Source organism: Hymenobacter sp. YIM 151858-1 (assembly GCF_025979705.1).
GTDB lineage: Bacteria > Bacteroidota > Bacteroidia > Cytophagales > Hymenobacteraceae > Solirubrum.
On the sequence record NZ_CP110137.1, the window covers coordinates 57,268 to 114,938 of the forward strand.

Annotated in this window: 46 protein-coding genes and 2 pseudogenes (2 of these 48 only partly in view); 13 read left to right on the forward strand and 35 right to left on the reverse strand. The window is 58.2% G+C overall.

The features are described from left to right. Positions 1-3,011 carry the 3' portion of a lantibiotic dehydratase gene (locus OIS50_RS19605; RefSeq protein ID WP_264694555.1) on the forward strand. 76 nt of this gene lie to the left of the window's left edge, so the window shows 3,011 of its 3,087 coding nt (coding positions 77-3,087); its start codon lies off the left edge, out of view; the stop codon is at positions 3,009-3,011. 18 nt (positions 3,012-3,029) lie between these two features. On the opposite strand, the gene OIS50_RS19610 is transcribed toward OIS50_RS19605, so the two are convergent. Further along, positions 3,030-3,761 carry a LytR/AlgR family response regulator transcription factor gene (locus OIS50_RS19610; protein WP_264694557.1) on the reverse strand — a complete coding sequence of 244 codons (732 nt, stop codon included), beginning with the start codon at positions 3,759-3,761 and terminating at the stop codon, positions 3,030-3,032. Between the two features lie 3 nt (positions 3,762-3,764). Beyond that, positions 3,765-4,814 (reverse strand): sensor histidine kinase, encoded by a 1,050-nt coding sequence (locus OIS50_RS19615; RefSeq protein ID WP_264694559.1) that lies wholly within the window; start codon positions 4,812-4,814, stop codon positions 3,765-3,767. A 529-nt stretch (positions 4,815-5,343) separates the two neighbouring features. Between OIS50_RS19615 and OIS50_RS19620 the strand changes: the two genes are divergently transcribed. The 4 genes from OIS50_RS19620 to OIS50_RS19635 all read left to right on the forward strand — a co-directional run bounded on the left by OIS50_RS19620 (position 5,344) and on the right by OIS50_RS19635 (position 10,999). Further along, on the forward strand, positions 5,344-6,402 hold the full coding sequence (locus OIS50_RS19620; protein ID WP_264694560.1) for a glycoside hydrolase family protein: 1,059 nt from the start codon (positions 5,344-5,346) through the stop codon (positions 6,400-6,402). A gap of 246 nt (positions 6,403-6,648) precedes the next feature. Next, entirely contained in the window at positions 6,649-6,975 is a 327-nt protein-coding gene (locus tag OIS50_RS19625; protein WP_264694561.1) for a TfoX/Sxy family protein, read from the forward strand. Between the two features lie 314 nt (positions 6,976-7,289). Further along, the gene (locus OIS50_RS19630) at positions 7,290-8,270 is read left to right on the forward strand and encodes a tyrosine-type recombinase/integrase (RefSeq protein ID WP_264694562.1); all 981 of its coding nucleotides are present in this window, start codon (positions 7,290-7,292) and stop codon (positions 8,268-8,270) included. A gap of 260 nt (positions 8,271-8,530) precedes the next feature. Then, on the forward strand, positions 8,531-10,999 hold the full coding sequence (locus OIS50_RS19635) for a hypothetical protein (protein ID WP_264694564.1): 2,469 nt from the start codon (positions 8,531-8,533) through the stop codon (positions 10,997-10,999). On the opposite strand, the gene OIS50_RS19640 is transcribed toward OIS50_RS19635, so the two are convergent. From OIS50_RS19640 to OIS50_RS19660, 5 genes are read right to left on the reverse strand one after another with little or no spacing between them, the layout of a single operon-like run. Further along, a complete protein-coding gene (locus OIS50_RS19640) occupies positions 10,996-11,835 on the reverse strand; it encodes an SIR2 family NAD-dependent protein deacylase (RefSeq protein ID WP_264694565.1) in 840 nt (279 codons plus the stop codon). The two genes, OIS50_RS19635 and OIS50_RS19640, sit on opposite strands and share 4 nt — an antisense overlap. Before the next feature lies 1 nt (position 11,836). Further along, a complete protein-coding gene (locus OIS50_RS19645; RefSeq protein WP_264694567.1) occupies positions 11,837-12,874 on the reverse strand; it encodes a DUF262 domain-containing protein in 1,038 nt (345 codons plus the stop codon). A 12-nt stretch (positions 12,875-12,886) separates the two neighbouring features. After that, complete coding sequence (locus OIS50_RS19650; protein WP_264694569.1) at positions 12,887-13,993, reverse strand: phosphoadenosine phosphosulfate reductase family protein; 1,107 nt, start codon at positions 13,991-13,993, stop codon at positions 12,887-12,889. Positions 13,994-14,000: 7 nt separating this feature from the next. Next, the gene (locus tag OIS50_RS19655; protein WP_264694571.1) at positions 14,001-17,231 is read right to left on the reverse strand and encodes a hypothetical protein; all 3,231 of its coding nucleotides are present in this window, start codon (positions 17,229-17,231) and stop codon (positions 14,001-14,003) included. Continuing rightward, entirely contained in the window at positions 17,215-18,102 is an 888-nt protein-coding gene (locus OIS50_RS19660; protein WP_264694573.1) for a DUF4007 family protein, read from the reverse strand. The genes OIS50_RS19655 and OIS50_RS19660 overlap by 17 nt, the downstream gene beginning before the upstream one ends. 81 nt (positions 18,103-18,183) lie before the next feature. On the opposite strand from OIS50_RS19660, the gene OIS50_RS19665 reads away from it, so the two are divergent. The 3 genes from OIS50_RS19665 to OIS50_RS19675 are packed head-to-tail and all read left to right on the forward strand — an operon-like array spanning position 18,184 to position 19,168. Beyond that, the gene (locus tag OIS50_RS19665) at positions 18,184-18,447 is read left to right on the forward strand and encodes a hypothetical protein (protein ID WP_264694575.1); all 264 of its coding nucleotides are present in this window, start codon (positions 18,184-18,186) and stop codon (positions 18,445-18,447) included. Continuing rightward, the gene (locus OIS50_RS20645; protein WP_264694705.1) at positions 18,389-18,640 is read left to right on the forward strand and encodes a phage integrase SAM-like domain-containing protein; all 252 of its coding nucleotides are present in this window, start codon (positions 18,389-18,391) and stop codon (positions 18,638-18,640) included. The genes OIS50_RS19665 and OIS50_RS20645 overlap by 59 nt, the downstream gene beginning before the upstream one ends. A 30-nt stretch (positions 18,641-18,670) precedes the next feature. Next, on the forward strand, positions 18,671-19,168 hold the full coding sequence (locus OIS50_RS19675) for a tyrosine-type recombinase/integrase (protein WP_264694577.1): 498 nt from the start codon (positions 18,671-18,673) through the stop codon (positions 19,166-19,168). Positions 19,169-19,705: 537 nt separating this feature from the next. Here OIS50_RS19675 and OIS50_RS19680 read toward each other — a convergent pair. From OIS50_RS19680 to OIS50_RS19715, 9 genes and pseudogenes are all read right to left on the reverse strand, one after another. Beyond that, positions 19,706-20,059 (reverse strand): helix-turn-helix domain-containing protein, encoded by a 354-nt coding sequence (locus OIS50_RS19680; protein WP_264694579.1) that lies wholly within the window; start codon positions 20,057-20,059, stop codon positions 19,706-19,708. 102 nt (positions 20,060-20,161) lie between these two features. Continuing rightward, on the reverse strand, positions 20,162-20,506 hold the full coding sequence (locus OIS50_RS19685) for a type II toxin-antitoxin system RelE/ParE family toxin (protein ID WP_264694581.1): 345 nt from the start codon (positions 20,504-20,506) through the stop codon (positions 20,162-20,164). Positions 20,507-20,779: 273 nt separating this feature from the next. Then, a pseudogene (locus tag OIS50_RS20610) lies at positions 20,780-20,956 on the reverse strand (IS3 family transposase); the annotation flags it as partial. A gap of 15 nt (positions 20,957-20,971) precedes the next feature. After that, positions 20,972-21,367: a DDE-type integrase/transposase/recombinase gene (locus OIS50_RS19690; RefSeq protein ID WP_264694582.1), complete on the reverse strand. Its 396-nt coding sequence runs from the start codon at positions 21,365-21,367 to the stop codon at positions 20,972-20,974. Further along, entirely contained in the window at positions 21,360-21,656 is a 297-nt protein-coding gene (locus OIS50_RS19695; RefSeq protein ID WP_264694584.1) for an IS3 family transposase, read from the reverse strand. The genes OIS50_RS19690 and OIS50_RS19695 overlap by 8 nt, the downstream gene beginning before the upstream one ends. Before the next feature lie 53 nt (positions 21,657-21,709). Next, positions 21,710-21,901 carry a transposase gene (locus OIS50_RS19700; RefSeq protein ID WP_264694586.1) on the reverse strand — a complete coding sequence of 64 codons (192 nt, stop codon included), beginning with the start codon at positions 21,899-21,901 and terminating at the stop codon, positions 21,710-21,712. Between the two features lie 158 nt (positions 21,902-22,059). Then, positions 22,060-23,151 (reverse strand): hypothetical protein, encoded by a 1,092-nt coding sequence (locus OIS50_RS19705; RefSeq protein ID WP_264694587.1) that lies wholly within the window; start codon positions 23,149-23,151, stop codon positions 22,060-22,062. 76 nt (positions 23,152-23,227) lie between these two features. After that, positions 23,228-23,590, reverse strand: coding sequence for a hypothetical protein (locus tag OIS50_RS19710; RefSeq protein WP_264694589.1), 363 nt, complete (start codon positions 23,588-23,590; stop codon positions 23,228-23,230). Between the two features lie 102 nt (positions 23,591-23,692). Beyond that, a complete protein-coding gene (locus OIS50_RS19715; RefSeq protein ID WP_264694591.1) occupies positions 23,693-24,382 on the reverse strand; it encodes a hypothetical protein in 690 nt (229 codons plus the stop codon). A gap of 647 nt (positions 24,383-25,029) precedes the next feature. Between OIS50_RS19715 and OIS50_RS19720 the strand changes: the two genes are divergently transcribed. Beyond that, on the forward strand, positions 25,030-26,307 hold the full coding sequence (locus OIS50_RS19720; RefSeq protein WP_264694593.1) for a hypothetical protein: 1,278 nt from the start codon (positions 25,030-25,032) through the stop codon (positions 26,305-26,307). A 627-nt stretch (positions 26,308-26,934) separates the two neighbouring features. On the opposite strand, the gene OIS50_RS19725 is transcribed toward OIS50_RS19720, so the two are convergent. The 14 genes and pseudogenes from OIS50_RS19725 to OIS50_RS19780 all read right to left on the reverse strand — a co-directional run bounded on the left by OIS50_RS19725 (position 26,935) and on the right by OIS50_RS19780 (position 47,975). Then, a complete protein-coding gene (locus OIS50_RS19725) occupies positions 26,935-27,510 on the reverse strand; it encodes a transposase (protein WP_264694595.1) in 576 nt (191 codons plus the stop codon). A 6-nt stretch (positions 27,511-27,516) separates the two neighbouring features. Further along, complete coding sequence (locus OIS50_RS19730) at positions 27,517-27,765, reverse strand: transposase (RefSeq protein WP_264694597.1); 249 nt, start codon at positions 27,763-27,765, stop codon at positions 27,517-27,519. A gap of 97 nt (positions 27,766-27,862) precedes the next feature. Next, positions 27,863-28,129 (reverse strand): annotated as a pseudogene (locus tag OIS50_RS20615) (IS1 family transposase); the annotation flags it as partial. Further along, on the reverse strand, positions 28,113-28,478 hold the full coding sequence (locus tag OIS50_RS20620) for a helix-turn-helix domain-containing protein (RefSeq protein WP_413617047.1): 366 nt from the start codon (positions 28,476-28,478) through the stop codon (positions 28,113-28,115). The gene OIS50_RS20620 and the pseudogene OIS50_RS20615, both read right to left, overlap by 17 nt. A 148-nt stretch (positions 28,479-28,626) precedes the next feature. Then, positions 28,627-29,118 (reverse strand): hypothetical protein, encoded by a 492-nt coding sequence (locus OIS50_RS19735; protein ID WP_264694599.1) that lies wholly within the window; start codon positions 29,116-29,118, stop codon positions 28,627-28,629. Further along, entirely contained in the window at positions 29,115-30,275 is a 1,161-nt protein-coding gene (locus OIS50_RS19740; RefSeq protein WP_264694601.1) for an RHS repeat-associated core domain-containing protein, read from the reverse strand. Before OIS50_RS19740 ends, OIS50_RS19735 begins: the two co-directional genes overlap by 4 nt. A 99-nt stretch (positions 30,276-30,374) precedes the next feature. Further along, positions 30,375-30,779: an SMI1/KNR4 family protein gene (locus OIS50_RS19745; RefSeq protein ID WP_264694603.1), complete on the reverse strand. Its 405-nt coding sequence runs from the start codon at positions 30,777-30,779 to the stop codon at positions 30,375-30,377. Beyond that, positions 30,776-31,813, reverse strand: a complete 1,038-nt coding sequence (locus OIS50_RS19750) for an RHS repeat domain-containing protein (protein WP_264694605.1) — start codon at positions 31,811-31,813, stop codon at positions 30,776-30,778. The genes OIS50_RS19745 and OIS50_RS19750 overlap by 4 nt, the downstream gene beginning before the upstream one ends. Before the next feature lie 231 nt (positions 31,814-32,044). Next, on the reverse strand, positions 32,045-32,302 hold the full coding sequence (locus OIS50_RS19755; protein ID WP_264694607.1) for a hypothetical protein: 258 nt from the start codon (positions 32,300-32,302) through the stop codon (positions 32,045-32,047). Then, positions 32,299-39,450, reverse strand: coding sequence for a DUF6443 domain-containing protein (locus OIS50_RS19760; RefSeq protein WP_264694609.1), 7,152 nt, complete (start codon positions 39,448-39,450; stop codon positions 32,299-32,301). Before OIS50_RS19760 ends, OIS50_RS19755 begins: the two co-directional genes overlap by 4 nt. 100 nt (positions 39,451-39,550) lie before the next feature. Beyond that, positions 39,551-43,117, reverse strand: coding sequence for an RHS repeat domain-containing protein (locus OIS50_RS19765; RefSeq protein ID WP_264694611.1), 3,567 nt, complete (start codon positions 43,115-43,117; stop codon positions 39,551-39,553). Between the two features lie 941 nt (positions 43,118-44,058). Next, entirely contained in the window at positions 44,059-45,600 is a 1,542-nt protein-coding gene (locus tag OIS50_RS19770; RefSeq protein WP_264694613.1) for a Fic family protein, read from the reverse strand. 668 nt (positions 45,601-46,268) lie between these two features. Continuing rightward, complete coding sequence (locus OIS50_RS19775) at positions 46,269-47,174, reverse strand: ferritin-like domain-containing protein (protein ID WP_264694614.1); 906 nt, start codon at positions 47,172-47,174, stop codon at positions 46,269-46,271. 36 nt (positions 47,175-47,210) lie between these two features. Next, complete coding sequence (locus OIS50_RS19780) at positions 47,211-47,975, reverse strand: ferritin-like domain-containing protein (RefSeq protein WP_264694616.1); 765 nt, start codon at positions 47,973-47,975, stop codon at positions 47,211-47,213. 274 nt (positions 47,976-48,249) lie between these two features. Between OIS50_RS19780 and OIS50_RS19785 the strand changes: the two genes are divergently transcribed. The 3 genes from OIS50_RS19785 to OIS50_RS19795 all read left to right on the forward strand — a co-directional run bounded on the left by OIS50_RS19785 (position 48,250) and on the right by OIS50_RS19795 (position 50,344). Beyond that, a complete protein-coding gene (locus OIS50_RS19785; RefSeq protein ID WP_264694618.1) occupies positions 48,250-48,678 on the forward strand; it encodes a LexA family protein in 429 nt (142 codons plus the stop codon). Further along, positions 48,653-49,957 carry a Y-family DNA polymerase gene (locus OIS50_RS19790; protein WP_264694620.1) on the forward strand — a complete coding sequence of 435 codons (1,305 nt, stop codon included), beginning with the start codon at positions 48,653-48,655 and terminating at the stop codon, positions 49,955-49,957. The genes OIS50_RS19785 and OIS50_RS19790 overlap by 26 nt, the downstream gene beginning before the upstream one ends. Before the next feature lie 66 nt (positions 49,958-50,023). After that, positions 50,024-50,344 carry a hypothetical protein gene (locus OIS50_RS19795; RefSeq protein ID WP_264694622.1) on the forward strand — a complete coding sequence of 107 codons (321 nt, stop codon included), beginning with the start codon at positions 50,024-50,026 and terminating at the stop codon, positions 50,342-50,344. A gap of 708 nt (positions 50,345-51,052) precedes the next feature. On the opposite strand, the gene OIS50_RS19800 is transcribed toward OIS50_RS19795, so the two are convergent. From OIS50_RS19800 to OIS50_RS19820, 5 genes are all read right to left on the reverse strand, one after another. Then, positions 51,053-52,372, reverse strand: a complete 1,320-nt coding sequence (locus OIS50_RS19800; RefSeq protein ID WP_264694623.1) for a DUF4099 domain-containing protein — start codon at positions 52,370-52,372, stop codon at positions 51,053-51,055. 101 nt (positions 52,373-52,473) lie between these two features. Beyond that, positions 52,474-52,836, reverse strand: coding sequence for a helix-turn-helix domain-containing protein (locus tag OIS50_RS19805; RefSeq protein ID WP_264694625.1), 363 nt, complete (start codon positions 52,834-52,836; stop codon positions 52,474-52,476). Next, positions 52,833-54,851: a conjugal transfer protein MobC gene (mobC, locus tag OIS50_RS19810; protein ID WP_264694627.1), complete on the reverse strand. Its 2,019-nt coding sequence runs from the start codon at positions 54,849-54,851 to the stop codon at positions 52,833-52,835. The genes OIS50_RS19805 and mobC overlap by 4 nt, the downstream gene beginning before the upstream one ends. Positions 54,852-54,882: 31 nt before the next feature. Continuing rightward, the gene (locus OIS50_RS19815; RefSeq protein WP_264694629.1) at positions 54,883-55,851 is read right to left on the reverse strand and encodes a relaxase/mobilization nuclease domain-containing protein; all 969 of its coding nucleotides are present in this window, start codon (positions 55,849-55,851) and stop codon (positions 54,883-54,885) included. After that, on the reverse strand, positions 55,848-56,117 hold the full coding sequence (locus tag OIS50_RS19820; RefSeq protein WP_264694631.1) for a plasmid mobilization protein: 270 nt from the start codon (positions 56,115-56,117) through the stop codon (positions 55,848-55,850). The genes OIS50_RS19815 and OIS50_RS19820 overlap by 4 nt, the downstream gene beginning before the upstream one ends. A gap of 1,084 nt (positions 56,118-57,201) precedes the next feature. Here OIS50_RS19820 and OIS50_RS19825 point away from each other — a divergent pair. After that, positions 57,202-57,671: the 5' portion of a ParA family protein gene (locus OIS50_RS19825; protein ID WP_264694633.1), read on the forward strand. Its footprint extends 310 nt past the window's final position; 470 of the gene's 780 nt are visible here — the first part of the coding sequence; the start codon lies at positions 57,202-57,204; its stop codon lies beyond the right edge, outside the window.

Consider the following 57,671-nt stretch of genomic DNA (forward strand, 5'->3'; position numbering starts at 1 on the left):
AAACGCAGCTTGCGGCCTGCCTGGAGGATGAAGGGTTTATGGAAGCGCTCTACCTGGCTTCGCCAACCTTACACGAGCAGTGCGGGAAATTGCTGCGGGGTGAGCTCACTGACCCGCGCCGCCTCAGCCGGGTACGCGGGTCGCTGGTGCGCTACTTGATTCGCATGCGCAGTCGCTGTACGCCTTTCGGGCTGTTTGCCGGCTGCGGGGTACTGCGCTGGGGCGCGGGTAGCCAGGTAGAACTGGCGGCGCAGGCGCACCGTCGGCATACCCGCCTCGATATGCATTACCTCTGCGCCCTGGCCCAGCACCTGGGCGAGCAGGATTTCGTGCGAACCCGGCTTCGCTACCGCCCCAATAGCAGCTGGTACCGGATCGGCGAAGAAATCCGCTACATCGAGTACCAATACCTGCCAACCGGGCGGGTGGAGCAAATCAGCTCCGTGGAGGCCCATGCCCAGGTGGAAGAGGTGCTCGCCGCCTGCAACGAAGACGAGGACTACGGCGCCTTGCTGGCCCGGCTAAGCCCCGAGCAGACAAGCGAACGCGAGGAGGCCGCCGCTTTTCTCGATGCGCTCATCGCGGCGCAGGTACTGGTCAGCGAGCTGGAGCCTACGGTCACGGGTCCCGAATACTTTGCCCATCTGCTCGGGGTGCTTTCCCGCCTCGCTGACCAAGCGCCCGAGGAGCCGCGCTTGCTCTTCATCCGCCAAACGCTTACCGCCGTGGCGGATCTGCTGGCCCAGTTGGATCAGCAGCCCACGGCTCCCGTAACCAGCTACACCCGCATTGCCGGGCTGCTGGAGCAGCTCGGGGTAGCGCCCGAACAAGACAAACTGTTTCAAACCGATGCCGTGCTGAAGGTCAACGAAGCGGGCAGGGTGGATGCCGCCCTCCAAGCGAGCCTGCTCGAGGTCGTGGAAGTACTGGCCCGCCTTGCGCCGGTTCCGCGCAGCCCGCAGCTGGAAGAGTTTAAGCGTGAGTTCCAGGTGCGCTACGAGGACGAGGAGGTACCCTTGCTGCAGGTGCTGGACGCCGAAAGCGGGATTGGGTACGGCGCGACGGGGCGAAGCAGCTACTCCCCGCTGGTCCACGATCTCACGCTGGGCGGGAGCCCGGCAGCCGCCGCGCCGCCCGCCGGCGAGCTGCCGCAGCTGCTCCGCCAGAAGCTGCGCGAGGCGGAGCAGCTGCAGCTTTACGCAGTTGACCTCAGCCCGGCTGAGGTGCAGCGCTTGCCACCCGCGGCGGCTCCCTTACCGGCCTCCCTGGGCGTAATGTTTCGCCCGCTAACCGGGGGGCGCGTGCTGCTCGACAGTGTCGGTGGCTCCAGCGCGGTTAACCTGCTGGGGCGCTTTGCGCACGCAGTGCCGGAGATCGACGGCATTGTTCGGCAGGTAGCCCGGTTGGAACAGGCCCACAACCCCTCCGTTGCATTTGCCGAGCTCTGCCACCTGCCGGGCCGGCGCCTGGGCAACATCCTGCAGCGGCCCAGCTTTCGCGCGCTGGAGATTCCTTACTTGGCCCAGTCGCTGCTGCCGGCGGCGGAACAGGTGCCCGTCCAGGATCTGCTGCTTTCCCTTCGCCAGGGGCAGCTAGTGCTGCGTTCGCGGCGCTCGGGCCAACGCATCATCCCGCTGCTGGGTACCGCCCACAACTACGCTGGGGGAAGCCTGCCCGTGTACGAGTTCCTGTGCAGCCTCCAGCACGAGGGGCTGCAAACCAGCCTGAAGTTTAACTGGGAGACGGTGGGGGTGACCGCCCCGTTCCTGCCCCGCTTGACTTACAAGTCAGTGGTGCTGGAGCCGGCCAGCTGGCACCTGCCCGCCGCCGAGTTCCAGGTCCTGAGTACCGCGGGGGCCGCCGAGCGGGCCAGCCACTGGCAGGCATTCCGCGAGCGCTGGCGGCTGCCCCGGTTTTTTACCCTGGCCGAGGGGGACAATGAGCTGCTGGTTGACGCGGAAAATCCCCTGCTGGTGGAGGCCTGGCTGGAAAGCATCCGCGGGCAGTCGACCATTAAGCTCAAGGAGTTTCTGTTTGAGCCGGATAGCAGCCTGGCCCGCGACGGCGAGGGCAGACCCTACCCCTCGCAGCTCATTGCCTTGTTGGTACGGCATGCTCCCTGTTACGAGGCGAAGCGGGCATGGCCCTCCGCCGGCTCCGTTTCCTCCGCGCCAACGCGTAAGTTCTCCCTGGGATCGGAGTGGCTCTACTACAAGCTGTACTGCGGGCCGAAAATGGCCAATCGCGTCCTGCGCGAAGCGGTGGCTCCCCTGGTCGCCGAGTTGGAAAAGCGCAAGCTCATCAATCATTGGTTTTTCGTGCGGTACGCCGATCCCGACAGCCACTTGCGTCTACGTCTGCACCTGCCGCAGGTGAAGCGTCTCGGGGAGGTTGTGCAGCTGGTCCGGGACTACCTGCAGCCTTGCCTAGACTACGGGTACGTCTGGAAAAAACAAACCGACACCTACAACCGGGAGCTCGAACGCTACGGCCCCAGCACTATAGAGCTAAGCGAACACCTCTTCCATCAGCAAAGCCAGGCGTATTTGGATTACCTGGTTGCGGCGGGGCCCGAGGATGAAGCCCGGTGCTGGCTCTGGGGCGTGCGGGCCGTTGACGAGCTGCTGGAGGCCTTTAACCTGCCGCTGGACAACAAGCTCGAGCTGTTGCGCAGCTTAAAGGCAGCCTTCGCGGCGGAATTTCAGCTTGGCAAAGAGCTGAAGCGCCAACTTGACGCAAAATACCGCGAGTGGCGCCCCGATTTAAGCCAGGCGCTGACCAGGGATTTCCCGGCGGCGGCGCCCGATGGGCAGCTGCAAGCGTTGGCCGCCGCCATCCGCGGAAAGCTGCGCGAGCACCCGCCGGAGGTTGCCCTGGGATCACTGCTGAGCAGCTACGTGCACATGCTACTCAACCGGGTTATCCCCGCCGATGCCCGCCTGCACGAGCTGGTGCTCTACGATTTCCTTTTCCGGCATTACGATTCCTGCCGGGCGCGGCAAGCAAGGTGAGCTCCGGCAGCCAAGCGGCTACTTCCGGCCGCCCATGACTTTTTCCTGCAGCGCGTCGAAAAAGGCGGTTCGGTAGGTTTCGCCCAGCGGGACGTAGGCCTTCATGTCCTTGAACAGGATCTGGTTGCCGTCCAGAGCCCGGATCTTGTCCAGCGATACGATGTATGACTTGTGAACCCGGATAAACTTTTTGGCCGGTAGCCGATCCTCCAGGGCTTTGATGTTAAGTAAGGTGACGATGCGATCCTCCCGGGTATTGATGGAAACGTAGTTTTTCATGCCTTCGACAAACACGATTTCGTCGAAGTTTACCTTAGTCATCTTGCCCTTGCTCTCGGTCTTGACAAAGATGTAGTCGTCGGCTTGCTCGACCGGCTTCCACCGGCCCGTGGGCTCCAGCGAGGCGTTGAGCGCCTTTTGCGCCGCCTTGAGAAAGCGCTCAAACGCGATGGGCTTGAGCAGGTAGTCGAGGGCATCAAGCTCAAAGCCTTCCACGGCAAACTCGCTGTAAGCCGTCGTGAGAACGACTTTGGTTTTGCCTTGCAGCAGGCGCATGAAGGCCAGCCCCGAAAGCTGGGGCATCTGAATATCCAAAAACAGCAAATCCACCGGCCGGCTGCGAAGCAGGTCCAGGGCATCGATCGGGTTGGTGCAGGCGCCTACCAGTTCCAGAAAGGGAGTTTTGCTAATGTAGGCTTGCAGGATATCGATAGCTCCTTGCTCGTCGTCAACAATCAGGCAGGTAATCATGGGTTACAGTTCCATAGTTAGGGTACACGTATAAAAGCCAGCGTCTTCCGCCACGTGCAAGTTATGGCGGTTGGGGTATACCATATCCAGGCGCCGGCGCGTGTTAACCAGGCCGATGCCGGTGCTCTTTTCCTTGGGGCCCCGCCGGATTTTGTTGCGCGTCTGAAAGGTGAGCCGGTCCTGCTCAACGCTTAAGCGAATGAGAACTGGATTCGCGGGGTCCGCCAGCTCCCCGTGCTTAAAGCAGTTCTCCACGAAGGTGATCAGCACCAAGGGCAGGATCATCCGGTATTCCACGCTGCCGCGGACCGCAAAATCCACTTGCAGTTGCTGGTTGAAGCGCAGCTGATTCAGGGCAATGTAGTTTTGCAGGTGCTGCACCTCCTCGGTCAGCATCACCTTGCCGTTGTGGTCGTCCTGCAGGGCGTAGCGCATGAGGTCGGAGAGCAGCAAAATTCCTCGGGCGGCGGAATCCGAGTGGGGGTACACCTGGGAGTAAAGGAAGTTCAGGGAGTTGAACAGGAAGTGGGGGTTGATTTGGCTTTTCAAAAAAGCCAGGTTGGCTGCCATCAGGCTGTTCTCCGTGTGGCGCAGCTGCATCTCCTGCAAGCGGCGCTGGCGCTCCAGCTGCAGGGCGTAGCGGGCCGCCCCGTAGCCAAGGGAGGCAAACAAGAAAAACGAGCCCCGGTACACCGAGGTAACCCACAGGTTCTTGTAGGTCACCGCGGCCGGCAAAGACCAGCCCAGCAGGGGACCCAGGTGCAGGTTGAGCCCGGTGCGGAGCAGGGCGTAAACGGCCAAAGCCAGCAGGGCCAAAAGGGCGTAACTCACATAACGGCTCTGCGCAACCTGGCGGAGCAACAGCGCGCTGTTCGCGTAAAAAAAGGCGGCATTAAGCAGGTAGTTGGCCGTAACGGCGGCCAGTCCGTTGGTGGCCCCGTTCATGAACAGGAACGTGGCCTGTTCGTAGAGCGTGAAGCCAACCCAAATCAGCACGTGAATAACAACCGGCCGGCGCAGCGCGCGCCGCCAACGGGTAAGGGTTAATTGCATCCGGCGAAATTAGGACCGGAAGCTTCCCCGGCTGCAAGCGTTGAGTGGAGAGTTCGTTGCGCCGGGTTGGTACTGCCAAAAGCCGGGTTGGTGTAATTTTTTTCACCCGGCTTGAGGAGGAAACTAGGTTTGAATTCAACAGCGCCCCGCTGTGCCTCAACCCCTTTCCAACCTTCAGCCGCGATGAAAAGCCCCAAAGCAGCTCCTAAATTCCAGTTAGTAAAGACCGTCGTAACGCGCTTTGCCCCGGCTCAAACCGGTAAGCGCGCCGGCAGCAGTTCGGGCACCGATTCAGTCACCAGCGTACTCTCCAGCTTTTAAGTCTCGCAGCTGGTTCACCCGTTTGCTCGTCGGGTCCTGGGACGCTGGATTCCCGGCCCCGCGGGTTACTTTCTTACCGGTCCGCCGTAGTGCCATGCCCATTACTTTCCCATCTGAGCCTGCCGACAAAGGCCCGTACATCAGCGCTCCGGCGCTTGAGGAAGGACAGGGCCTGAGGCTTAGTTGGGAAATGGTGCACGCTTGGCTGTTGCGGGCCACCGAGATTAGCGCGGCCCCGCTGGGGGAACTGGCAGTCTATGGTTACTGCGTAGATAAAAGCCTGAACCGGCCCGCGGATCCTGCGTTAACGCAGCGCCTGTACCGGCGGCTGCCCGAACAGCTCGATGAACTGCTGCCTTCGCTGCTGGCCTGGCAATTGGATACGCTTTGCGCAGCCGCCTGGCTGCAAGCGGCCTGGAGCGCGGAAGGGGTAGCGTTGCCCGGGGCGGCAGCCCAGCTTGCACAGCTCGATGAGCAGGTGCAGCAGCGAGCCGTCCAGTTAAGCCAGACTGCCTCCCGCGAAAACCGACGAGCTTACTTTCGCAGCCTGCGCTACCTGAACTTACGCCGCCCAATGTCCGAGCCGCTGCTGTGGCGGCTGCTCGAAGGGGGACTGCCCCCGCTGGTTTTCTGCCCGGGGCAGGCGGTACCGCTGGGCCTAAACGGGGGATTAGCTGGCGAGCTGCTGCTGCTGCTGCACCTGCACCGGGACGGGGTAGCCGTTCCCGGCCTGGACCAGCACCTGCGGGTAAGCCTGCAGCTGCTGTTTAGCGCCCGGCAGTCCGTTGATTTTCAGGCGGGTCACTACTCCGTGTTTCCCTACGAGCTGCGCGGATCGGCGGGCGAACCTGCCTTTAGCGCCGAGCTAAGCTGGCAGCGCGGCGACTTAGGCCTCGCCCTCTTGTTTTATGAAGCTGCCGCCTTGTTTGACGACCAGGAGTTATTTAAGACCGCGGAGCTGGTAGGGCTTAATGCGCTGCTGCGCACCTCAACGGCGGAGACCTTGGTAACTACCGCCGGGTGGCAGCGGGGAGCCGCCGGGCTGGCCACCCTGTACGCCAAGCTGCACCAGCTGAGTGGCCAGCCCGCTTACCGGGCCGGCTACGATCATTGGCTCGGCCAGACGCAACGATGGCTGCCCCAGGCGCTCCAAGCGGAGCAGCAAGTAACTACCGCCGCCGTATCCGACACAATCCGGGTCGGCCTGGTGCTGTTATCGGCGTTGAAGGGCAAAGTGCTGTTGTGGGAGAGTGCTCTGCTCTACTAATCAACTTTGCCGTTGTTGGTGGGCAAAGTAGCCGTCAAAGGCCCAATCACCGCTGCTGTAGCCTGCGCCCGCATTTGGCTGCACTTCCATCCGGTACTCGCCTGCTGGATTAACTGCCAGGTACGCCCACCGGGGTTGGTCGTCGGCGTCCGCGGAGCGCTGACGCGCGGCGGGTTTGTCTCTGAGCAAGGTTGAGTCAAGTGGCAGACGCCGTTATCTTGCGCCGCAATTCTCCCTACCATTTAGATGGCCACCACCCCGAGCTTCGTTGATTTTGTAACCGGGCAGCTGGCCGGCGCACTGGATGTGTCGGCCAAAAAGCTGTTCGGCGAATACGGCCTGTACGCCGGCGGCAAGCTGTTTGGCTTGGTGTGCGACAACCAGCTGTTCCTCAAGCCCACCAAGGCCGGCCGGGCATTCCTGGGCGAGGTAGTCGAACAAGCCCCGTACGACGGCGCGAAACCGGCTTTCCTGATCGACGACAAACTCGAGGACAGCCGCTGGCTCAGCGAGCTGGTTGGGGTATCCTTGGCCGAACTGCCGGCGCCCAAAGCCAAGCCCGTGAAAGGCTGATCAAGACCCTAACCGCATCAACTCCGCGCGTTGTCGCGCGAGATAAGCCGTTCTACCGCTGACGGGTCTGGCAACTAAAAGGTTGAGGTTTAGTTGCCAGACCCAGCTGAGGGCTCGTCTTGCGAAAGCATCAGAGCGTGGGCAGCATTGGAGCCCTCTTGCTGCCTATTGGGAAGCTAGCGAAGCAACATAGTTCAAGCGTTCAATGCTATAATCTATCAACTTAGTACCGATAATACTCACTTATCGGTACTAAGTTGAAAAGGAGTATTTTCGGCGTGAAAATTCGTCGGTACTGCTTTATAATGTAGCGCATGGAAAAGTCAGCTCAGCTTGCAGTGGTCGTGCCCACCCGGAATCATGCGTTGGTGGAGTTGCCGCCCTCGGTGGCCAGGTACGTCGAGGCGGGCCTGCACGGTGCGGAGAATACCAAACGTGGGTACGCAGCTGACTTGCGGAGCTTTCAAGACTTTTGCGAGCACCACCAGCTAGTGCACCTGCCGGCAGATGTGACGACCGTTGCAGCGTATGTATCGCAGCTAGCGGATCGTGGATTGAAGCTGGCTACCATTCGTCGGCATGTGGCTGCTATTAGTAAGCTTCATCAACTCGCTGGCCAGACTTCGCCTACGAACCACGAAGCGTTGAACGTGGTGCTGGACGGCATTGCGCGCGTGGTTGGTAAGCGTCAACGCCAGGCACCGGCTTTTACTGTGGCGGAGTTGAAGCAAGCTATTCGGGCAATGGACCTGACAACTCCCACTGGACTCCGGGATCGAGCAGTGCTGTTGTTGGGCTTTGCTGGTGCGTTTCGTCGGTCAGAACTGGTGGCGCTCAATGTCGAAGATGTCGAACTGACTCGCCAAGCTCTGGTAATTCACCTGCAGCGCAGCAAGACTAACCAGTATGGTCAGGAGGAAGAAAAAGCTGTCTTTTATGCTCCCAGCGCGGATTATTGTCCTGTAAGGGCAGTGCAGGAATGGGTTGAATGCTTAGGCCAAACTACTGGGCCTTTATTTACGCGCATGAGCCGTGGCAATAAAGAGCGTCCAGCTCAACCTGGAAGGGCCCGTCTAAGCGATCAAAGTGTAAACGATTTAGTACAAAGACATTTGGGGGCCATTTACACCGCTCACTCCTTGCGTGCATCCTTCGTAACAGTGGCCGTAGAGGCTGGACAATCGAACAAGGCAATCAAAAACCAAACTAAGCAGAAGACAGATGCGATGATTGAACGTTATGCGCGATTAGATGATGTGAAGAGGTTTAATGCAGCACAATATCTTGGGCTATGATATTGTACCCTTTATAGCCGATTCATAAACGAAGCACCCGTGGCTTCCAAGTTAATGGCGCTGGATAATCGGACAGCTGCACCCGTTTGATCGAGGCCTAGCGTTTCGCGAATTTGCTGTAAGCGCGTAAGCTATCGGCATACTATTACGAACTTGAATCTTTCAGTGAAATAAAGTTGCAAACATGAGAGCGTACTTTGATTTGTCTACTTCTTATCTATACCTTTCTAAACTCGTCAGAACAGCACTTTAGCAATCCAATGGGATTATTTGATTCGCAAAAACCTGATCTTAAAGCACTATTCCTTAAACTTTTCAACTGTCCTGATGAACAGGCAGTAGAGAAACTTATACTACAGAATGCAGATATCTTCGCTCCTCCTTCCAATTGGAAGCCACTGGGTGGGAGCGAGAATATGTATGGGGTGATTGAAAACCAGCAGGCTTCGCCTATTGCGGCGCTTGTGGAGAAGATAACCAACTCCATTGATGCTACCCTCATGCGTAAATGCTATGAGGCAGGAATCAACCCGAAGAATGGAACGGCCCCCAAAACGATGGAGGCGGCCGTGAAACAATTTTACTCGGGCCAGGCGGATAAGTGGGACCTTAGCTCGTTCCGCAAGGCACAGGCGGAGAACATACAAATTGTTGCTTCTGGTGCTAGAATGAATACGTCGCTCACCATTTACGACAATGGCGAAGGACAGCACCCCGAGAAGTTCGAGGACACGTTTTTATCGTTGCTGCGTGGCAATAAGAACGAAATCCACTTTGTCCAGGGCAAGTACAACATGGGCGGTAGTGGCGCTATTGTGTTTTGCGGCAAGCGGGGTTATCAACTTGTAGCTTCACGGCGCTATGATGGCACTGGGCCACTAGGCTTTACATTGATCCGGGAGCATCCCCTGACCAAAGAAGAGCAAGGCTCACGAAAGAACACATGGTACGAATTCTTAGTGTTGGACGGCCAGATTCCGTCCTTCCCTATTACGGAACTGGATCTAGGTCTGGTGGGCCGTTCGTTTACAACCGGCTCTGTTATCAAGCTCTACTCCTACGGGCTGCCGGAGGGTTCCCGGTCTGTTATTTCTCGCGACCTTAATCAAAGCCTCAATGAGTTTCTGTTTGAGCCGGCGCTACCGGTGCTGACGGTTGACACGAAGGAGCGGTACCCCAAGGATAATAACCTAGAGCGGCCTCTTTTTGGGTTGAAGCGCCGCTTAGAGCAGGACGACAAGGAGTATGTGGAGCTGAACTTTGTAGAGGACTATACCGATGCGCTGTTTGGCAAAATGAGGGTATCAGGGTATGTGTTCAATACAAAGGTCGGCGGCAAATCAGCAAAGGACACGCGGGACTCTATCCAGCGGGAGTTTTTCAAGAACAACATGGCCGTGCTTTTCTCTATGAACGGGCAGGTGCATGGACACTATTCTTCGGAGTTTATTACCCGGGCGCTCAAGCTCAATCTGCTGAAGAACCATTTGCTGCTGCATATAGACTGCACCAATATGAGCTATGAGTTTCGCAAGGAGCTATTCATGGCCTCGCGGGACCGGCTGAAGGATGGAGAAGAAACGCGGGAGCTGCGAAAGTTCTTAGCCGCTAAGTTGGGTAAGGCAGGTGGAAGGCTGGCCGAAATTGAGAAGAAGCGGAAGGATGCTATCTCGGTTGACGGTACCGACTCTAAGGACCTGCTGAAGAATGTAACCAAGAACATTCAGCTCAACCCAGATCTGCTAAAGCTGCTCGGTAGCACCTTTAAGCTAGACGAGAAGAAGGCACAGCCTGAAAAAAAGGACAAACCGGAAAAGAAAGCGTCCTCCAAACCACAGCCAGAACCTTTCAAGCCACAGCGTTTCCCTTCGTTTTTCAAGGTGAAAGGCAGTCCCGACGGCGACAAAGTACTTACTGGCATTCCACTGGGCGGTGAGAAAACCATCCGCTTCACTACAGACGTTGAAAATCAATATTTCAACCGGGTGGATGAACCAGGCGAATTGAGGATAGCCTTGCTCGATACGAAACGTGCTACTGGCAAAGGCGGTGTGCTCGAAAGCAACCCCACGCGAGTGGAAGAGGTGCTAAACGTGAATGTGAGCAGCCCGCAGGATGGTAACATTCGCGTTACGATGAGCCCAAATCAGGATACCCAGGTTGGCGACGCTGTGAAGCTGAAAGTGTCCCTCACGGCGCCCGGCCAAGAGCTAGAGGAAATATTCTGGGTGAAAATTGCTGACAAAGAAGCTCCACCTAAACCGGCACCCCAGCTCGAAGAAGAACCTTTACAAGGTCTACCTGATCCAGTTTTTATGTATCAGGAGCCCAAAGAGGGCGCAGCTACTTGGGACCAAATGGAGGCGCAGGGTATATCTGTCAACCATAAGACGGTAGTGCATCCAATGGCTTCAGGTGACAGTCTCGAGAAGATTTACATCAACATGGACAGTACTGTGCTGAAGAACTTCCGCAGCAAGTACCGCCATATTAACGAGCAACAACTAGAAGTAACTGCACGCAAGTATTGGACGGCAGTTTATATGCATACCCTTTTTCTGTATAGCATCACCAAGAATCGGAAGTATCAAATAACACAGGCTAAAGCTGGTGAGCAAGATCCAGTAGATGTAGCTGATTACATCAAAGACCTGTTTGAAAACTTCTACTCAGATTTTATTCTGAATTTCGGAGGAATGGAAGAAATGATGCAGGGGCTTGTCGATTAAACATCTTTCAATTGTTGCACAATATGCAACAATTCTTCATGGCCGTTCTTAGGATCATAACCAATTATATTAACCTTAAAATCTTTGCGCCACCGATCAACCTCAATATTAGTGAGGTTGTCCTTACTAATCAATGCATAATGATTAGGAGAACCGCCATGGAAAATATTATGAATAAATCCTAATAATAAATTCAGCTCTGGATCATTCAATGAAGTGCCGATAAACAAAACATTGTAAAAAGAAAACATCAATTGCAATACACTTTGATATCCTCTCTGGTTATATATTATATTTCGATAATCTTTCTCTGTAATTACTATGTCCTGCGGAGCACTTCTTGCATCACCATGTGCTTTGAGAATAAAAGGCTCTCCTGATACTATATTATAATTTATTGTAGACGCATCCTTGTAACTCAATACTGTAGGAAAGTCGCCAGTTTTACGCACATAAGCTTTCTCTATTAAAGTGTCATAATTTGTTGTGACTATGAATTTATGCTTAATCTCTAGTATCGCGTCATGTGTCGCCGTAGGTTGTTTTGTTTTGTCATCAAATACTTTCTTGATATGCTCTGGAAGTTCAGACGGCAAAATGTCCTTAAGCTCTTGAGCAAGCATCAAATATCTTGTAGGGTTTGGAGCAAGTTTCCTAAATTCTTCGGCTCTTTCTTCCGAGAGGTTTGCGACCTCTTTCGCGAGGTCTATTAATTGCTCAAGTAGTTTGGGCCAGCCAGGTAACCCAGCCCCCTCAGACACACCCGCCCCTATATACAATCCGCAACGGTTGTTCCTTATGGCCTCAATGAGGTCTTTAGGTATAGTAACTGCCATATTAGTTATATTCGAAATAATTGAAATTGTTTAACATATAACTAAAAACTTTATTGCGAGTCATAAAGTTAGATTTGTCTCCGCCATCACGATTGAAAGCATTTATGTATTCAAATGTATACTCATTGAAAGTGTTAGGTGATTCAAGAAGTTCCTTTGGATTTTTATTGTATTTTTTTCGCCTAACTTCAAATGACAAGAGCTTTTGAGCTATGTTAGATGCTTTCACTTTCTTGATACGATCATGATTTAAGAATAACATATAAAACATATCCACAAATGTCCATTTATTTTTGAAAACACCTTTTGCATGAGCATTTATTTGATCCATCCATAACAGAACTTTTTGAATTTTTGCAAACTCGGGCATACACTCATTTGCATCAATATCAGCAAAGTTAGTGTATAGGCTTTTTAAGCTAGCAGCATTCAATGGTTTGGTTTCACCATAAAAAACTAAACAAACGGCATGGTCTAAATAATCCTGATGTTTATATCTGCTTTCCAAAATTCTGCTATTTTTAAAGAAAGTATGAGTTTCAACCACACTTTGGATCATGAATCCAAGATTACTTGCTAAAGCATGTCTTAATTCAACAGGTATCAAGTTCACACCCATTTGCAGTCTCGCAAATAGTGTTCTGATTTCACTACTAGTAGCCTCTTCCACAATTGACACACTCAGCTTATAGCTTAATAACTTGGCCTTTTGTTCTCTTGTCAAATCGGAATAATATAGATTTTTGTGTTCAATACCCTCAATCTCAACGACATCGAGCTTTACTCTATCATTTACAAATTCAACAATGGAATTTAGTCTCTGTTGACCATCCGCAACTTCATATTTATATGTAGGGTTTTGGGGAGTATGCCTAAAATAGAACTTAGGCAAATCATATCCATTTAGTATTGAATCGATAAGTAGCTTCTTTTTCTCTAGCCTCCAAACAGGCGCACGCTGATATTGAGGAGCTGGATTTATAGTATCAATGTTTTTGTGTAGCTCAGAAATTGTCCAAGTAGTAGTTTCTGCTTTCATGTATTAAAGGACCTATATAAAACATGCAGCACATCCTACTTCTTCCTCATCATCGAGGTTATCAAGGAGGAAAGCGCTATTGGAAGATTTGCTTTTTCGTTGTTTGGCTAAAGCATCCAGCTTAATTTGTCGGATGCGTTCTGGCTTGATAAGGTCATCTAGTGACTCTTCCATCCAAGTGTAACCGTCTTTTTCGTATGCCTTTGCCATTGCAAAGGTTTTTGGATCTTGCTCATACAGCCACACCCATTCTATTTTCTGTTGGAAAAAGCAGAAATAACAGCCAGAGCGGCTGCGTGCATACTCACCTTTTTGCCCGTCTACTTCGAATGTGCGCTTCTCATAATAGGCTGGTACGCCTACCCCGCTAGTGCGCAATTCATGAAAGATATCGGCACGAACCAAGTTATCCTCGTTGTCGACAAGGGAAAACTCGGAAGCCTGTGCCAATGGGTAAGCAGTGTCACGCAGCATGGCAAATACCACGCGGTTAAACAAACGTACATCAACATCGAGCAGTGCATTAAGCTTCTGCGTCTGGTTGAAGCCGCGGGCTAGAGGCATTTCCACCACAGGAAGTAGGCGCGGCTGTTGAGCCAGGTCAGCCATTTCCCGGTAGAGGCTACTTAAGCGGGGCAAGGCATCAGCCTGGAGTACTTTTTGAATGACGTCTTCGCTCCAGATGTTGCGCCGAAAAGGGAATATGGACTGAATATTCGGCTTGCGTGAAATGTAGCCTTCACGGTCTTCGTCGCCTCGGATGCCAACATAGGACACAACCGGGTCGTCGCCTACAAACTGTTCGAAGGGTTCCAGCTTCAGCTTCTTGGTGCACCACCGTGCGCTAGATGAAGGCAAGTATCCCCCGTACACTTTCACAAAGTGGTCAAAAGAATCTTCGGGACTATCGGGGGCCGCGTTCAGGTGGATTATCTTCTTACCCAGGTAGTTTTCCAGATTACTGATCAGAGTATAAGTCTCTGGTAATTCCTTGCCCGTATCACAGAAATAGTATTCTAAATCTAGCTCAGGGTGCTTTTTGCGCAAGTAGATGGCCAAAGCGGCGCTGTCTTTGCCGCCCGAAATGCCTAATACGTGCCGGAGAGGCTTGTTTCGCATGGGTGTTCTATAGATGCTCCTGTAAAAGGCGAGCCAAAATAGCCAAACTTCTAGGTTTGTCGTCGCCTAGCAGGTCACGAATTTTACTTTCCAACTCCTTTTCAGCGGTGCTAGTTTGCTTGGGCCGACGAATAACGCGGGCCCGTTCCTTGGTGCCGAACATGGATATGCCCACACGGACAATATCCTCAGCTTCGGGGTCGATGACGGTTTTGGTCAGCTCGCAGAGGTTATCGAGCTCGTGAATACGCTGTACAAACCTATCCTGAAAAATACGCTCGTCGGTATCGTCGAAGTCCTTTAGACTTTTGGTGAGTAAGGCCGTGGCCATGGAATTTAGCCAAGCTTCCCGGTCATCGAGCTTAGACATAACACGCTCACGGAACACGACCAGCTCCTTAGGTAACTGATGCGGCTCTAGGCTTCGGAAGCGTTCCTGCAAGGCACGTTTGTACTGCTCAAACTCAACGGATTTACCTACTATATGACTGCTAATGGCTTGCTCCATACGCAGCAGCAAAGCAGGATACGCTTGCCGGATGAGGCCGATGTTGTGCTGTAACGCCTGCACGTACCGTTCACGGGTAATTGCATCCTGCTGTAGAGCAGGAAGCGCAAAGCCCAGAGCCCCTGGAAACGTTTCAAAAAATGCTGCTTGGGGGTCCTTAGCCGTTACAATGGTTTCGCGGAGCCTGAGGGCTGGTGCAGGCAGATTGCGTGTGCGCTTGGCATAGTCAGGCAATTGACGATAGAACGTCAGGAAGGGCTTGATTGACTCAATGAACGTCTTGTTGGAGAGACGCTCAATAGTGCCCAGCTGCAGCATTTCCCGGTACTCATTGAACAACGCCAGCTTTTCAGGAAGAAGCTCAAAAGCCTTAACCGAATACAGCGCTGGGCTCTTGGTGAACAGATCCACCACCTCGGGGTTCAGGTCGGGAATGTACTTCCCTTCTTCACCGTAAAGCGCAAACTCATGACGCCGGATGAAGAGAAAAATAGGCACCCAGAAGTCAATGAAGCCCTGCTTGAGCTTGAATGGCTTGCGCAGTAGCAGATTCATTAGCTCCGAAATCTTCAGCTTGCCCTCCTGTGATTGTTGCAGGAAATTGTCGCAAGCCGCCCACAAAAGCTGGAATGTAGGCGCTGTGGGCGGCATAAGAGCATACTCACCGTTAAATCGGCCGTGCATACCTGTATCCTGCAGCAGCGACAGGTAAATGGTCTTTTCGGGCGGATAGTTTTTGGTAGGAAAGTCCAGATCGGGGTACTGCCATTTATTGAATAGCGCCCGAATGAAGTTTTTGCGCGCCGTCAGAATAGGCGTCGACAGCTTGGTACGATTTACTAACTCGCTACGATAGGTAGGAGCAGCCGAGTATACTTCCTGTGCAATGTTGGATAAGCAGCGGTTGAATGACCGGCGGTTGTTAAAATTAACCTCAGCGGCCCCGTTGAAGTACCAAGTAATGTTCCCATCGGCATGGTACAGGCTATCCAGAACGTAATGATTGAGTAGAGCAATTTGGTGGTCAATGATACCATCAAGCTCCCGCACGGCTACTTTGTCGTTCAGGTTTTCTTTTCGGACCTGACGCACTTTATCAATCTCACGGATGAGGCGTTTGATCTCGCCCGAACGACGGTAGATACCATACAGGACGGCGCTCTGCCGATCACCCACAGCTTTCCGGAGCGCTGCTGGAGTGATGGTATCGGAGAAAATCAGATTGACAAAGCCATCAATTTCGCCTTGTGGCTCTTCAAGCAAAACGTCATCCGTCATGCGAACTTCGAACACGCGGGGCGTACCAGTCTCGTATGAAGCCTGCTTGGCAGCGATATACGGGAATGTAAAAAACTCACGCAGCCTGGTAGCTACGTCTGTCACCTGCTCTACTAAGGATCCGGCCTCATCAATAGCAAGCTCAATATCCAAGTCGGTGCCTTCAAACAGGATATAGCTGTTCTTGTGCCGTACTAGCCGGATCAGTTTATGTAGCTCCAGCTTTTTGATGGTAGCAGCTGCCGAAGGTAGGCCCAGGCTAACCTGAGCATATGTTTCTAACAGCTCGTCACTGATTTCGGCGCCGGCAGGCGCAAAAATGGACAGTAGACCAATGGTTTTGACAAGCTGTCGGGCCGCAGCAAGGCTCACCTCATCGTCGAAGTATTTTTCCAGCTGGTCTAGAGTAGCCTTCAAGCTAGACCAACGGGTAAAATCCGGGTTGAAGCGCGACGTCAGTAATGAGTAGAAATGGTAACTCAAATAGTCGTAAACATGGCTTACGCTGTAGTACACACCCTCCGCGCCGTGCTGCTCAATACCCAGGTAGTCGTTCGACCGCAGGAACGTAAACAGGGAGCGTTCGTTTTGGCCATAGCGCTGCAAGGCCTGTACTAATACCCCTGCCGAGAGTAAATCAAGAGGCCATACCTGCTGTTGCATCTCAGCCGTACCATAATCGCGCAGAGGAAATGCATGAGCCGCTTTGATGGCCTTGAAAAGCTGCTCGTTTCTGGCCGTGGCGGGTACTGTGGCTTGAGTAGTGGACAGCTGTTTCGCAGCTAAAGCAAGCAGCTGCTCTACCGGCTCGTTAAAAGTGAGTTCCTTCAACCGCCCTTTTACCTTCTCCCACTCAGAGCGCTGCATACGAGTCAACCCAAGAGAGTAAGAACTAACATCCTGGTGAACAGTAGTTAGAAGGAGTATATCCTTGTTGGCATCATTGATATACTCAGCCAGCTGCTGAATAAAGTAGAGCTCTTCTTCCGGGTTCTCCTTGGATGCGTATTCCAAGAATTTCCCAAACTCATCGACGATGAGCACGAGAGCAAACTTCTTTTTCGCCAGTGCCTGGTACTCTTGGTCTATTGCTTCAATGATAGCCGAAGAGGGCGTATCGTTGGTGTCATCGGCCAAGAAGTGCTGAGCCAGCGTTTGCTTCAGCGAAGCGTACTGCCCAACGAAATGCTCAAAGCGGAATGATTTGACGTTTTTAAAGCCTGCCTCGGCATGGAAGTATTCATTACGCTTGGTAAGGGTCTGCTGAAAAGCCCATAGAAAGGCTGATTTACCTGTGCCGTATGCCCCAACAATGTTGAAACAGTGAATCCCAGAGAGGTAGTTGTCGACTATCTGCCCAAAAATCGTCTGAGCATTGCGGGTGGGGATGTATAAAAGCTCCTGCGCTTCATCCCGTACAATGTTAACCGATGGACTAAACGAGGTGGCCATAATACTGCTGCATTACCTCATCGAGGTTAATTAATTCTCTTTTGATCGTCAGCACCCGGTTACCGGCCGTGCTGGAGTAGATGATGGCCGTCGGGAAATGGGCCTTCATCTCTTCAATTTTGTGGAAGAGGCCTTTCTCGTTCAGCGCGAATAGCAAGCCGGGTGAATCAGGTGCAACTTCCAAATCGTTGAAACTGATAGTCTCGCCAAAATGCTCATTTTCCAAAATCGCGCGCAATACTATCTGCCACGGAATTTCTCGCCGTTCTAGATTTTCGATGTGGTAGCGGATACCATCATTTTTAGTAATGGTCAGCAACTCTAGATCCTGCAACAAACCATTTGACTCCTCCTCTACATCGTATTTCTCCTTGTCCTTACCGGAAGGCGCATAGCTGCGGATGAACACCGTGAGGTCAGAATCAAGCGTATTGGCGTTGAGCTGAGAGGTAGCCCCTAGTTCATTGTTGCGGCGAACGATGAACTGTTGCAGCTGAGCACGGCTGAATGAGAAACCTTCTTTGCGAAGCTCATTGAACACGAAATGATAGAGCGAAGCCCGGCCGGTCTTAACTAATAGGTAGTGTAAGTACCACAGGGTTGCGTTGTCTTCAAGATACGGATCGTATCCGTCAGGACCCAGCAACTCGTGAGCTACAGCTTGTAGCTCATCTGCCTCATTTGTAAGACCAAAGGAGCGGAGCCAATACCGTATTGAGTCCACCATATTCTTACCTACACCCAACTTCACCACTGCATCAGCGTCATTAAACCCTCCGCCTGCCTCTATAAAGTCGTACCCTTTCTTCAGCCAGCTGTGGCGGCATAAAAAGGTGTTGTGGCCCTGAAAAACCAGCTTTCCACTAAGCATAGTAGCGACTTTTTTATGCTAAGGTAACGTGCTTGGCAACGGGATACTAAAGGAAATTCCTAATAACTTGAGCATCAACAGGTGTTTACGATTGTGGGCTACCGCCTATCTGGGCAAGGGCTGACCACCGAGGGCTTCCTGCTCGATTACAACACCGAGGCCAGCAAGAAAGACTTCGTGGCTTACATGGAAGCCAAGATTTACGAGCGGTACCGCAAGGGCAAAACGCACAAACAGGGCATCAGCGAGAACACCCGCAAAAACCACCTGAGCAGTCTGATATGCGCTGAAGGCCTTCCGCCCTACCCTCCCCTTCTACAGCCTCAACCAACGCTTTGCCGATGATTTCGACGCTTACTTAAAGAAGCACATCAAGTCCATCAACACCATCTGGGGCCGGCACAAGGATGTGAAGACTTACCTCGCGCTGGCTAAGAAGGACCGCATCAAGTTCGAAGACCCGTACGCCGATTTCGACAATCAATCAGCGCAGGGCCAATGGAAGCCACTGAAGTCGGAGGAACTGTCGCTGCTCTAGGCCTACTACCAGCGCTGCGAACCGCGCTCGGTGCAGCGTCGCGTGCTGCGCAAGTTTGTCTTCAGCTGCAACAGCAGCCTGAGCCTCGGTGACCTGAAAGCCATTCAGTATGCCAAGCTGAACGGCCAGGAGCTGACGTTCCAGATCCAGAAAACCTACGAAAAGAAGCTGCGCGAAATGATGCTGCCACTCACGCGCAAGGCCATCAGCTATTTGGAGGATGCCCGTCGAGAGGAAGGGCTGGCCGGCTTTTATAACTACACCGACCAACACTCCAACCGGGTGCTAAAGCTCATCGCGCAGAAGCTGGGCATCGAAACGAACATGCACCACCACGTCGGGCGTGAGACATTCGGCACCGAGTTCATCCGAAGGGGCGGCAAAGTGGATGTGCTGCAGATACTAATGGACCACTCCAAGATCAGCACCACTATGAAGTATGTGCACGTCGACGACGACATGAAGCGGGCTACCATCCAGATGCTGGATGAGCAAGATAGCACCCGTCCATTAATGAAGGTGAGCTAAAGCAGAAAGCCCCAACCAGGTTAGGTTGGGGCTTTTGTTAACTGCACAAAAGCGGGTATTACTTACTACAAGAAGCTGACACTCAATAATTCTTTCAAACTTTCAAGGTCCCCTACATCATCTGTGCGGTGAATCATACGATGGCAGTTAGCGCACAATACAGCGAAGTCAGTTGCTACATTGTGTTATACACTGACACCTTCTGCTAACGAGTTCAATGGTCTCTGTTAAATCCCTAAACCACAAGCTGTGGCACTTAACTAATTGTGCTACGGCTGGCCTTAACTTAACAATGAAGCTGGTGTAGACATCAATCATTCAACAAAGACTCTAGAGCATTTGCTATCAGGCCGTTATTGGGACATGACAGAGGAAATAGCTATTAGGGTTTGCGCCACTACTTTTTATTCTGTTAACAGCGCCATAAGATGCATGCTGTGAAATAGAAAAGCCCTGGCCGTCAAGCCAGGGCTTTCATCAACTATTCTAATACGCAACTGCTAATAAATAACGCGGATGCCTTGCGGCGAGTGGTGTCTAGTGGGCGAGTTCTGGCTCCAATTTGATTTTAACAGCAGTGCCAAGTGCACCAAAAACACGCTGCAACGTGCTAATAGTTACATTCGAGGCATTGCGCTCTAATTGTGAAATCTGTGCCTTTTTGACACCGATTTTATTGCCTAGTTGCTCTTGAGTCAAACCGTTCTTCTTTCTATATTCTTTAATAGTGCTGGGAATGAGCGCTAATTCCACTGCTTGATCGTATGCCTCTCTTTCCGCAGTGCCAACAACTCCAAAAAACTCATCCTCTAAGTCATTATAGCTAGTCAGTTCTAAAGGCGATTTGTGCTCGACGACGCTCTGTCTCTGGTTTTTCTGTTGCTCTTTCATGGTCATGTGCTGTGTCTGGTGCTGGTGCTTCTGTTGCGTCGGAGTAAGCGGGATTTTCAGGGGCGGCTCTTGTGAGCCAACCCCTGCTTAGTGAGTGTCGCGTTACGAATCACTCCCGAAATGATCCCGCTTAATTCGCTCGGCTTTCTGAATTTCTTTCTTAGGCGTCTTGGGAGACTTCTTGTCTATACCATGGGTACAAACAATGAGTGTTTCTTCGACGCCAGTTGAATCCCAAAAGGCAAACAAGCGATAGGCGTTATTGGCGTCTTCCTCTTTGAATTCCCAGATCCCATCTGAATCGGTCAGCTTCTTAAAGAAACTTCCTTTCTCCCCGTTCTGAACCCGTCGAATCGTGACACCAAGTTCTCTGCGTGTTTCCGAAGGCAAAGCCTTCATGAACTCCCGCGCCTCGGGAGTCATCTTGACGTTAATTTTTTTCTGCATTGGCAGCCGCGTTAAGTAAAGTAATCCGACACCAAGGATGCCGTGTACCGTTTGTACGTCACAAACATACGGATAGTTTAGTTATAACCATACTTTACAGGGCATGAAGTTTAGTTATATGTAAACGAAAGTCCAATTCAAATAGTGCCCGCGTGGACCGGAATCTAACTTTCCCGTTCTGAGGCCCACTTTTTGGGCACTATTTGTAAGCTTCTCCGCTCGGTGATCCAGTGAAAAGTAGAGGTGTAGGTGGGTACCTTTGAGGTGGTCTAGCTAAGCTAGACACTCTTCGGATGTTGTTTGCAGATGGGTTTCGAAGTGGTTGGGTGAGCGATAAGCGAGGGCCGAGTGGCGCCGCTCGTCGTTGTAGTAGGCCATGTAGTGGCTGAGTTCGAGGCGTGCCTCTTCCAGACCGGCAAAGCGGCCGCCGTCGAGTAATTCGGTCTTGAGCCGGCTCCAGAAGGTCTAGGCTTGCGCGTTGTCGTAGCAATTGCCGCGCCGGCTCATGCTTTGCTCAACCGCATGCTCCCTCAGCAAGTCGCGGAAGCGGGTGGCCGTGTACTGGCTGCCCTGGTCGGAATGCACGACGAGTCCGGGGGGCGGCTGGCGCACGGCCAGTGCCCGGCGCAGGGCTTCGCTCACGAGGTCCTTGGGCATGGTTTCGCGCACGTCCCACCCGACCACCTTGCGCGAGCACGCGTCCTGCCAGCCGGCCAGGTAGAGCCAGCCGCCGCCCTGCTTGGGCAAGCAGGTGATGTCGCCGACCCAGACCTGATTCGGGGCGGTGGGGCGCGGCTGGTCCAGCAACCGGTTGGGGGCTACGCGCCGGCCGTGGGCCGAATCGGTGGTGCGCTCACGCAAACGAGCGGGGCTGCTGGGCCCGCAAGCCGTGGGCGGTGAGCACGCGCCGAATGCGCCACCGCCTTACCGGGTGGCCTTCAGCCTGCAGCTCGGCGCGCAGCCTACGCGTGCCGTAGCGCCGCCCGTGGCGCTGGAACGCCCGCACCACCGCCCGCTCCCAGGCCGGAGTCGGTTGCCCACGCCGCTGCCGCCAGGCGTAGTAGCTGCTCGGGGCCACCTGCAGCACCGTGCACAGCTTACGCACCGGCACGGCGGCGCGATGCCGGTCGATGAAGCGGTAGCGGCTCACGGCGTCTCTCTGCTGAGCCTGCGCCTACAGCAGGCAACTGGCCAAGGCTTTTTTTAAGATGTACCGCTCGCGTTCACCCGTTGCAGTTCGGCGCGTAGCGCACGCACTTCCGGGTCGTGGGCCAACTCTTCACTGCCCAACTCGGCGGCGGCTTGTTGCTGCTGCCAGCGGTAAAGCAGCTTCTCGCTGATGCCCAATTGCCGGGCCGCGGCCCGGGTCGAGCGGCTTTCGCCGGCCAGGCGCAAGGCTTCGGCCTAGAACGCGTCGTCGTATTTGAGCCGCTTATCCAGCTTGCTTACCTGCAGGGGTATTGCCATGACGGTAGGAAAATACGTCCGAATTCCTTCCGGCCTCACTGGACCACCTCAACTGCACCGTCTCGGGCTGGGTCAAGACGTGGAGGCTACTGACGCTGTTGGTTGCTGAACAGCAACACGCGGGTAAATAGAGAAAGACTGAGTTTCGACTGCTTCGATTTATCATCATCAGACGTGTCATTATCGCCAATGTCGTAGAATCCGAGGCTGAGGCCAACCACTGGATTAAAAGAATTTTGGTCCTTCAAGAAGAAAATTCCCATACTCGGAGTGGTACGCGGTTTCGTAAGGGCTGATTTGGGATAGGACTCCGTTGTTTGGGACAGCAATACGCCTACGTTGTCAAGAAAGTGTGGTACCAAATAGAGATCAGTTACGAGGGATCTAGCAGCCTGCTCCTTGTAGGTGCCTGTGTAGACGGTTTCCTTCGTAACAATCTTGCGCGTTGTGCCATTAGTGGGGTCAACAACTTGGCGCGTATCCTCGCGCGTGCTTTCATCGAGTTTGTCGAAAGTATTAGTACGTTTCCAACCATATGTAGCACCTCCTAACACCGTAAACTTCCATAATCGAGCTTGCCAATAATTCAGCCCGATACTAAGGTCAGGTGCACTAAAGGTTTCTTTTTGTATCTGCTTATCGAAAATCGTATCAGGTAAGAAGCGCTTAAATTTGGAGCCTGCGAAACCTGCATTCAGCACAAACCAAAGGTCACGCGCCGGTACGGTGTTATCGAGTAACCTGCCGACCACCCGCTCCCGCTCATTCACGTCTTCGATCTTACTAGCTGCATCTAAGGCAGTTTCTAAAGATGCGCCTAGACCCTGTTTGAAAATCTGCCACCCAAAGCGAGCCTTGGCTGATGCACCGGTCACTAAATCGCCACTCTTAAGAATGGATGCAATATCATTCTTGATTTCCCCAGCCGCTGACAAGCCGAAGAAGACATCGTGCTTGTCACCTCGTGGTGAGTAGCTGTACAGGTTCAAATCAGCCTTTTTCTCCAATGTGGAGAAGGCTAAGAAGCCAAGGCTGGTGGCGGATGTTTTTTTGCCATCGTCCTTCTTCTCTTCGCAGCAGCTAGTCGCTTTCTTCTCAACTCCTTGATTGTTCAGACTTAGCGAGGAGCCACCAATTTGCTGCTGCAGTAAGTACTGACCGTGGGCTGACTGAGCCAAGGTTAATCCCGTTGCTAGAATTATCCAACTCCAGTGTCGGTATGTTTGTGGTGCACCTATCATGTGGCTTTGTTCTCTAATTGCTGGCGATTCCTGCTCCTGCCGCACCGGCAGGAGCAGGAATCGGCACACGAATTTCCTTCACAAAAGCCCCGTAGCCATTATTGTTGAACGTTCCCCCGCTCAGAGAAAAAGGACCAGCTTTGCGTCCATCAATGGTAACTTCCATCGTGCAGGTTGTTCGCGGGTTACCAACTACCACGACTAATAAGTCCAAGTCGTTGTCAGCTTCAATATGAAAGTCGTTGAACTTAGCCTCCCATTTTCCTTGGACAAGACGGAAATAATCGTCCGGCTTGAGTCGGCGGCCTTCTAGGTTGCAGTAGTCTACCCAGCGTGCGGCAGAATCGATGGAGATCAATAAATTGACAAGCGGCATGGGTGAAGGGTTTTGTTGAATATTTTATTTGCCTTAAACATAAATATTGGCTTGTCTGCGCGCACTACAGATACAGTGCTTAGTATGGATAGGTCTAGACAGTTATCGTGTTATCTGAAGAGTTTCCACACTGTGCTGCATTTCAAACTTAAAAGTGCAAGCCCCTGACTTCTCCCTTACTCTACTAAAATCAATATTTTCAATTGTCAGCAACTGAAAATCTGAAATCATCTCGCCTTGGAGTCTATCAAGTGGTATCTTATACGGGTATACTGTAAAGCCTTTATACTTATTACCATGATCAGTTTCAAACGAATATGCGCTTGTTAAAAGCGTCATGTTATCGCCAAAAGGCATTTGCATTGCATTATGTGGGGTAGAAATACTTGTAACTTCTTCGAGTAAATCTAGGTGAATGTGCCCTGTAAGAATCTGACTCCTACTAACTAGAGTATTACCTTCACGGTGACCATGAGAGGAAGCGTTGGCATAACCAACTTCCCGGCCCTGTTCGTCATATATCCCAGCTTGTCGCCATGCCAATGCATGAAAGCCATCGGAAAGGGTATGGATATTTTTAGCTCTTCCTTGCTGCTTTGCACAAACCCCAAGCATTCTATCACAACAGATTAGAATAACAAACGCTGGGTCCCAGTGCATTGGGACATTGTCCATCTGCATCTGCATCTCGTAACGCCCGTTGTCGAAGTCAGCCAAGCCAGTACCAATAACTTCAAGAGGAGTATTATTGACACAGCCTGTCAATTTGTAATCTACATCGAGTATGTTCATGGCTATGGCGTTTAGGGGGTACCTCAGTTCGTGATAGGTTAGCGCTAAGCACTTTTTTTGTAAGCTATGGCACATCAGTGTCAGCACTGAATGTTTAATCAAAAGGTTCAAGCCTTACCATCGGACCATAATGGCTGTCACACTTTCCAGGCTCCGTTTAGAAAATGTGACAGCTACCCAGGAAGGGTGCGCCGGGGCCCAACCGCGGACAGGGCCCGCCGGTAGCGACCGGTAGCAGCGCGGCTATTTGTGGCAGTCCGAACGAGGCGTATTGTATTCCGGCCGCCTCGTGTTCTCCCAGTGTAGGTGTGGCCCGCGAGCATGGGTTGATGCGGGCCTGCAGGGATCCTCCGACCATTGCTCCTGCTCTTCCTGAAAGACGTGGCCACCGCATGGTGGCAGCGTTCCCATCGCTCTGCTGCACCGCCTTCCCCTACTCCTCGTTTACGGTGCCGCTACTGGCGCTGGTATCGGCGCTGATATCGGCACCAGTTATCCGTACCGATTCGGCGCCGCTACCCGCTACCGAGAGTGGCAGTATGCTATCATGCCGACGCGTTTTATAGACGCTCCTTTATGTAATGTAACAGCTCTTATACTTTCTCTCCACAACCATATATTGACGCTGAAGGCCTCAATCACCGCTCATGCAAATAGCCTACTTTTCCCACAGCTACCGCCCCATCGATACCTATGTGGTAGATCACTTCGCGAAGCTTATGCGCAGTGCAGGGGTAACACCTAGCCTCGATCCACCGTCGGACAAAGTCAACGCAGCCAAATTAGAACGGCACCTCAATGCTAGCGACGGCATGGTTGCCGTTCTCACCGTACGCGACGGCGGCGTGTCGGCCCACATCCTGTATGAAATCAGTTTGTGCCTACGCGCGCGCAAACCCCTGCTGGTATTTGTCGAAGACTGTCTGCCCAACCATTTGGTGCCACAGCGTATCCTGCAGTACCGTTTCTCACGCACCTCGTTGTTGCGGCAAGTCAGGGAGCATCGCCATGCGTTTCAGATCCTGAAGCAGTACATCGGAGCTGAGCCTCCTCCCCGTTACCAACCATCTGCTTTACGCCAAACGTGTATGTTAATTGGAGCAAGTGCGCTAACTCCCAATGACCTCTCAACAACCTGTCATCACCTTAACATCAGCGGATACGAGCTTGCTGTTTTAGCCCAGGCACCTGAACAGTTGAAAGAGGGCGATTTACACGAAGCGATTGCTAACGCTAACCTAGCGATTCATATAGTCGATGATCTGTCGCCCACAGTGAATTATGTCGCGGGCATTGCGCGTGCAACGCTGGTACCAACCATTTCTTTGACTTGTGAACCAGCGTATAGCTATGATAGTACTGTACCAAGGGAATACCAACCTAAATTCGTCGCGGCCGATCAACACCTCGCTTTGGAGTCTGTTTTGTTGGAAGAGTTGCGCATCTTTAGCCAAGACTTTCTGGACCTGGATGACCAAGCCGAAGTGGCCAAGTATGCCGACCTTCTGCTGGAGTACGGCGCCCCACAGCGCAGACGCGAACCCGGCGTACGCAATTACATCATCGACACGGTTAATATGAACGATCAATACAACGTCAACCAAGCAGGCGCGGTGGGCCCGAATGCCCAAGTGCATAACTCAACCTTCAACCAAGTTACATCGGGAGTTAATGACAACGTCGATGTGCAGCAACTCGCCAAAGAACTGACGGCGTTGCGCGAAGCCTTGAGCCGGCACGCTACAGAGCCTGATCAGTACATCGAGTTAGGGACCGTAGCCGCCGCAGAGAAAGCGGCCGCAGCAGGGGACAGCAACCAAGCTTTGCAGTACCTGAAGAACGCAGGCGCCTGGGTGTGGGATACTGCGACGAAGGTTGGGATAGGCATTGCCATTCAAGCAGCTAAAACAAGCTTAGGCATATAATGCGTGTGCTCCACCGCTCTATCATCTATCGCACAAGCTTTTCACTAACGTAGTGACTTGATCACTGCTGTATGATTTGGTGTCCGTAAAAGGGTATCTAAAACGCCCGTTTTACGAGCACACCAGCACTATGCGCAAACGCCCTAGAAACGCCATGTTTCTAGGGCGTCGTGCCCCTCCCTTTTCTGGACATGTTAGAGCATATTGAGTAATAGGCGATGCGATTGAGTACGATGTGCGCCGGGTGGTTCCAAGAGGCGTGGCTTTTTGGTAGGTGCTCGTCGTCCACTACGAGGCCGCAGAATTAGTTGAGCAAGGCAAAGGTTCGCTCGACGACCCAACGCTGAGCTACGGGAACAAAGATTCAGGCCGAAGGCGGACGACTGACAATCGGCTCGAAAAGGAAACATACTGCTAGATTCTGCTAGATTCCGATAATTAAAAGTTATCGGAACCTATGAGGTTGTGAAGTAATAGATCGAGCTAGGTATGATCCGAGCATTTTTTAAACAGTGGCTCCACGGGCCAACACGCAGGCATTGCTACAGTATCTTAGACAGGGTTCCGTTTTTCTTGGCGCGTAGCAAGAGCACCGCTTGTAGGAGCATCTGCTTGCACTGAAGCTGTTTAGGAAGTCGATTTTCGGCTGATACGTCGCAGAAACGAGACGACAAAAGCCAACCAGTGAAAGGCTAACCAATCCTCGACGGTTGTCTCATAGCGCACGAGCAAGGTCCTGAAGCTGTCGAGCCAAGCGTGGGCGTGCTCGGCCATCGTGCGGCGGCGGTAGAGTTGCTCGTCGAAGTAGACGTAGTGCTCGTCGGCCGCGCCGTTCTTACGCAAGTTGCGGGCTAGGTTGGCTTCGATGCCGCGCCGGGCGCAGGCCTGGCGTAAGCTGCTGGCGTCGAAGGCGCCGTCGGCGTTGAGAAACAAGCCATCCAGGTCGATGTGGTTCGTTTCGAGCAGTGCGCAGAACTCGGCGAACAAGGGCTCGATCTGGAACAAGTCGTGGTGGTTGCCCGCCTGCGGCGTGGCGGTGACCAGTGGCTGGCCCCGGTTGTCGGTGAGCAGCAGCTGGGTGCGGGTGAAGGCTTTTTTGCGGCCTTGGTAGCCGACGGCGGCCCCGCCGTTGTTGGCCGGCGTGTGCGTGCCGTCGAGCTGCACGCTGGACAGTTCCAGCAGGTGCTTGTAGCGGCGCAGCACGCTCAGTCACAAGCGCTTCCACGAACCGTCTTTGCGCCGCTGGTTGAAGCGGTAGTACACTGTTTGCCAGGCCAGCGGGGCTTGGGAGAAGAACTGCTTGACGGGTACGAACCGCCATTGGCAGCCGGTCTTGAGCTTGTAGAGGATGGCCTCGACCACCTCGAGCGGGTCGACGCGCAACGGGCGTCCGCCCGTGCGCAGGGGCAGGTGCGGCAGCATACAGGTGCGGGTGCTATCTTTGGGGAGGACTTCCATGGCGGAGGGAAAGGAGATGGGTCGCACCTCAGATTTCCCGCTTTCGTGGGAGTGTTTGCCATTTAAGCTTGGGCCAAGCCCCCCTTCTTAAACAGCTTCACTTGCTGTAGCATTTGGTGCTGCGTCGAAAGCGGGCCAGGTAGTGGCGCAGCAAGCTGTTGCAACCCTCCACCGAAGTGGTTTCGGCTTTGCTGCGGTAGTGTATGTGGATCGGCACCAAGGCCCGGTACGGCCGGTAGAAGTCCGTACACACGAGCTGAAACGAGTGCCGGGCCGACGAGGCAAACAGCCGTGCACCAGTAGCTTCTTCGCGCGCCCCGACCACCTCATCCAGCACCTGCTTCCGCTCACGGTCGACGGCTAGCCAGACCCAGCAGGCGTTTTTTTAAGCTGGGCATAGCTGTGCAACTCGTCCACCTCGCCGATGCGCACGTCCTGCCCGGGGCCTCCGCCGCCTGCTGCTCCGCCCGCCGGCCGTAGGCCCGCATCCACCGCAGGACGGTCACGTTCGACACGTCCAGCACCCGCCCGATGGCGCGTAGGCCCATGCCTTCCAAGTAAAGCCTGAGGGCCAACTGCCGATGCTCGACGGAGTAGCCCGTGCCCGTGCCGCACGTATAGTTGTAGCCACACAAACGGCAGCGGTAGCGTTGCTCGCCGTTCATGCGTCCATTTTTGCAGCTCGACCCACTGCCACACCGCGTACACGTCATCTTACAAGATACAACTATCCATGAGGTCGTAGCAATAACCTCGCGCTATACGGGGGCCTGCGCCACGCGCTGGCGCAAGTCCAAGGAATGCGCTTGTATACTCCCACTTACATACTTGGATGGTCAGCAGCTACACTGTGTGAATATGTTATAAGTTCACTAGTTCTTTCAATACATCTATCGATTTATCAGTAAGAGTTGAATTGTACCAATTAAAACACATTCCATCAGAACTCATTCGAAAACACTCAACTCCTGACTTGGCTAATTCAGTCTCTTGATGAATAATTATCTGTTGAATTTTATCATCAGTTAACGGCTCTGCTACAAGTATAATTGAACCTAAGTAGAACTCATCACTTTCAATGATCGTTTTCATTTGTTCAAACGTAATAGTAGCTAGAGATGTAATCAAATATTTCGCTCCATTAAATATTCCTTCTTGTTCTACCGTTCCTAATTCATATCCTATGCTGTATAAATAGTTAGGCCCAGTAGTAAATATGTAAAGCGATCTATTCTTACAATAATTATACATTAGATTAGATATACCCTTTACCCACGATAACCAACTTACTGGATTCATCTCATCAATAGGACAGCACACTTCCCAAACTTGGTAATTTTTAACCTTATTCATTTTTTTGTCATTTTTTGAATTGTGAAGTCAGCCGATTCTTCTGCAAGCCAAGAAACGCCAAGAGCTCCTCCTATTCCACCAACTATTCCACCTACGAAACCTCCAGCGGGTACAGTCACTTCTGCCAAAGGTCCTCCTAATAAACCCAGTGTGGCTCCAACTTTAGTCCCTAATATGGCTCCTCCCCAAGCACCAGCCCATCCACCTGCTACACTAGCTGATGTTTTGATTGTGTTAGTACCTATTCCATTATCTTGATAAACAGCGTTTCCAATGCGTACTACATCTGTCGCAATTGCCAGTGGCTTGACAACCTTACCAACCCCATCTAATGTTTTGCCTGTCGTTTCCAGAGCTGATAAAGTTTTAGCTCCCCCTGGGATTGGATGATGAAGTTTTGAACCTGGTGCCCCATTAATATGTGGAAAACGTGTCACTGCATCAGGTTTGTCGAATCTAACGACAGGTATACCTACCGGTTTGCCATTTTTTATGCGACCTAAAGTATTGTCTTGGATGCCAAATCGTGTGTCCCCTCCAGTAGTTTTCACTACGCCTGTTTGTCTATCCCTCATTTTGTAGATACTATATCTCTGATTAAGTCCTGAGTTAAGGCCTTTTGCAACATTACCAGTAGCTCTCACTGGCGGACATCCACCTGGGCACCGTCCATCCAAGTCATTATAACGCACGGCATTATCCAACCCAAACTGGTAGGTTCCCCAGCTTTCCTGGTCGGCTTCCTCGGCGTCGGGGTCGACGACGCTCCAGCGCCCAAGGGTCGGGTCGAAGAAGCGCCAGCCGTGGTCGTGCCAGCGCAGGCCGAACTCGTCCTGGCGCTCCTTGCCGTTCCAGGTGTGCTTGTTCTCGGCCGTGGGGGCTTGGTTGAGCCCGGCCATCTCCAGGCCGTAGGGGTCGTACTGGGTCTCCTGCACCTGCAGCCCCTGCCGGTGCTCGACGGTGATGTCGTCGAAGTACACCTCCTCCAGGCTTTCGTTGCCCACGTAGACGGTCACGAAGCCGGCCCGCGGCGCCACTACTTGCGTGAACAGCCGTTCGTAGCCCCCGTTGGCCGCGGCCGTGAGCGGCACGGTGTGCTGGGCCACCAGGTTCGAGTCGGCGTCGAAGACGAGCAGGCGCGCGTAGGCCTTGGGCACGCCGCCGGGCAGCTGCGGCAGGGCCGGCACCAAACCCGACAGTTATCGATTTGGTCTGTTCTTCTTGGCGCCACAGGCAATCCTAAGTCTATTTGATGCTTATTTAGATTTTAGATGAAGTAATAGCTCTTCAAGCGAACTCGCGATTTTTGTTGGCTCGTAATCCATTGTCATCCCAATAAAAGGAAACTCTACTATGTCGCATGCCTTATCAAAGGCATAAGCAGTATCACCTCCGTCTGAACCAAATATTTGGTATCCAGGAGCAAACTCTTCTACAGAGTAGTCAACATTTAAATCTTTTATTTCCTCGCTTGGCCATATTACTAGGTAATTCTCCCCTACAGAACCTTCGCCTCCGTTTGTTGCAGCCATAAACTGTAAATAATCCAAAGGAGGACTTTTAAATATGTCGACAATGGTTTTTTCAATTTCAGCAGTTGGGATATCTACAGCCGTATTTGGGGTAAAATCCGTGAAAAATTGAGTGAGTACTGTGTTCATTTCAAAGATTTTTGAAGGTTGTTCCACCAAGTTGTGTATTGTGCGTGTTCCTTCCTTGTTAAAGGTACTTTGTTGTTTGGATCTGTTGGGCTTCCACCAAATTTAACTGGCTGTATTTCGTGTATATCCTTCCCTTTTAGGGCTGGATTTTGCTTGTGAATTTTAGCGTTTGCTTTATTAGCTGACGTGCGTGCTGTAGCATAATCACTGCCTTCGAGGAGTCTGAATGGTCCCTTAGGTTTAGGTACTCCTCCATGCGGGTATCCACTCCAGTCTGATATAGAAAACTCACCACTAGTTGCAACCTTTACAGCTTTCTTTCCTGCTTGCGCAACAGCATTAGCAACAACGGTTTTGCCACCAGTTTTGGCGAAGAGCAGTCCACCTTTCAATACACTACCTGCGCCGCCACCTGCTACTAAAGAACCGACGTTAGCTACGTCAAGCAAATCGGAGCCAAGATTTGCTGCCAACTCGCGTCCGTTTGTGGCCGGCATGCGTGCATACATTCGAATGCGACCGTCCTCGCCAAGGGAGGCCCGCTTCGTAGGCATCATGCCAAAGCCTCCACTGGGTGTCATGTCCCCCATGAACATTGCGGTGTTAACTGCTGACACAGCCAACCCCGCAGCTGTGCTGTAGAGCATGCCCGCCACGGTGGGTACTTCTGGGTCGCCTGGTGCCCGCCCGTCGAGGTCGTTGTACCTAACAGCATTATCCATTCCGAAGTGGTAGGTGCCCCAGCTTTCCTGATCGGCCTCCTCCGCGTCCGGGTCCACCACCACCCAGCGGCCGAGCTGCGCATCGAAGAAGCGCCAGCCGTGGTCGTTCCACCGGAGGCCGAACTCGTCCTGGCGTTCCTTGCCGTTCCAGGTGTATTTGTTCTCGACGGTGGGCGCTTTGTTTAAGCCGGCCAGCTCCAGGCCGTACGGGTCGTACTGGGTTTCCTGCACCTGCAGCCCCTGCCGGTGCTCCACCGTCACGTCGTCAAAGTACACCTCCTCTTGGCTTTCGTTGCCCACGTACGCCGTCACGTAGCCGGGTTGCGGCACGACGACGCGCGCCAGCAGGGGTTCGTAGCTACCTGCGCCCTCAGCATGACATGTGCCCTAAGGCCACTGTCAGTAGCCTGAAATAGTCAAAGGTTAGCGCGCTAAGTTGCCTACGATCCGGCGGTCGTGAAGCGATAGTGAACAATGGGAAAAGCGGAAGTAAGGATTACTTGCGTTTTACCTACAATCACATTCCGTTCTACCGTTATGAATTTAATCGTATATAAAAGAAAGATTGTCAATTAAAATTTCTAATGCCCGTCCATACTCGGTAGGCTCAGAGTTGCTTGAAAAACCATTAGAAGATAACTCATCTGAAATAATATCTACAAGATGTTCAAACTGGTCTTTATTTCCTCTTAAAACCATTTCCTTATCCCTAATAACAGGATTGAAACTAATTAGAAGTTCGGGAATATTCATTTTCTCCAAAATCGAGAAATATTTTTTGGGTAAAATTACTTCCTTCATCGTATTGCTCCAGGATTATAATTAGCGCCTGTTTCCTTTAAGGCTCTTCTTTGTGCGGCACCACCTCCAGGTGCCGCATCGCGTCTTTGTGGCCGCGGCTCCGCATAGGCTTTGGGACCACGCGCTTTGCCAAATGTAGTCACTACTTTCCCTTCAGGGTTCTTAATGACTGTAGCACTTCCTCCCTTGTAACTTGTATTGCCATTTGGCTGAATAGCAATCTTCTTAGGATTAGATACTGCATCGACAATAGCTGAAGCCTTTACCCCCTTGCCGCCGTTCCTGTTCACTGCTTGATTGAGTCCATGTCTTGTATAGCCAGTAATTGAACCTTGAGCTACTTCAGCTGCAACGACCTTTTTAGCACCCTGTTCAAATAATCTGCCGGCTCCTGCTTTACCAGTAGGTAAGAAATTTAGCCCAACAGATAATGCGTCAAGGCCAAAAGATTTTGCTTCTTGCACAGTACCTCCGACTGGAACTGTAGCGTAATGTATCCCCATTGAAACCTCATCCTCATATACTTGAGCTTGTAATTTCGTTGAAGACCCGGTAGCGTAAGCCCAAGAACTAAAAAAAACATTTGCACTAGAAGCTGCAAAATCTACAATTCCCCGAGCAACAGTTGGTGGTTCACCAACTGGTTCCCCCGGCGCTTTACCGTCGAGGTCGTTGTAGCGCACGGCATTGTCGAGTCCGAAGTGGTAGGTGCCCCAACTTTCCTGGTCGGCTTCCTCGGCGTCGGGGTCGACGACGCTCCAGCGCCCAAGGGTCGGGTCGAAGAAGCGCCAGCCGTGGTCGTGCCAGCGCAGGCCGAACTCGTCCTGGCGTTCCTTGCCGTTCCAGGTGTACTTGTTCTCCAGCGCGGGTGCTTTGTTCAGGCCCGCCAGCTCCAGGCCGTAGGGGTCGTACTGGGTCTCCTGCACCTGCAGCCCCTGCCGGTGCTCGACGGTGATGTCGTCGAAGTACACCTCCTCCAGGCTTTCGTTGCCCACGTAGACGGTCACGAAGCCGGCCCGCGGCGCCACTACTTGCGTGAACAGCCGTTCGTAGCCCCCGTTGGCCGCGGCCGTGAGCGGCACGGTGTGCTGGGCCACCAGGTTCGAGTCGGCGTCGAAGACGAGCAGGCGCGCGTAGGCCTTGGGCACGCCGCCGGGCAGCTGCGGCAGGGCCGGCACCAGCCCCAGCCCCAGGCTTAGCAAGGGCAGCACCCGCGCGCGTTTGGTGCCTTCTATGCTAGGCAATGGCGCGGGTTGCTGCGGCAGCAGCGACGCCACAAAGGAAGCCAAGGAGAAGCCCCACTGGGGGTCCTGCACCGGCTGCAGGTACAGCCCGTACGCCTCGATTGATACCGTGTCGCCTTTCGCGACAGCCAGCTGCTTGATCACGCCCATGGGCGCGGGCCGCGTGCCGCCGGCCGAAAGGCGGGCCACCCCGTCGCCCGAGCGGACAAACTGCCGGCTGGCCGGGGTGCGCACCGGCGGCGAGACGGACGCCGAGTCGAAGAGCTGCTGCTCGCGCTGGGTCTGCTCCGGGTTGGAGTCCAGCCCAGCGTAGTAGCTGAGCCGCTCGCCGCGCTTGACGGCGGCGCGCAAATTGCCCAGGTGGTCCTTCAGCGTGTACTCGTGCACGTAGCGCGTCTGCACTTGGTTCGCCGCGTCGCGCTGCACGAAGCGCAGCACCCGGCCCTCGCCGTGGCTGAGCCAGCGCAGCGAGTCGCCTTCGTACTGCCACGCGCCCAAGTAGTCAGTGCGCACCGCGGGTTGGCCTTGGGCGTAGGCCAGCTTGGCGACTTTCTGCCCGGCGGCCGTGTAGCGGAACTGCAGCGAGTCGCCCGAGCTCCAAGTAATGCTCTGCGGCAGGTGCAGGTAATTGTAGCGGATGCGCGCGATGCCCTTGTTGCGGTCGCTAACGAGCGAGCCCGCCGCGTTGTAGGTGTAGTCGGGGTTCATCGCGCCCTGGCTGGCGTAGTCAGGCTGAGCGCTGCCGTTGGTCGCGCCGTCGGAGAAGTCCGGGCGCGCGGGTTGTTTAGCGCCGAAGCTGCTGGCCGCGGGGGCCAGGTCGTCGACGCGCAGCAGGCGGTTGCTGGCCACCCCGGCGCTGCCGGCGGCTGGTTGGTAGCGGTAGCGCAAGTTGTCCGTTTCAGCGTACCGCGCTGGTGTAGTCCGCGTGGCCGCCTGCACCAGCCCGCGGCGGCGCAGCGTGAGCAGGTTGCCGTTGGCGTCGTAGCTGGCGCCCCAGAAGCGGTAGTTGGAGCGCTCAGCGCCCCACCCTGCCCCGGCCGCGGGCCCGGTGCGGGCCACGAAGTCGCCCTGCAAGAGGCGGCTCAGGTTGTCGTAGCGGTAGCCGTAGGCGCGCTGCACGTTGTCGTTATACCCGCGCCAGGTCTGCCCGGCAATGTTGCCGTTGTATTGCCGGTCCTCAAAGCCGCAGTCGTAGTGCAAGGAAAGGGCAAACACGTCGCCGGTGCCGGCGAGCGGCGCCTCGGGGTTGTTGAGTTGCGTGAGCCAGCCGCGGACGTTGTAGCGGTAATTAAGCGTTTGCAGCGCGTTGCCCACGGCTTTGCTTTCCACCTGGCCCAGTTCGTTGTAGGTGTGGGCGGCCAACGTAACTTCCGCTTCATGGTCTAGCTGCTGCTTGGTTTCGAGCAGGCGGCCGGCGTGGTCGTAGCGTTGGGTTTCTCGCACCGCCAGCTCGGCGTGGTTGGGTCCCTGGTGGGTGGCGTAACTGCCGAGGGCTTTGCCGGAGAAGTCGTAGCGGGTGGTCACCACGTCCCGCCCGCCGCGGGCGTTGGTGCTCTGCACCTGAATGGGGCGGGCTTTCTCGTCAAAGAACGTAGTGGTGCTCAGCCAGGCACCGGGTTCAGTTTCGGCCACGCCCAGTACCCGCACCAGAGAGCGGGTAGCCAAGCCCGTTACCCGGGTGTCGGCCTGGGGCACGTCCCCGCCGAGCTGCGCCGTGGTGGGCGGAGCGTACTGCGCGTCGGCTTGCCCGTCGCGGTTGAAGTCGTAACCGTCATAGTACGACACCGTCAGCAGCTGGTCGGCGACTTTCAGCTGCGGGAACGCCTGATTACTATAGTAGGCATGAGCAAGCGTCGCCGCGGCGCTCGGCGCCTCGTAATTACGGGACGCGGCAGCAGCTTGATTTTGTAAGGCGCGGTGCACCTGCGCGGGCGTGCCGCCGAGCTCCGGAAAGCGCGTCAAGGCCGTGTACACCACCCGCCCCAACGCGTCGTACTTGGTGGCCGTCCACTCGCCGCGTGCGCGTTGCGCCACGTCCTGCGTGAGCACCGGCCGGTCCAGCTCGTCGTAAACTGTGTATTGGTAGCCGTCCTGGTCGGGCACTTGCTTTTCCACCAAGCGGCCTTGCGCATCGTGATGGTAGCGGAACAGCAAGCGTTCCACGCCCGCACCCGTGACCTGCCAGTTGTTCTGGCGAATTTGTTGCACGGCCTTGGGCGGCAACACCGCCCGCAGGCGCCCGAAGTCGTCGTAGACGTAGTACGTGCTTAACCATTGGTCCGGCGCCGGTACCGGGCCGCAGGTAGCCTTGACGCGCAGGGTTTTACCGTGTCCAATGCAAGGGTCCGTGTTCAACTCCTCGTTGCTGACCCATATGCGCACGCTGGTGGAATTAGCGGCCAATTGCGCCGCTACCCGTTGCCGCACGGCGGCTGTCACGTCCGCACTGCACCCGGCCTCGAAGGCGAAGGTAGCGCAATCGACACCGCTGCCCCGCCCGTACGTGGCTTGCTCGATGCCGGTGATCACGCTGCCTGCCGGCGCCGTGAGCGTCAGCCACCCGCTTCCTTCTTGTTGCATGACGCACAACGAACCTTTTGCGGGTTCAGCGCTCGCTTGAGCCTGCGTTGGCCGGGTCAACTCTACTTGCTTCAGCACTACTTGCCCCTCCTTGTCAGCATATTCCTGCACACGCTGGCCTTGTTCGTCGCGGGTTTCCTTGACCCACAGTTCACCCGCAGCATACGTGCCCAGCGATGAAAGTTCTTCGCGCTGGGTGCCGTAGCCGGGCTGCCAGCGTCGGACGGCGTCCGCATTGGCGTTCGGCCGCTCGCCGAACGTGACCGCGCGGCCCGTGCTCAGGGCCCAACTCTCACCGGGGCTGGCCTGGGCCAGCACCCGGTTCAAGGGCGACGGCTCGAAAGCCACCTCTGTGAACGCCACCCCGGTCTTGGGCAAGGTCGCCGTTAGGCGTTGGGTGGCGGCATCTGCGCTGAGCGGTTGCTGCGTGAGCGCGTCCGCGCCCGTGCCGCCGTAAAACAACGGCTGTTCCCGCAACGCATTGGGGTAATATCCGCTCGCGGCCGCCGTCTGGCCGTCGGCCGTGTAAGGCAGGTATTGCTTGGGTTGGCGGCCGAGCGCGTCGTAGGCCACGGGCTGGACCACGTCGCGGCCCGCGGGCGACTGGCGGTGCAGCACGGTTTGCAGCGGGCGGCCGAGCCCATCGGCATACTCGGTTTTGACGGCTACCTGACTGGGATCAACCGCAGCGGTAGCCCCGCCGCTAACCACAAGGGGGGCCAGGCGGTTACCCGGGATGGGGCCCTCGAAGGTGCCGGAGGGCAGTTGCCAGGCCACGGCCAGATTGTCGCCGCCGCCCCATTCCTGTTGCCGGGCTTCCACGTAGTAGCGGCGGCCAGCCTCGAGGCGTACGGGCGCCGAGCGCTGTTGGGCGTACCACGACCATTGCCGCTCGGATGTCCAACCGGGCACAGTGGCGATCAAGGTTTTGCGGGTCGGGTTGTCGTCCGAACTTAAGTAGAGTTCGCAGTTATCGTCCCCCGCCACCCAGAAGGTGTAATCGCCGGTTTCCGGGGGATACACGTACCCGCGCAGGCGGGAGGCGTAGCTGTCGCTGATGTGGCTGGGACCCTCCAGCAACCCGCGAAGTTCGGTGCGGTGTGGGGGCGTGTTAACCGGCACGTCGGCGATGGTGCCGGAGTAATTGCCCCAGTATTCCCAGAGCACCTGACCCGTGGGGGCTGGCGGAGCCGCCTGGCGGGCTTGGGCCAGGTCGGTTAGCGGCTCTTGCGGCGTGTAGGTGCGCACGTAATTCACCGGTTTCGCGGAGCCGCTGCGGGCGGTCGGCAAGGATGGGGTGACGGGGGTCGGGCAGTTCGCGGCCACCGGCTCGTTGTAGGGCAACGGGCTGTAGGGGAGCATGTCTACCCACAGCGGCCGGGTCAGCAAGCCGGTCCAGCGCACCCAGTCGTTGGTGACGCGGACTTGGTATGCGCCCTCGCTGGCCTCGTCCAGGCGGGCGATGACGTAGGTTGAATCGGTGGCGCCGGGGATGTCAACCCAGGCTTCGCCCACGCGGCGCTGCCACTGGTAGCGGTTGTAGCGGCCGGCCATGCCTCGGTGCAGTATCAGCCGTTGGCCCACGACCCCGGCTACGGTATCGGCGGGCTGCCGTTGCCGCTGCTGGCCGTAGAAGAACGCAAAGGGGGCGTAATCTGGGCGAGTGAGGTTACGTTCGATGCTGGCAAAGTCCAGGTAATTGCCTTGGGCCGTGACGACCACGTTATCACCGAGCGGGTGCTCTAAGAAGCTGGGCAGGTAGTTGAAGTCGTTGCCGTTAAGCAGCAAATAGCGAGTGCGCGGCGAGCGGGCATAGAACACCGGCACGGCCCCGCGCAACCGGTTGTTAGCCAGGTCGAGGGTTTCCACGCCCAACGAATCGGTGAGCGGTCCGCTCAGGCGGTTGTCGCGCAGGCGCAGTTCGTAGAGCTGCCCGAGCTGTTGCCACGAGCGCGGTATCCCGCCGGTCAGGTAGTTGTTGTGCAGCAGCAGACGCTGCAGGCTGCGTAGATTGCCCCAGCTGGCGGGCAGCGATCCGGTAAGCCGGTTGCCGGATAGTTCGAGGCGCACTAAATTGCCCAGTTGGCTCCACTCGTCCGGCAACGGACCGGTGAGTTGGTTGTTCCACAAGACCAGCTCGTACAAGTTGGTCAACCGGCCCAGGGCAGCTGGTGCGTGGCCGGTGAAGCGGTTGCCGGACAGGTGCAAGCTTTGCAACGCCGTAGCGCAGCCCAGCGAGTCGGGGATGCGGCCGCTGAGTTGGTTGTTGGTCAGCTGCAGCAGCTGCAGTTGCCGCAACCGCCCCAATGCTTCGGGCAGGTTCCCCGTCAGGCGGTTGTTGTGCAGGTTGATAAACCGCACCTTGGTCCACTTGCCCAACGTGCCCGGCAACGGGCCGGTAAGCTGATTGTTGTGGGCATTAAAGTCTTCTAGGTGTTGCCATTGACCTAGCGTACCTGGCAGGGCGCCTGCCAATTGGTTCCACTCCAGGTTTACGGCCCGCACGCGGTGCCAATTGCCGAGTTCAGCCGGCACGGCCCCCCGCAATTCGTTCATCGTTAAGCTGACCACCTCCAAGTTGACTAACTGTCCCAACTCCTTGGGCAAGCGGCCCCGCACTTGGCTTTGCGACATGTGCAGGACGCGCAGTTGGCGCAGGCCGCCCCAGGCCGCGGGGATGGAGTCGCGAAACTGGTTTTGCCAGAGCTGCAGGCTTTCCAGCGAATCGAGCTGGCCCAGGCCGGGCGGCAACGGTCCTATCAGGGGGTTGACCCCCAAATCCAAGGTGCGCAGCCGCCGCAATCGGCTCACGGAGTCGGGGATGGCACCGCCCAAGCCGTTGGCGTTCAAGCTCAGGTATTGCAAGTTGGCCAAGCGGGTCAGCTCAACCGGAATGCTGCCCGAAAGCCGATTGTGGTAGAGGTTGAGGGCCGTCAGCTGCCGCAGCCGGCCTAGGGAAGCCGGAATGGGACCTGCCAACTGGTTTTGCTGCAGGGACAAGCTGCGCAGTTGGCTCAACTGCCCGAGCTCGGCCGGTATGGCGCCCGTCAGCCCCTCCCAGTTTTGCCACAAAGCTAGCTCCTGCAAACCCCTCAGCTCACCCAAGCAAGGCGGGATAGAACCCTTGAGGTTGTTGGCGTACAAGTTGAGGTAGGTCACATCGCCGTTGGCTACGCGCACCCCGTACCAGTTGCCCACGTCGGCGAGGGAGGTACCGAGGAGCCAGTTGTCCTTTCGCATCCACTGCGGGCCGCCGGTTGCGTAGTAGAACTGGCGCAGCACGCGCAGTTCGGTCGAGTCGGCGACCAAGCCTTGGCCGGCCATTTGCGCCCGCGACGGGCGGGCAACGCCGACAAGTAGAAGCGCGAATAGAACGAGGGCGTAGCGCGCCCCGGTACGTAAAGACACAGTCATAGCGGTACGCTTAGGGGCGGGCGTAGTGGTACTCTTGCTCGGTCAAAATGCGGCCTTGCTCGTCGCGGGTGCGCACGAGGCGGCCCAGCGCGTCGTATTCGTACGTCGTGGTGCGGCCCGCCGCGTCGGTCTGCGCGGTCACCCCGCGCAATGGATCGTACGTGAAAGTCGTCATCGGCGCGCCAGCCGGGTGCAGGCGCACCTCGTCAAGCTGCGCCGCCCCGCTGCCGGCCTCCACGCGCACGGAGGACGTCGCAGGCAGGCGCAGGCGGTAGAGCCGCCACGAGCCGCGCGCGGCCGCCGGGGCCGGCATAGCCACGGCGGCCGCGCCGGCAAACACCGTCGGCGCGCCGGTGGCCCAGAAGCTCAGCTCGTACGCGCCCGTGGGCAAGCCGTCGCGCACCAGTTTCTGCCCAGCCGCAAGCGCATATGCCCAGCGCCCGGCCACGCCGCCGGCTACGCGGCCGGACGGGGCGTAGGCCCACCTGCCCGTGGCACCGGGCTCGAAGCTGGTGTAGGCCATCTGGTCCACACGCATAGCCTGGCCTTGGGCTATGGGCTGGCCGGCGATGGAGTCCCACAAAAAGCTGTGGGCCGGACCGCCCGGGGTGTGGTACTGCAGGATGCGGCCCTGCGCGTCGTAGCGGTCCACCTCCCACTCCGGCGCGTAGCCCGGGTCGAAATGCAATGCCCCTTGGCGCAAGGCCGAAAATGCAAACTGGCTCAGCGGCTGGGGCGCAGCGGCGCGCAGCCGCAGCTGACGGCCCGGCGCCACCACGTGTGTACCCAGGCGCCGCGGCAGGGTCAGGGTGCCGGCCGTCACCACCGTGTCCGCGCCCCGGATGCGCAGCGTGGTTTGCTCCACCAAGCGGGCGACCTGGTGCGTGCGCAGCAGCTCACGTACGCCCACGGCTGCCTCGGTGCTCGCCTGCGTCGTGTCGTAGTCGCCCGCGTAGCGCGCACGCACCTGTTGGTACCGGCCGTCGGCGAGAGCCGTTTGAACCACGGTGGGCTGCTGGTGACGCGGGTTGCCATAGCGGTACCAGGTCGTGGCCAGTTGGTACACGGCGGTGTCGCTGCCGGCGTACCGGTACTCGCGCGTCCGGGTCTTGTAAGCCCACCCGCTAGGCTGGTAAGTGTTTTCCCAGACAAACGGGGGGCGGTTTTGGCCGGCGGCGTGTTGGTACGGGTCGTAGCTCACATCGTTATTGCGAGCTGCCGTGAAGCCTTGCACGGTCTCGCCCTCGCTGACGGCGTAATCGTGGCGGGTGCGCGCCACCAGCTGCTCCTTGCCCCCGACCGGGGTTGCGTAGACGGATTGCGTCACCAATTGGTCGCGTTGCCACCCATTACCGACGGTGGGCACCGGCGGGTACCACCCGCCGCCCGCGTCAAAGGCACCGCGGTACTCGCTTTCCGTGCGTCCCGCACGCTGCCCAGCCGCACTGTCGACCACCGTTACGAAGGTATAGCCCACGGGGCGGTCACTGCTGGTGGCGTCGACCATGGACTGGTCGGTGATAGTCGTAAGCGTATAGATGGCTGGCGGCGGCGGCGGGTACAGCGGGCACTCCTGCCCCCCGTTGCAGGTCGCGGGCTTGACCCAGCGCTCGCGCACGCGGCTGTACACGAACGCTTGGGGCAGCAACGCGTAGCCGCTGCTCAAGTTGGTACCCGGGGTGTGGTAGTAGTAGCGCTTGGTGGTGGCCGGCGTGCCAGCGTCCGGTTGGATCTGCAACTCACGCACGCGCACGCCGCCGCTGAGCTTGTTTCGCATGCCGTAGCGCGTCGGGCCGGTTTCGTATAGCAGCGTCGCTGTACCGTGGGCGTAGCCGCAGGCTCTCACCGACACTTGGTACTGATGGCCCGCTTCCAGTGCGATCGCCTCGGTGCTGCCGTTCCAGACCGTACCGCTGCCGAACGAGGCGTTCAGCCGGCCAACAATTGCGCCGGTGTTCAGGTCCGTAACCGTGAACACGACGGAATTGCGGTGGACAGGCGCGGTGGCCGGCGCGTCCCTGACGCTGGCCGCCGCTTCCAGTCGGGCGTATACGACGGGGCCGTTGGGGACTGTCGTGGCGTGCTGGTTCGCGCACAAAGGGGCGTCCGCATCGTCGCCCGGGCCATGCGCAGCGGCTTGGACCTGGCTTTGGGGGTTGGGCAGCGCGAAGCGTTCGGGCACGGTGTTGGGTTCGTAGCGCAGGGCCTGCGAGCCGCCGGTCGGATACTCGATGGCCGTGAGCAGGCCGGCCTGAACAAACGCCGGGTTCGGGGTGCGATCCGCCCCCGCAAAGTCCTGCAGGCCCTGCAGCGTTTGCACCCGCATGGCGGGGATCAACACCGGCCGCTGCGGGAAGCTAGCGCTAAGCGCCGTGCGGGCCCCGTTGGCATACCCCCAGTGGTCGCGCGAACCGGTCTGCCGGTGCGGCAACGGGGTGGAGTTGTAGCGGAACCGGTAGGCGGGCCGGCGAACCGCTCCAGCCCCAACACGCACCGAGTCGAGCCGAAGGCGCTTGGTGTCCGGGTCGGAGGCGCCGGGTGACGACTCGAAATACGAGTGAAACAGGCGCACGCGCAAGAGCGTATCTGCGCCATCGGAGGAAACAACATGCAAGGCTGTCAGCCGCCGGTCGTCCACCACATCCAGGCGATCGCCGGCCATGGTTACTTCCACGCGCCCGCCCCGGAACCAAATGCGCCGCAACTTCTGGGTGCTTTGCCGGGCGAGGCTGGGCGTTTGGGCAAAGCCCAGTTCCTTCTCGATCTCTCTCATGTCCGGTTCGCCGGCTATGAGTCCCGACAAAAAGGTTTGCCGCTGGCTGAAGGTCGAGGTGTTGATGCCGTGGGCCGCGTACTCGAAGCGGATTGTGTCGGCCTTATCGGCCGATACGATCCGCTCCAGGTACCAAGCCGCGGTGTGCATCGCGGCTTGGTGGCCGAGGCGGTAAGCGTATTCCGGCGCCCGGAACCAGAAGGCAACCCCTTCCGCGTTCGTGAGCACGAAGCCCGTGTCGCGGGCGGCGATGTGCACGGGCTGCAAAGGCAGCGTGCAGTAGGTGAACGCCTCGGCGTTGCGCTGCATGAACGTACCGGCCAGTCCGTTGACATTGAACGTGTACAGGTCCGGCAGGAAATCTTCCAGGTTGTCGGCCACCCGGTGCAATATCCCGCCGTGCGTGGCGAGCGAGACGTCGCGGGCCTGGGGCACGGCCGCGGCCCGCCAAGGGAAAGCGGCTGGGTCGTCGTCGGGCAGGCCGCGCGGTACCCGCGTGACCACGCCGCCGGCGTTCAGGCTCCACCCCAGCCCGGCCCATGACGCCCGGTCCGCAACGCGGATGCCCGAGGCGTGGTAGCTCAAGCTCAACGGCAGGGTCAGGCTGCCGCTGCGCACTTCGTAGAGGGGCACCGAGACGCCGGGTGTGCCGGAGGCCTCGTTGACGGGCATCAGCGCGTAGCGCTCAAGCGCGGCCGTGGTGGGAGCCGGCGGCACGCGCGGCGGGATGGCAGGAGCTGAAGATATCGATTGGCTGTAACCGTAAAACGTGCTGCAAAGCAGCGGGCAGAACAAAACGAGCACTAATCGCCAAAATTTTGGCGCGGATAATGGTTTCGGTAGATCTACTGAAAGTAGCATTGCAGTCACGCGGGCATAGTCAGGCCGGCTGATGAAAATTCATCAGCTAGGTAAGCATTGCAAAGGCGTGAGGCAGTATTTGGGGCGGCAGTGATCAAGCCTATGCTTAATCCCAGGTGCCGTAAAAGTACAAGCAGATGCTTTTTGTGCAACAATTAATTGTGCTTTTATTTGCACCTGCTGCTGTTAATTGTATTGTGTCGTTCCGTAAGGAAAGTGTTATGTGCGTTTTTCGTCCTCTGTGCTGCTGTGGGGTAACCTGTTATCGCTGGTAACAACTTGCGGTTACAAGAAAGAAGCCGTGCCGCGCCCGCAGCCACGAAAGTTGCAGGTGCGACTTTACTTCGACAAGGTAGGTACCAGCTCGGCCGGGGGCGTGCCCATCGACAACAAGGCGCAGCTGTCCACCCAACCCACGGTCACTGGCCGCAGCATCCTGGTCACGACAACCTTCAAACCTTGGTCTGCGGACCTGGGCGCGTTCGAGAAGGGGCAGCCGTGTACCTGGCCGTCATCTACGAGCAGGGCGGAGGGCCCCATCACGAGCCGCGGCCGTTTCCGTGGGTGGACCATATCGAGGCCATGGTTTTCGTCAACGACACTTTGCGCCCGGAGCGGGTGCCGGGGGCGGGCCTGTTCCAGCAGGTAGGCTTGCAGCTGCTCAGCGGCAGCGCTTGGTTGCGCAGTCCTCGCAAAGCCGGGTGGTCGCCGGGCCGGCGGCTGAGCTGGCGGCAACAAGAGCGCAACTGCAAAAAGCAAAGGCAGCAGCATGGCGCTCGGATCATGCGTTGGAAGCACCAAGATAAGCCGGCGCTACCGGCCCCGGCACTGGCTGCCGGGCATTTACTTGTTCCGCGGTAAGCGCTGCCGCCTTGCCGGCAGGCTTACCCGCCGAAGTACCGCTCGTAAGCCGCTTCGATCTCGCTTACTTCGGCTTCCGTCAGCTGCTCAAACTCCCGGCTTTGCGCCCGCCGGGAAAGCCGCCCGCCGTTTTGCTCCAGAAAGCGCACCAGCAGGGCAACGAGCCGGTCCGGCAGCTGCAGGCGCTCGTCGAGCCAGCTTTTCAGCCGGTCGTAGCGCTGCAGGTAGCTTACCTCGGCGGGAATGGTGTGCTCGAGGGTGTAGGCCACGCAGCGAAACAGAAACTCCGCCTGGGCCGTCGCGTCGAAGTAGCGGTAGTAGTCGCTCGTGTCGGCGAGCACCTCCACGTTATGGTCGGGAGTGCTGCGCCAGGGAATAAACTCCAGCAGCGGGTGGGAATAGCTTTCCAGCACCCGGCGATAGTCGTCCAGGTGCTCGAGGATGGCCGCCGACACCGGGAAGATGATGCCCTGGGGCGTAAACCGCAGCTGGGCCAGCAGGTGGTGAATCAGGTAGCGGTGCACCCGGCCGTTGCCGTCCACGAAGGGGTGGATGAACACGAAGCCGAAGGCGACCGCCGCGGCGGTCAGCACCGGGTGAAAGCCCGCCTGCTCCAGCTGCGCCGCACTCGCCAGCAGCCCGCTCATCAAACCTTCCACGTCCTGCCAGCGGGCGGAGATATGGTCGGGCAGCGGCTCGCCCGTGCCGCGGTCGTGCTCGCCGACAAACCCGCCCTCGGTGCGGTAACCCAGCCGCACGAAGCGGCTGTTCTCAATCACGATCTGCTGCAGGCGCAGCAGCTCCTCCTTGCTCAGGGGCTGCTGCCCCGCCTGCCCGATGGCCCGGCCCCAGCGCACGGCCCGCGTGGAGGTGGGGTTTTCCCCCTCAATGGTAAACGAGGCTTTGGAGTCCTTGAGCAGCAGAAAAGCGGAGGTGCGCAGCAGCACGTCCTTGTGCAGGCCCCGGATCACCTGGTTGGCCTGCTCGGCCAGGTTGCTCACCAGAAACCCCTCCAGGGCCGGCGTCCGGTGAATCAGCGGGCAGAAGCCCACCGTGCCGGGCAGGTTGTTGCGGATGCGGTGGCGAGCGGACGAGGTGCCCGGGCCCGCCGCGTACTGCAGCTTGTCGCTGAGCAGCGGCACGTAGTTGCCCTCCCGCAGATCGGGCACGGCCAGCTGCCGGCCAGTCAACCACTCGTAGAGAAACCATACCCGGCGGGCGTACTGGCCCAGCGGCTCCCGGCGAATCCATTCTTCGAACACCGCGGCGGGCACTTGCTCGAACAGCTTCTTGAAAAAGAGCAGGTCGATGCCTTCGTACTTCAGGGCGAAGGTTAGCTGCCCCGGCAGGGTGTCCTCGGGCCGGTGGCGGGGTGTGAGCACCCGCCAGCCTTCCGTTTCGTATTGCCGGTGCTTGCGGCTGATGAGCGCCAGCTGCCGGGGAAGCGGCACGGGCAGCTGCAGCCCCGCGATCAGGGCCCCGTAGCCTACCAGCTGCCCGGCTTCGGGCGCGGTCCGGCCGTGAAAAACGTTTACTTCCTGTGAAAAGCTGTTATAATCGGCCACTGCTGGTGAAAAACGCTTGCCAAAGATGCTGATTTACCTTTAGCAAGCCAAGAAACCAGGCTGCAATCAGCGCGCCCCGGCAGGGGGCCTAGGCGGCTAAAGCCAGGGCCGCACCGTTTGCCCGCCGGTGCGCGCGATAATGCGGTGTCCCTGGGCGGTTGGGTAAATGCGTCGCGCTGCTTAAAGCGCGCCAGCCCGCCCACGCCCTCGAGCAGGAAGGAAATCCGCGCCTACTCGTTTTCGCTGGCCGGCTCCCCGTAGAGCTGCGGGAACTCCCGGGCGTACTCTTTGCCGAGGGTGGGCGGAATCTGCCTGCCGGCCGGCACGTGGCCGGGGGCGCCGCGGGCCGGGGGGTACGGGAGGCGGTGCGCGGAAACCGCACGGCAACTGCTCGTGCCCTAGGTGCGGTACTTGCGTCGGGCCAAGGGTTTATTGATCGAGCAGCTCCCGCAGGCGGCAGTGCAGTAGCCGCTGAGCCGGGTTCGAAGCCCGCTCCTACTTCAACCTGCCGCTGCGCCCGAACGGCCGCCGGTACATCACCGGCAAGGCGGCCAGCCGCGCGCCGGCCCCGCTTACCGCCCGCTAAGCCGGGGCCACTGCTGAACGTTGGCGCCCCCGGCCCTCCTGCTGGCAGGAGGGTCGGGGGCGCGCGTTGCCGGACCTGCAGCTCAGCTCAGCAGGCCCAGGTCCGTTTTCACAAACACCGAGGCAATTCGCAGCACCGTCGCCATGTCCAGCGGCTCGTCAAAGGCCTCGGTAGCGGCGTCCATGGTCACCTTGCTCAGCTCCATCACGTTGATGCCGGCCTGCACCACGTTGGCCTCACTGGGAAACCGGCGCGGGTCAATTCCGGGCCCGTACACCGGCGCCGTAAGCGGGGGCTGCGGGCCGCCCTCGTCGTCGCCCACAATCCAGCTTTTCGGGTCGAAGCGGCGCGTGCCGGCCACCTCCTGCGGTCCGCCGCGCCGCATGGTGCGGATGCGGGACACGTGCCGCGCCTCCACGGCGTGGATCTGCAGGGCGGCTTCCAGGATCTGGTTTGTGCCGATCAGCTCGGGGGCCGCACCCTTGTAGGCGCGCACGCCGGTGTCCTCCAGGGCCTGGGCTACGGCCAGAAAGGCGTAGTAGTTGGTGAACACGTCCGGGACGGGGGAAGCCGAGCGGCTGGCGGTAAAGTCGTAGGCGCGCCGGCCCGGGTCGGGGGTGGCGCTGCGCCCGAGCACCGAGCGCAGAAAGTTCACGTGCGCGCGCTCGTCGTTGGCAATCAGGGTGATGTCCGCCCGGGCCTGCCCGGTGATCATGCCCGGCACGGCCAGCCCCAGCCGGTAGAAGTTGGATTCCAGGTATTCCAGCTGCAGGGCGTAGTTGAGGATAACCCGGATGCGGTTGTTCAGGGTGGGCGTCTGGGCGTAAGCTTTGTTGAGCAGGCCGCCGAGGGCCACGGGCACCGCGGCCGCGGCCAGCTTTTTGCCGAAGCCGGCAAAGTGCTTGAAGATGGCGCGCCGCTGGTCCAGGCGGCCGTAGACTTCGGGGTCTACCTGTTCGATTTCGTGGAGTATACCAAGTAAGTTCATCGTGGCTGCGGTTACGGGTGAAACAATGCGCCGGCCCTAGCCCCGGCTCAGGCCGCTCACGTTAAGCCGGGAGCCCGGCTGCAGAAAGCGGTTGGCCAGCGCGGCCACCTGCGCCGGCCGCAGCGACTGGTTAAGCCCGGTGCGCAAATCCACCACGTCGGGCCCCACGAACGTGCCATCCTGGATGATGTCCCGGATCAGGGCCGCGTGGCGGGCCTCCACCGATACGATCTTGCCAGCAATGCCGAGCAGCTCCGGGCTGCGCAGCAGCGGCCCGGCCCCGTTGTAGGCCGCCACGCCTAAGTCCTCAAAGGTGCGGGCGGCGGTCAGCACGCTCGTGCGGCTGTCAAAGTCGATGCCCGAGAAGTCCGGGGCCAGGTTGGGGATGGGCGTGCCGCCCAGGGCCGCGATGGCCGCCTTGAAAAAGTCGCGGTGGACCTTTTCGTGCTCGTGAATGTCGAACAGGGCGTAGTTCTCGGCCGCGGAGGCGCGCCGGTGGTAGCTGCCCGCCAGCACCCGGTCGTAAAAGGCCGACTCCAGCTGCTCCAGGGCGTAGGCGTAATTCAGCACGCCGAAATCCCCGCTGCCCACGTCCACTAGGGCGTTCTCGCCCCGCTCCTGGACGCTGGCCGCGTTCAGCTCCAGGGAGTCCGCCGGATCCTGCCCGCAGCCGGCCAGGGCTAGTCCGGTTAAAGCCAAAGCTGCGCTCCCGTAGCGCAGGAAAGCACGGCGCTCCACCGGCGCCAGAAGTTTTTCCGGCAGGTCCTGCTGCGGAACGGAATTGGGTTGAGCTTTCAGCATAGCGAGTGGTTGGGTTAGTAAAAAGACAATGACCCTACCTACGCTAAACGCAATGATTGTGATTGCTCAACAATTTGATAATTAGCTTATTGACGAGCAAAAAACCGTATTAGTACGGACTCCGTTGGCGGGCCTGTCGTACGTTCGATTGCTATTTATTTTAGCCAGCCGGTATACTAACAAGATTAGCAGGACGTATACTTGCGCAGACCATTCCATTGCCCTTACCATGTCCGAAGTTGAAATCCTGGATATTGCCCGCGATCCCGTCTGGGTGCTCGAGTGCCCGGCGCCCGTGCCGGCGGGCTTTCCCTCGCCCGCCGACGAGCACCGCGGCGAAAAGGTCGACCTTAACCGCATCCTGCTGCCCCACCCCGACTGCACTTACCTGGCCCGGGTAGCGGGCGACTCCATGGCCGGGCCGCCCGGGCACATTGCCGACGGCGCCCTGCTGACCGTGGACTGCACCCTCAAGCCGCAGTCCGGCCACGTGGTGGTGGCCGCCGTGGACGGGGAGTTTACCGTCAAGCGCCTGGAAAAGCGCGGGCTGGGCTGGTGGCTGGTGCCCGACAACCCCCGCTACCCCGCCGTGGACGCGGCAAGCTACGGCCGCTTCGAGGTCTGGGGCGTGGTTACCCACGTGGTGACCGAGCTCATTAACGGCAAACTGCACGACCGTGTACGCGCTCGTCGACTGCAATAACTTCTACGTTTCCTGCGAGCGGGCCTTCAACCCGGCCCTGGCGCAGCTGCCGGTGGTGGTGCTCTCCAACAACGACGGGTGCATCATCTCCCGCTCGGCCGAAGCCAAGGCCTTGGGCATCCAGATGGGCGCGCCCCTGTTTCAGGTGAAGAGCCTGCTGCAGGAGCACGGGGTGCGGGTGTTTTCCTCCAACTACGCCCTCTACGGCGACATGTCCCAGCGGGTCATGAACTACCTGGCCGGCGCGGCCCCCGCCGTGGAAATCTATTCCATCGACGAGTGCTTCCTGGACTTGCGCAGCCTGCAGCGCTGGCACGCGCCGGATCTGACCGCCTTCGGCCAGCGGGTGCGCCGGCAGGTGCTGCGCCGCACCCACATTCCCACCTGCGTGGGCATCGCCCCTACCAAAACCCTGGCCAAAGCCGCCAACCGCATCGCCAAAAAGCACCCCGAGCTGGAGGGCGTGCTGTGCCTGGCCGCCGAGGCCACCCGCCGCTGGGCCCTGGAAAAGCTGCCCGTAGAAGACGTCTGGGGCATCGGCCACCGCTACGCCCGCAAGCTGCACGAGCACGGCATCCGCACGGCCGCTCAGCTGGCGGGCGTCCGCGAAAGCTGGGCCCGCCGGCAGCTGGGCGGGGTAGTGGGCGCCCGGCTGGTGCGCGAGCTGCAGGGCTACCCCTGCCAGGAGCTGGCCCCGAGCGAAGACGGCACGCTGGCGCGTCAGCGCATTGCCTGCACCCGCACCTTTGGCCAGCCGCTCACGGCTTACCCGGACGTGCTGCAGGCCCTGGCCCACTTCACCGCCCGCGGCGCCGAAAAGCTGCGCCGGCAGGGCTCGGCGGCCCACCTGCTAACCGTGTTCGTCTGCCCGGGCCGCTTCGGCGCGGACGCGCAGCCTTCCCGCGCTGCCACGCTGGCCCTGCCCGCGGCCAGCAGCGACACCGGCCAGCTGCTCACGCTGGTGCGCGCCGCCCTGAAAAAGCTCTGGCGCCCGGGCACCGTGTACCACAAGGCCGGGGTGCTGCTCGACGGGCTGGAGCCCGCCGGCCGCCAGCAGCTGGGTTTGTTTGATGACCCGGCGGTGGCGGAGCGCCGCGCGCACCTGTTGCAGCATCTGGACGCGATAAACCAGCGCTTCGGCCGCCACAAGGTCTGCTTTGCGACCATGCTGGCCCCGGCCGGCGGCCTGCCCCCGCGCTGGCAGACCCGGCACGAGCGCCGCAGCCCGGCCTACACCACCAGCTGGGAAGAGCTCTGGACCGTGGCCGCGACGGGCTAACCCCCGCGCGTTGCCGGGCGTAGACCCGGGGTTTCCCCTTGACCTGTTCTCTTTTTCCTCACTCCCTTGACCGATTCCGAGCACCAGGCCCTGCGCCGGCTGCTGGCCCAGCGCTACCGCCGGGAGGCCGCGGCCCGGCTCCGCGGGCAGGCCCTACCCGCCGAGCACGCGCGCCAGACCCGGGCCCTGGCCGCTGCGCACCGGTACGTGGCCCAATTTCTGTCTCCTGCTCCCTCGCCGGGCGGGGCGGCGGAAAGCCTGGCCTTGCTGCGCACGGCCGAGCTGCTCGACCGGCTGGGCCTGCTACCGGCCCTACCCGAGCCCCTGCAGCGCCGGCAGCAGGCCCGCGCGCGGGTGCTGGCCCGCCTGCTGCGGGCCCGAGCGTAACGACCAGTTGGTTTGTTGCTGCGCACCCAGCCCGCGGGCCCGGCGCCGGTAAACAAGATTCAGCGCCTTGCGGAAACGCGGCGGCGGGTCTTTAACCCGGGCCCGTCAGACTAGCCGGCAATCCACGTGCGGTGTTCCCCGCACCGGCAGCAGGCCATCAGCAACTCGGCCGTCGTGGCGTTGAACTGCTGCAGAACGCGCTGCTGCGCGTGCGGGGTCGGCTCGCCCGGGCAGCTCATACACTCCAACATTTCTGTTCCCTCAACCCAGGCGTGTAAAATCAGGTCCACTGTGGCTATTTCCAGTTTGGTGCTCCCCAAAGATAAAGCAGCCGTCCGGGTAGATTCCTAAGCCACCGGATAAATTCAAATAGTCGAGCTTATCCCTAAACCAACGAGTATTGCACTAACTCTCTGATTAACAAACCTCAAACAACATCAAGTATATAAAAGCACAAGCGCAGCAACAAAAATATACTAATTAGTACCGCAAGTGGGGTCCGGCTTCCCTGACTAGTACTTTCTTGTGCTGGCAACCAGCTTGTACTGCATTAGCCGACCCCACGCCACTCCCCGAATAAGCCTAAATCGATTGTTCCGGCGCCTGCCCCGTCGTCTTAAGCTCTCTAGTGCCGGTTCCGGGCACAAAAAAAGGGTTGAGCATCTGCCCAACCCCTGCCTGCTGCGCTGACCCAAGCACCCGCGGGTGCTACCCCCGGCTGGGGCGCAGGCGCGGGCGCGGCTCCTGACTTGCGCCCGGCGTCAACCATTGGATGGCCAGAGCGCGCCGCGCGGCGTCGATCTGCACCGTGGCGTCGTAGCGGGCTCCGGTACCTTGGTGCACCAGTCCCTGCAGCGCCACCGGCAGGCCCGCCGCCAGCTGCGCCCGCTGCTGCGCGCTCAACGCGACCCCGCGCACTGCTTCCGGTAAACGAATGGCGTGCTCGTGCAGCAGCACCAGCCGGTTCATTTCCCGATCCACGCCCACGTAGGCCCGCAGCTCCTGCCCGTCGGGCAACTGAAACGACAAGCGCGGTCCGCGCCCGGTCTCCAGCAGCTGCTGGCGTACCTGGGGTCCCAGGACCGTGCCGTGCAGCTGCTCGGGAATCACCAGCTGCTCGCGCGGCAGCTCAAACTGCAGGTTTGCCGCCCCGTCGCCCGTGCGCCGCAGCACCAGCCGCGCCCGCAGGTGACAAACCTCGCCACCCGCTTGCTCCCCGGCCGCCCGCAGCGGCAGCAGCGCGGTTTTATCCCCGCGCAGCAAAGCCGGCAGCTGCCCGCTCGCTTCCAGCTGCTCGCGGCCGAGTCCCAGCCGCTCCAGCAGGGGCCAGGGCAGCTCTGCCGCCGTAAAGCCCGCCGGCCCGTCGACCGGCGCCGCGCTGGCCAGGCCCGGCAGCTTGGCTACGGGCGGTCTGGCCGGCTCCGTGGGTCGCTCAAGCGCCGGCGACGGGGTCACCGGCGCCGCAGTCTCGTCGAGCTGCGGCGGTGCCGGGGCCGCACTGGGGGCCGACCCCTCCCCTACCCCGGCGGGCCGGGCCGGTGCTGCCGCCGACTCGGGTGCCGCCGGCTTTTCCAGGGCCTTGCTGGCCTGGTAGTGGGCGGTGAAATTGCTGGCAAAGCTGCTTACCGGATTGCTTTTCACCCGGATGTCGAGCAGCCCGGGCTCCTCCGGCGGCCGCTGAGGCGGGCGCGCGCCCCGGCCGGTAGCGACTGCCGGGCGCAGCGGCTCGCCCACCGCCGGCGCGCGCTCGGGCGCGCCCAGCACCTGCACGGCCTGGCGCAGCAGCTGAAAATCCGGGCTTTCCCGCAGCAAGCGGATCTGCGCCCCCCGCTCCAGCATTTGCTCCAGCTCCCTGGCCCGTTCGTGGCTTAGGGCCGGCGCGGCATCAAGTTCCCGCGCCACGGCCTGCAGCAGCGTGGCCTGGGCCGGGTAGCCCAGCTGCTGCAGGTCCAGGGCCAGGGGTTCCGCCGCGCAGATAAACTGGGCGCGGGCTTCGTCGTGGGTCAGGGCGGGGCGGGGATCGGGCATGGGCAAAGCGTTAGCCGGCGCGGCCGGCGGTGTCACCAAAGCGGCCACCCCCTTTACCGGTAAGCAGCCGCGGCTCTTTGTCCCGACACTCTACGGCCGGCTTATTGGCGGAGTTTTCCCACCGCCTGGTCCAGGTCGGCCTGCAGCCGCAGCAGCAGGGCCAGGGAGCCGGCCACGTCCGCGCCCCCGGCGTTCGGCCCGGGCAGGCGCTTGCTGACGGCGGAGTTGTCCGGCACCACAATCCAGTTCAGGTTGTAGCCCCGGCCCTGGTAGAAGAGCAGCAGCGCCACGAAGGCGTCAATCGTGCCCTTGCCCAGCTCCAGCCGGGTCACCTGGTTTTTGTCCAGGCCCACCACTTCCGCCACCCGGCTCTGCGGCCAGCGTTCCCCGGAAGTGGCGGCCAGCTCCTCCCGCAGCTGGGCCAGGCGCTGGCCCACGGCCTTGCTGCAAACTTTGTGGCTCATGTTCTCTGTTTACGTGCCTTCACTAAGTGCTGCAAAGTAGGGTCGGCGGCGATGCGCTCCAATTCCCGCCGGCAAATCTCCCGCACTTCCGCCTTGATGCGCTCGTAGTTGGCGCGCACCAGCTCCTCGGTCCGGTCCCGGCCCGAGTGCGGATCCGTGAAGTTGGTGATGTGGGGCAGGTCTTCGTCCTCGCGCGCTTCGCGGGCCCGGGCTTGCTCGTCCACCACGATGCGGGCGTGAAACACCTTCTGGCTGATCTCCTCCCCCACGTTGTCGGCCACCGCCCCCACGAAGCAGCCCTGGGTCAGCCCGGCGATGCGCGCGGCGGGCAGCATGCTGTCCAGCTGGGTGGATGTGCTGCGGCTGGCTTCCCGGCTGTTGACGCTTACCCCCTCCCGCCGCTGCAGGATGCGCCCAAAGCGCTTGCTCAGCGCCTCCGCGCTTTCCCCCACCACCTGGCCCGCGATCACGTTGCCCACCGTGCTGCGAATCACCGTGGCCTCCGCTTTGCCGTAGTCGCGCTCGAGCTGGGCGAAATCCTGAAAGCCCAGGCAGGTGGCCACCTTGTTGCTGCGCGCCGTGGCCAGCAGCGTGTCCAGGCCCTTGAAGTAAATGGTGGGCAGCTCGTCGATCACCAGGGCGGTTTTCAGCCGGTGCTTGCGGTTGATGAGCTTCACCAGCCGGGCGTTGTAGAGGCCCAGGGCCGCGCCGTAGATGCCCTGCCGCTCGGGGTTGTTGCCCACGCACAACACCTTGGGCGCGCGCGGGTCGTTCAGGTCCAGGGTAAAGTCGTTGCCCGACATCACCCAGTACAGCTGCGGGGAGGCCAGGCGCGAAAGCGGAATGCGCGCCGAGGCGATCTGCCCCTCCAGCTGCTCCAGCGCGTCGCGCTCCAGGGCCGAGGCAAACGGGCGCACGTAGTTTTCAATCTCGGAGTAGGCCCCCAGGATGGGAAACAGCTCCTCGTAGCTTTGGCTCAGCAGCTCAATCACGTGCGGGAAGGTGCAGTACCGCCCGTTCTCGTAAAGCTTTAAAAACCAGATGATGGCCGTCACGAAGTTAATGGGCGACTCGACGAAGAAATCGCCCTGCTTCTGAATCCACGTTTTGTTGAGGTTGAGCATGATGGTGGCCGCCGCCTCGTAGGCGTCCACGATGTCGGTCATCTGCTCGGCCAGCAGGGGGTTGCAGCGGTGGCTTTTGCGCGGATCATCGAAGTTGATCACGTAGAAGCGGGGCTGCACCGCGTAGCGATGCGCGTTGCGGCGCAGCTCGTTGTAGCACTGCCGGGTCAGGTCGTCGAACTTAAAGTCGTACACGTACAGCGCGAAGCCCTTCTGCAGGTGCTGGCGGATAAACTCGCTGATCACCGCGTACGTCTTCCCCGAGCCGGGCGTGCCCAGCACCATGGTGCCGCGGAAAGGGTTCACCACGTTGATCACCCCCCGCCGCTGTTTGCCCCGGTAGGTGTACTGCGTGCGCAGGTTCACCGAGTACTCGTTCTCCACGAGCTGCTCCTGCTGCGGAAAGCTCTCGTTCTGCTCGTTGAACAAGTCCCCCAACAGCCCGCCGGGCAGCTGCAGCAGCCGGCTGACCCGCAGGGCCGCCCGCAGCAGCAGCAGGTAGCCCCCGCCCAGCGCCAGGGCATACACCGCCGTTTGCACGCCCGGGCTGCTCACCAGCTCCCGCAGCGCTCCGGCCCCGGCCAGCAGCAGCCCCCCTACCCCGCCGTAGCCCAGCGTCGCGCGCCAGTCGGGCTTGTCCAGCGGCGCGCCCCGGGTGCCCAGGCAGGAAAGCAGCAGGAACAGCAGCGCCCCGCCCAGGCTGACGGCGGGCGCGGCGAACAGCGCCGTCTTGGTGCTCAGCCGGGTGAGCAGCTCCTCCAGCCAGCCGGCCCGCAGCCCCTGCCCGGCGAAAAAGGCGTAGCAGTAGTAGTACAGGTGCAGCAGCAGCAGGGCAACGCTGATCAGCCGCATGAAGTCCATCAGCCGCCGCAGCGCTTTTTCGTCTTCCATGCCGAAGGGATTAGGTCAAGGGCCGCCCCGCCTACCGCAACGGGCGCCGCCGCTTCCGTTTACGGCGATCCGGCATTTGGTTTTCCACTTCCCACGCGCTGCCTCCCTCCAAGGCCTCCAGCAAAGCGCCCAGCGCCCCCCGCTCCGTGTCCTGCCCGGCGCGCATCGGGGCCGCGCGCTCCGGCGCCGGCCCCGCACTCCCGCTTACCCGCTCCGCCGCCAACCCCTCCCCTACCCGGCGCGCTTCCGCCCGCCGGGTTTCGGGCTCGAGCAGCTCCCGCAGGGTGCGGGCCTTGCAGCCCACCTGCGTGCCGGTCAGGGCCACGTCCCCCAGGCGAAAGCTCGCGCCCACGAGCAGGCCCCCGGCGTCACGCTTAAACGTTACTGCCACGCCGCGCGCGCGCAGAAACGCGCCGAGCTCCGCCACGCTGCGCACGCCCCCTTCCCCGAGCGCGGCCGCCAGCGCGGCCCGCACCTGTACGACGGGCCGCGGCCCCTGGTCCAGCGCTAGCTTTTTTCCCTGCCGCTGCCGGGGCAGGCTCTGCATGCCCAGCTCGGCGCGGATCTCCGCCGTCACCCGCACGTTGCGGGCGTAGTTGTGGCTCGTGCGCAGCACCGGCCCGCCGTCCAGCGGCACCCGGTTGATGTACACGTGCACGTGCGGGTGCGGCCGGTCCAGGTGCTGGTACACCACGACCTGGTGCCGCGCCAGGTCCGCGCCCATCTTTTGGCAGTACAGCGCGGCGGCCTGCAGCATCTGCTGGGGCGTCACGTTTTCCTCCGGCGGCCACGACAACGAGGTGTGCCACACCGGCAGCTGGCAGCGCCCGCTGCGCTGCGCCGCAAGCTGCATTTCCCGGGCAATGCCGGCCGCGTCCCGGCTCAGCAGGTTGTGCGCACCCAGCAGCCGGGACTTCTTTTTTTGCTCCTCCTCGCGCACCCCGGCCCCGTAAGCAATGGCCCCGCGAAAGTCCGCGCCGATGGTCGTCTTGGCAATCATCGCAGCAGCGTCTTCAGCTCTTCGAGCCGCTCGAGCAGCTCCTGCTCCCCGACCCTGCCCAGCCTTCCTTCGCGGGCCAGCCGCGCCAGTTGATTAAGGGCGTTGGCCACCCCGATCACGCCGCGCACCACCTCCAGCGGCACGGCCTCGCGCACGGGCTTATCGAGGGCGCAGTCGCGCAGAAAATCCGAGAGCTTAAGCCCCGCCCGGCTGGCCTTGCTTTCAATAACCCGGCGCTCGTGCTCGCTGACGCGAAAGCGCAGCACGGGAGCGGATTTCGTGGCTCGGGAACGGGCGGCTTCGGCGTTGTTATCCATCCTAACGGGGCGTATCGTACGGTACTAAGGGCGAAATAGCTTGCGTCAATGTAGATCCATCAAACTGCTTTGCAAGCGACTTTGTAGCTACAAAGGCATGGCTTGCTCTGAAACCCTAATTTAGTACGAAGATAAGCTGTATTGGGATTCTAAACGTGGTCCGGTGATAACATTTTTCAGAGGCAGGTATTGACAATATGATGATAGGTAACAATGTTATCATTACTAATGGGTTGTTAGCATTGTCGCCTGCTTCAGGCAACCGCTCTTTCTACCGTACCAGCGCCTGTTTATAATACATATAAATGTTATCAAAGCAACCTTTATACACATAATAATATGCCCAAGGCAAACCTATATGGTTGCGAAAGCTCAAGAAGTGTTTTTTCATAATATTATTATCATTACCACATATAACAGTTAGCATGTATTGATTAAGCTACTTGAACACTGTTTGCACAGATCGAAACAGCAATAGTCAAATACATGAAAACATACTTTTGGTAATGTTATGATGTATAATATATAAGATGTTTTTACATATTAGTTATTTTATGTTTAATACATACTCATTCAGCGTTAGCAATTTATTATATTGACAATGGTTTTACAAGACTACAATATGATGATTCAACTGTAACATGAGTATGGCATCTCATAAGTTACCATCATTATAATTCAACATGTTTAACTGACTATATGATAATATGAAATCAGTTTGATCTGTTGGCTTATGAGCATACCCATGTGTAATCAGATTAGGTTCATCAGGTATTGCTATGGCAACACGGCTACAATACCCGGAGATGATGTGACTCCGGGAGCACACGTAGTCAGTTATCTTTGGCAACGAGACATAACATTGTTTTGATAACACTGCAATACATAATCATACACTCACATTACTAGCATGATATGTTAAGGTGTATAAATGATAGTATATAAGACTGCATACATGGTATCGGATTAGCTTGTATGTTTGTCCGAGCTCCACCGCTTCGGCGGCCCTTCGACCGATCAACTGCCTTCCACCATGGCCCAGACCAAGTACATCGCCATCTCTTCGCAGAAGGGTGGGGTGGGTAAGACCACCGTCACCATCATCGCCGCTTCGGCTTTTCACCACCTGGGCGGGGTTCGCACCGCGGTGGTCGACTGCGACTTTCCCCAGCAGTCCATCGTGGACTTCCGCGACAAGGAGCTCAGCGCCCTCGAGCGCGAGCTCCAGCACCTGCAGCAGGAGCCGGAAGCCAACGGCAAGCGCATCCAGGAAATCGAGGCGGCCCTCGCCGACGCCTACCCGGTAATTGGCTGCATGGTCAAGGACGCGGCCGCGCAGCTCGCGGCACTCGACGGCCAGGTGGACCTGGTGTTCGTGGACACGCCCGGCACCATGAACGCCGAGGGCATCGTGGACCTGTGGGCCCGCCTGGACTACATCTTCATTCCGGTGGAGCCGGACAAGATCAGCGTCTCGTCGACCATCAGCTACATCGACACCAT

Excerpts from the sequence above, each read along its gene's own strand:
- OIS50_RS19630 (WP_264694562.1), top strand. The coding sequence starts at position 7,290 with ATGGAAAAGTCAGCTCAGCTTGCAGTGGTCGTGCCCACCCGGAATCAT.
- OIS50_RS19800 (WP_264694623.1), bottom strand. The coding sequence starts at position 52,372 with ATGCCCGATCCCCGCCCCGCCCTGACCCACGACGAAGCCCGCGCCCAG.
- OIS50_RS19685 (WP_264694581.1), bottom strand. The coding sequence starts at position 20,506 with ATGCAGAAAAAAATTAACGTCAAGATGACTCCCGAGGCGCGGGAGTTC.
- OIS50_RS19760 (WP_264694609.1), bottom strand. The coding sequence starts at position 39,450 with ATGGCCGGCCAAGGCTTGGTCGCCGACTCGACCGAACTGCGCGTGCTG.
- OIS50_RS19680 (WP_264694579.1), bottom strand. The coding sequence starts at position 20,059 with ATGAAAGAGCAACAGAAAAACCAGAGACAGAGCGTCGTCGAGCACAAA.
- OIS50_RS19650 (WP_264694569.1), bottom strand. The coding sequence starts at position 13,993 with ATGCGAAACAAGCCTCTCCGGCACGTATTAGGCATTTCGGGCGGCAAA.
- OIS50_RS19715 (WP_264694591.1), bottom strand. The coding sequence starts at position 24,382 with ATGAACATACTCGATGTAGATTACAAATTGACAGGCTGTGTCAATAAT.
- mobC (WP_264694627.1), bottom strand. The coding sequence starts at position 54,851 with ATGGAAGACGAAAAAGCGCTGCGGCGGCTGATGGACTTCATGCGGCTG.
- OIS50_RS19745 (WP_264694603.1), bottom strand. The coding sequence starts at position 30,779 with ATGAACACAGTACTCACTCAATTTTTCACGGATTTTACCCCAAATACG.
- OIS50_RS19735 (WP_264694599.1), bottom strand. The coding sequence starts at position 29,118 with ATGAATAAGGTTAAAAATTACCAAGTTTGGGAAGTGTGCTGTCCTATT.
- OIS50_RS19710 (WP_264694589.1), bottom strand. The coding sequence starts at position 23,590 with ATGCCGCTTGTCAATTTATTGATCTCCATCGATTCTGCCGCACGCTGG.
- OIS50_RS19645 (WP_264694567.1), bottom strand. The coding sequence starts at position 12,874 with ATGAAAGCAGAAACTACTACTTGGACAATTTCTGAGCTACACAAAAAC.
- OIS50_RS19780 (WP_264694616.1), bottom strand. The coding sequence starts at position 47,975 with ATGCTGAAAGCTCAACCCAATTCCGTTCCGCAGCAGGACCTGCCGGAA.
- OIS50_RS19625 (WP_264694561.1), top strand. The coding sequence starts at position 6,649 with ATGGCCACCACCCCGAGCTTCGTTGATTTTGTAACCGGGCAGCTGGCC.
- OIS50_RS19655 (WP_264694571.1), bottom strand. The coding sequence starts at position 17,231 with ATGGCCACCTCGTTTAGTCCATCGGTTAACATTGTACGGGATGAAGCG.
- OIS50_RS19615 (WP_264694559.1), bottom strand. The coding sequence starts at position 4,814 with ATGCAATTAACCCTTACCCGTTGGCGGCGCGCGCTGCGCCGGCCGGTT.
- OIS50_RS19730 (WP_264694597.1), bottom strand. The coding sequence starts at position 27,765 with ATGGAAGTCCTCCCCAAAGATAGCACCCGCACCTGTATGCTGCCGCAC.
- OIS50_RS20620 (WP_413617047.1), bottom strand. The coding sequence starts at position 28,478 with ATGACGTGTACGCGGTGTGGCAGTGGGTCGAGCTGCAAAAATGGACGC.
- OIS50_RS19755 (WP_264694607.1), bottom strand. The coding sequence starts at position 32,302 with ATGAAGGAAGTAATTTTACCCAAAAAATATTTCTCGATTTTGGAGAAA.
- OIS50_RS19660 (WP_264694573.1), bottom strand. The coding sequence starts at position 18,102 with ATGCTTAGTGGAAAGCTGGTTTTTCAGGGCCACAACACCTTTTTATGC.
- OIS50_RS19775 (WP_264694614.1), bottom strand. The coding sequence starts at position 47,174 with ATGAACTTACTTGGTATACTCCACGAAATCGAACAGGTAGACCCCGAA.
- OIS50_RS19815 (WP_264694629.1), bottom strand. The coding sequence starts at position 55,851 with ATGATTGCCAAGACGACCATCGGCGCGGACTTTCGCGGGGCCATTGCT.
- OIS50_RS19640 (WP_264694565.1), bottom strand. The coding sequence starts at position 11,835 with ATGGCAGTTACTATACCTAAAGACCTCATTGAGGCCATAAGGAACAAC.
- OIS50_RS19635 (WP_264694564.1), top strand. The coding sequence starts at position 8,531 with ATGGGATTATTTGATTCGCAAAAACCTGATCTTAAAGCACTATTCCTT.
- OIS50_RS19720 (WP_264694593.1), top strand. The coding sequence starts at position 25,030 with ATGCAAATAGCCTACTTTTCCCACAGCTACCGCCCCATCGATACCTAT.
- OIS50_RS19805 (WP_264694625.1), bottom strand. The coding sequence starts at position 52,836 with ATGAGCCACAAAGTTTGCAGCAAGGCCGTGGGCCAGCGCCTGGCCCAG.
- OIS50_RS19610 (WP_264694557.1), bottom strand. The coding sequence starts at position 3,761 with ATGATTACCTGCCTGATTGTTGACGACGAGCAAGGAGCTATCGATATC.